59 protein-coding genes and 1 pseudogene are annotated in these 55131 nt (G+C 67.0%); 43 read left to right on the top strand and 17 right to left on the bottom strand.

Annotated features, from left to right (window positions below; genetic code table 11):
* Nucleotides 1-145 precede the first annotated feature (145 nt).
* On the bottom strand, nucleotides 146-364 hold the full coding sequence (locus tag MKK54_RS23290; RefSeq protein WP_244014805.1) for a NepR family anti-sigma factor: 219 nt from the start codon (nucleotides 362-364) through the stop codon (nucleotides 146-148).
* Between the two features lie 180 nt (nucleotides 365-544).
* Between MKK54_RS23290 and MKK54_RS23285 the strand changes: the two genes are divergently transcribed.
* Nucleotides 545-1348 carry a response regulator gene (locus MKK54_RS23285; RefSeq protein WP_244014803.1) on the top strand — a complete coding sequence of 268 codons (804 nt, stop codon included), beginning with the start codon at nucleotides 545-547 and terminating at the stop codon, nucleotides 1346-1348.
* 480 nt (nucleotides 1349-1828) lie between these two features.
* Here the strand turns inward: MKK54_RS23285 and MKK54_RS23280 are convergent, their stop codons facing one another.
* Together MKK54_RS23280 and MKK54_RS23275 are read right to left on the bottom strand one after the other, a co-directional pair.
* Nucleotides 1829-1975: a hypothetical protein gene (locus MKK54_RS23280; RefSeq protein WP_244014801.1), complete on the bottom strand. Its 147-nt coding sequence runs from the start codon at nucleotides 1973-1975 to the stop codon at nucleotides 1829-1831.
* A gap of 282 nt (nucleotides 1976-2257) precedes the next feature.
* Entirely contained in the window at nucleotides 2258-2452 is a 195-nt protein-coding gene (locus MKK54_RS23275) for a general stress protein (RefSeq protein WP_279597528.1), read from the bottom strand.
* Between the two features lie 302 nt (nucleotides 2453-2754).
* Here MKK54_RS23275 and MKK54_RS23270 point away from each other — a divergent pair, with 302 nt between their 5' ends.
* Nucleotides 2755-3198 carry a cyclic nucleotide-binding domain-containing protein gene (locus MKK54_RS23270; RefSeq protein WP_244014797.1) on the top strand — a complete coding sequence of 148 codons (444 nt, stop codon included), beginning with the start codon at nucleotides 2755-2757 and terminating at the stop codon, nucleotides 3196-3198.
* 23 nt (nucleotides 3199-3221) lie between these two features.
* Here the strand turns inward: MKK54_RS23270 and MKK54_RS23265 are convergent, their stop codons facing one another.
* A complete protein-coding gene (locus MKK54_RS23265) occupies nucleotides 3222-3665 on the bottom strand; it encodes a VOC family protein (RefSeq protein WP_244014796.1) in 444 nt (147 codons plus the stop codon).
* Nucleotides 3666-3946: 281 nt separating this feature from the next.
* Here MKK54_RS23265 and MKK54_RS23260 point away from each other — a divergent pair, with 281 nt between their 5' ends.
* From MKK54_RS23260 to greA, 8 genes are all read left to right on the top strand, one after another.
* Nucleotides 3947-4588 (top strand): L,D-transpeptidase, encoded by a 642-nt coding sequence (locus MKK54_RS23260; RefSeq protein WP_244014793.1) that lies wholly within the window; start codon nucleotides 3947-3949, stop codon nucleotides 4586-4588.
* 78 nt (nucleotides 4589-4666) lie between these two features.
* Nucleotides 4667-4819, top strand: coding sequence for a DUF3096 domain-containing protein (locus tag MKK54_RS23255; RefSeq protein ID WP_244014791.1), 153 nt, complete (start codon nucleotides 4667-4669; stop codon nucleotides 4817-4819).
* A gap of 146 nt (nucleotides 4820-4965) precedes the next feature.
* Nucleotides 4966-7638: a pyruvate, phosphate dikinase gene (gene ppdK, locus MKK54_RS23250; protein WP_244014789.1), complete on the top strand. Its 2673-nt coding sequence runs from the start codon at nucleotides 4966-4968 to the stop codon at nucleotides 7636-7638.
* A gap of 219 nt (nucleotides 7639-7857) precedes the next feature.
* Complete coding sequence (locus MKK54_RS23245) at nucleotides 7858-8121, top strand: hypothetical protein (RefSeq protein WP_244014787.1); 264 nt, start codon at nucleotides 7858-7860, stop codon at nucleotides 8119-8121.
* Between the two features lie 169 nt (nucleotides 8122-8290).
* Nucleotides 8291-9301 carry a cell wall hydrolase gene (locus MKK54_RS23240; protein ID WP_244015257.1) on the top strand — a complete coding sequence of 337 codons (1011 nt, stop codon included), beginning with the start codon at nucleotides 8291-8293 and terminating at the stop codon, nucleotides 9299-9301.
* Between the two features lie 193 nt (nucleotides 9302-9494).
* Nucleotides 9495-10094, top strand: coding sequence for a hypothetical protein (locus tag MKK54_RS23235; protein WP_244014785.1), 600 nt, complete (start codon nucleotides 9495-9497; stop codon nucleotides 10092-10094).
* 138 nt (nucleotides 10095-10232) lie between these two features.
* Complete coding sequence (locus tag MKK54_RS23230; protein WP_244014782.1) at nucleotides 10233-11219, top strand: MDR family oxidoreductase; 987 nt, start codon at nucleotides 10233-10235, stop codon at nucleotides 11217-11219.
* A 60-nt stretch (nucleotides 11220-11279) separates the two neighbouring features.
* On the top strand, nucleotides 11280-11741 hold the full coding sequence (gene greA / locus MKK54_RS23225) for a transcription elongation factor GreA (protein WP_244014780.1): 462 nt from the start codon (nucleotides 11280-11282) through the stop codon (nucleotides 11739-11741).
* Nucleotides 11742-11906: 165 nt separating this feature from the next.
* Here greA and MKK54_RS23220 read toward each other — a convergent pair whose 3' ends face one another.
* The gene (locus MKK54_RS23220; RefSeq protein WP_244014778.1) at nucleotides 11907-12920 is read right to left on the bottom strand and encodes an L-threonylcarbamoyladenylate synthase; all 1014 of its coding nucleotides are present in this window, start codon (nucleotides 12918-12920) and stop codon (nucleotides 11907-11909) included.
* Nucleotides 12921-13041: 121 nt separating this feature from the next.
* Here MKK54_RS23220 and MKK54_RS23215 point away from each other — a divergent pair, with 121 nt between their 5' ends.
* From MKK54_RS23215 to MKK54_RS23175, 9 genes are all read left to right on the top strand, one after another.
* The gene (locus MKK54_RS23215; protein ID WP_244014775.1) at nucleotides 13042-14805 is read left to right on the top strand and encodes an acyl-CoA dehydrogenase; all 1764 of its coding nucleotides are present in this window, start codon (nucleotides 13042-13044) and stop codon (nucleotides 14803-14805) included.
* A gap of 61 nt (nucleotides 14806-14866) precedes the next feature.
* Nucleotides 14867-15625 carry an enoyl-CoA hydratase-related protein gene (locus MKK54_RS23210; RefSeq protein WP_244014773.1) on the top strand — a complete coding sequence of 253 codons (759 nt, stop codon included), beginning with the start codon at nucleotides 14867-14869 and terminating at the stop codon, nucleotides 15623-15625.
* Nucleotides 15622-16479, top strand: a complete 858-nt coding sequence (locus tag MKK54_RS23205; protein WP_244014771.1) for an SDR family NAD(P)-dependent oxidoreductase — start codon at nucleotides 15622-15624, stop codon at nucleotides 16477-16479. The genes MKK54_RS23210 and MKK54_RS23205 overlap by 4 nt, the downstream gene beginning before the upstream one ends.
* A gap of 3 nt (nucleotides 16480-16482) precedes the next feature.
* Nucleotides 16483-17388 carry an SDR family oxidoreductase gene (locus MKK54_RS23200; protein WP_244014769.1) on the top strand — a complete coding sequence of 302 codons (906 nt, stop codon included), beginning with the start codon at nucleotides 16483-16485 and terminating at the stop codon, nucleotides 17386-17388.
* Between the two features lie 10 nt (nucleotides 17389-17398).
* A complete protein-coding gene (locus tag MKK54_RS23195) occupies nucleotides 17399-18403 on the top strand; it encodes a magnesium transporter CorA family protein (protein WP_244014766.1) in 1005 nt (334 codons plus the stop codon).
* Nucleotides 18404-18496: 93 nt separating this feature from the next.
* On the top strand, nucleotides 18497-20185 hold the full coding sequence (locus MKK54_RS23190; protein WP_244014764.1) for a methyl-accepting chemotaxis protein: 1689 nt from the start codon (nucleotides 18497-18499) through the stop codon (nucleotides 20183-20185).
* An 82-nt stretch (nucleotides 20186-20267) separates the two neighbouring features.
* Entirely contained in the window at nucleotides 20268-21032 is a 765-nt protein-coding gene (locus MKK54_RS23185) for an SOS response-associated peptidase (protein ID WP_244014762.1), read from the top strand.
* A 112-nt stretch (nucleotides 21033-21144) separates the two neighbouring features.
* Entirely contained in the window at nucleotides 21145-21348 is a 204-nt protein-coding gene (locus MKK54_RS23180) for a hypothetical protein (RefSeq protein ID WP_244014760.1), read from the top strand.
* Nucleotides 21349-21362: 14 nt separating this feature from the next.
* Entirely contained in the window at nucleotides 21363-21578 is a 216-nt protein-coding gene (locus tag MKK54_RS23175) for an alkylphosphonate utilization protein (RefSeq protein WP_244014758.1), read from the top strand.
* A 49-nt stretch (nucleotides 21579-21627) separates the two neighbouring features.
* Here MKK54_RS23175 and MKK54_RS23170 read toward each other — a convergent pair whose 3' ends face one another.
* Complete coding sequence (locus MKK54_RS23170) at nucleotides 21628-21882, bottom strand: hypothetical protein (protein WP_244014756.1); 255 nt, start codon at nucleotides 21880-21882, stop codon at nucleotides 21628-21630.
* A 303-nt stretch (nucleotides 21883-22185) separates the two neighbouring features.
* On the opposite strand from MKK54_RS23170, the gene MKK54_RS23165 reads away from it, so the two are divergent.
* The 7 genes from MKK54_RS23165 to trhA all read left to right on the top strand — a co-directional run bounded on the left by MKK54_RS23165 (nucleotide 22186) and on the right by trhA (nucleotide 27268).
* On the top strand, nucleotides 22186-24009 hold the full coding sequence (locus MKK54_RS23165; RefSeq protein WP_244014754.1) for an adenine deaminase C-terminal domain-containing protein: 1824 nt from the start codon (nucleotides 22186-22188) through the stop codon (nucleotides 24007-24009).
* 185 nt (nucleotides 24010-24194) lie between these two features.
* The gene (locus MKK54_RS23160; RefSeq protein ID WP_244014752.1) at nucleotides 24195-24380 is read left to right on the top strand and encodes a hypothetical protein; all 186 of its coding nucleotides are present in this window, start codon (nucleotides 24195-24197) and stop codon (nucleotides 24378-24380) included.
* A complete protein-coding gene (locus MKK54_RS23155; RefSeq protein ID WP_244014749.1) occupies nucleotides 24377-24670 on the top strand; it encodes a hypothetical protein in 294 nt (97 codons plus the stop codon). The genes MKK54_RS23160 and MKK54_RS23155 overlap by 4 nt, the downstream gene beginning before the upstream one ends.
* A gap of 117 nt (nucleotides 24671-24787) precedes the next feature.
* Nucleotides 24788-24940, top strand: coding sequence for a hypothetical protein (locus MKK54_RS23150; RefSeq protein ID WP_244014747.1), 153 nt, complete (start codon nucleotides 24788-24790; stop codon nucleotides 24938-24940).
* An 83-nt stretch (nucleotides 24941-25023) separates the two neighbouring features.
* Nucleotides 25024-26118: a COX15/CtaA family protein gene (locus MKK54_RS23145; protein WP_244015255.1), complete on the top strand. Its 1095-nt coding sequence runs from the start codon at nucleotides 25024-25026 to the stop codon at nucleotides 26116-26118.
* Between the two features lie 154 nt (nucleotides 26119-26272).
* Nucleotides 26273-26482, top strand: coding sequence for a hypothetical protein (locus MKK54_RS23140; RefSeq protein ID WP_244014745.1), 210 nt, complete (start codon nucleotides 26273-26275; stop codon nucleotides 26480-26482).
* Between the two features lie 105 nt (nucleotides 26483-26587).
* Complete coding sequence (trhA, locus tag MKK54_RS23135) at nucleotides 26588-27268, top strand: PAQR family membrane homeostasis protein TrhA (RefSeq protein WP_244014742.1); 681 nt, start codon at nucleotides 26588-26590, stop codon at nucleotides 27266-27268.
* On the opposite strand, the gene MKK54_RS23130 is transcribed toward trhA, so the two are convergent.
* Together MKK54_RS23130 and MKK54_RS23125 are read right to left on the bottom strand one after the other, a co-directional pair.
* Nucleotides 27241-27378, bottom strand: coding sequence for a hypothetical protein (locus MKK54_RS23130; protein ID WP_244014740.1), 138 nt, complete (start codon nucleotides 27376-27378; stop codon nucleotides 27241-27243). The two genes, trhA and MKK54_RS23130, sit on opposite strands and share 28 nt — an antisense overlap.
* Entirely contained in the window at nucleotides 27375-28259 is an 885-nt protein-coding gene (locus tag MKK54_RS23125) for a glycoside hydrolase family 25 protein (protein WP_244014738.1), read from the bottom strand. The genes MKK54_RS23130 and MKK54_RS23125 overlap by 4 nt, the downstream gene beginning before the upstream one ends.
* Nucleotides 28260-28477: 218 nt before the next feature.
* Between MKK54_RS23125 and MKK54_RS23120 the strand changes: the two genes are divergently transcribed.
* From MKK54_RS23120 to MKK54_RS23090, 7 genes are all read left to right on the top strand, one after another.
* Nucleotides 28478-28909 (top strand): DUF488 family protein, encoded by a 432-nt coding sequence (locus MKK54_RS23120; protein WP_244015253.1) that lies wholly within the window; start codon nucleotides 28478-28480, stop codon nucleotides 28907-28909.
* A 117-nt stretch (nucleotides 28910-29026) separates the two neighbouring features.
* Nucleotides 29027-29761 carry a helix-turn-helix transcriptional regulator gene (locus MKK54_RS23115; RefSeq protein ID WP_244014736.1) on the top strand — a complete coding sequence of 245 codons (735 nt, stop codon included), beginning with the start codon at nucleotides 29027-29029 and terminating at the stop codon, nucleotides 29759-29761.
* A gap of 315 nt (nucleotides 29762-30076) precedes the next feature.
* The gene (locus MKK54_RS23110) at nucleotides 30077-30700 is read left to right on the top strand and encodes an acyl-homoserine-lactone synthase (RefSeq protein ID WP_244014734.1); all 624 of its coding nucleotides are present in this window, start codon (nucleotides 30077-30079) and stop codon (nucleotides 30698-30700) included.
* 24 nt (nucleotides 30701-30724) lie between these two features.
* On the top strand, nucleotides 30725-30922 hold the full coding sequence (locus MKK54_RS23105; RefSeq protein ID WP_244014731.1) for a hypothetical protein: 198 nt from the start codon (nucleotides 30725-30727) through the stop codon (nucleotides 30920-30922).
* Nucleotides 30923-31141: 219 nt separating this feature from the next.
* A complete protein-coding gene (locus tag MKK54_RS23100) occupies nucleotides 31142-32212 on the top strand; it encodes a hypothetical protein (protein WP_244014729.1) in 1071 nt (356 codons plus the stop codon).
* Between the two features lie 553 nt (nucleotides 32213-32765).
* On the top strand, nucleotides 32766-34892 hold the full coding sequence (locus MKK54_RS23095) for a TonB-dependent siderophore receptor (RefSeq protein WP_409564231.1): 2127 nt from the start codon (nucleotides 32766-32768) through the stop codon (nucleotides 34890-34892).
* A gap of 38 nt (nucleotides 34893-34930) precedes the next feature.
* On the top strand, nucleotides 34931-35635 hold the full coding sequence (locus tag MKK54_RS23090) for a hypothetical protein (protein WP_244014727.1): 705 nt from the start codon (nucleotides 34931-34933) through the stop codon (nucleotides 35633-35635).
* A 529-nt stretch (nucleotides 35636-36164) separates the two neighbouring features.
* On the opposite strand, the gene MKK54_RS23085 is transcribed toward MKK54_RS23090, so the two are convergent.
* From MKK54_RS23085 to pedF, 3 genes are all read right to left on the bottom strand, one after another.
* Nucleotides 36165-37928 carry a PQQ-dependent methanol/ethanol family dehydrogenase gene (locus tag MKK54_RS23085; RefSeq protein WP_244014724.1) on the bottom strand — a complete coding sequence of 588 codons (1764 nt, stop codon included), beginning with the start codon at nucleotides 37926-37928 and terminating at the stop codon, nucleotides 36165-36167.
* 202 nt (nucleotides 37929-38130) lie between these two features.
* The gene (locus MKK54_RS23080; protein WP_409564237.1) at nucleotides 38131-39033 is read right to left on the bottom strand and encodes a substrate-binding periplasmic protein; all 903 of its coding nucleotides are present in this window, start codon (nucleotides 39031-39033) and stop codon (nucleotides 38131-38133) included.
* Nucleotides 39030-39452 (bottom strand): cytochrome c-550 PedF, encoded by a 423-nt coding sequence (gene pedF, locus MKK54_RS23075; protein WP_056275074.1) that lies wholly within the window; start codon nucleotides 39450-39452, stop codon nucleotides 39030-39032. Before pedF ends, MKK54_RS23080 begins: the two co-directional genes overlap by 4 nt.
* Before the next feature lie 179 nt (nucleotides 39453-39631).
* Here pedF and MKK54_RS23070 point away from each other — a divergent pair, with 179 nt between their 5' ends.
* From MKK54_RS23070 to MKK54_RS23050, 5 genes are all read left to right on the top strand, one after another.
* Entirely contained in the window at nucleotides 39632-40894 is a 1263-nt protein-coding gene (locus MKK54_RS23070) for an ABC transporter substrate-binding protein (RefSeq protein ID WP_409564230.1), read from the top strand.
* A 56-nt stretch (nucleotides 40895-40950) separates the two neighbouring features.
* On the top strand, nucleotides 40951-41955 hold the full coding sequence (locus MKK54_RS23065) for a YVTN family beta-propeller repeat protein (RefSeq protein ID WP_244014720.1): 1005 nt from the start codon (nucleotides 40951-40953) through the stop codon (nucleotides 41953-41955).
* Between the two features lie 104 nt (nucleotides 41956-42059).
* Entirely contained in the window at nucleotides 42060-44084 is a 2025-nt protein-coding gene (locus tag MKK54_RS23060; protein WP_244014717.1) for a 4Fe-4S binding protein, read from the top strand.
* Nucleotides 44081-45058, top strand: a complete 978-nt coding sequence (locus MKK54_RS23055) for an FAD:protein FMN transferase (RefSeq protein WP_244014714.1) — start codon at nucleotides 44081-44083, stop codon at nucleotides 45056-45058. Before MKK54_RS23060 ends, MKK54_RS23055 begins: the two co-directional genes overlap by 4 nt.
* An 18-nt stretch (nucleotides 45059-45076) precedes the next feature.
* On the top strand, nucleotides 45077-45976 hold the full coding sequence (locus tag MKK54_RS23050) for a DUF1194 domain-containing protein (protein WP_244014712.1): 900 nt from the start codon (nucleotides 45077-45079) through the stop codon (nucleotides 45974-45976).
* A gap of 417 nt (nucleotides 45977-46393) precedes the next feature.
* On the opposite strand, the gene MKK54_RS23045 is transcribed toward MKK54_RS23050, so the two are convergent.
* From MKK54_RS23045 to MKK54_RS23020, 6 genes are all read right to left on the bottom strand, one after another.
* Nucleotides 46394-46984, bottom strand: a complete 591-nt coding sequence (locus MKK54_RS23045) for a hypothetical protein (RefSeq protein WP_244014710.1) — start codon at nucleotides 46982-46984, stop codon at nucleotides 46394-46396.
* Nucleotides 46985-47073: 89 nt separating this feature from the next.
* A complete protein-coding gene (locus MKK54_RS23040) occupies nucleotides 47074-47631 on the bottom strand; it encodes a hypothetical protein (RefSeq protein WP_244014708.1) in 558 nt (185 codons plus the stop codon).
* Nucleotides 47632-47700: 69 nt separating this feature from the next.
* A complete protein-coding gene (locus tag MKK54_RS23035) occupies nucleotides 47701-48435 on the bottom strand; it encodes a lysozyme (protein ID WP_244014706.1) in 735 nt (244 codons plus the stop codon).
* 181 nt (nucleotides 48436-48616) lie between these two features.
* Nucleotides 48617-48793: a hypothetical protein gene (locus MKK54_RS23030; RefSeq protein WP_244014704.1), complete on the bottom strand. Its 177-nt coding sequence runs from the start codon at nucleotides 48791-48793 to the stop codon at nucleotides 48617-48619.
* 95 nt (nucleotides 48794-48888) lie between these two features.
* Nucleotides 48889-50349, bottom strand: a complete 1461-nt coding sequence (locus tag MKK54_RS23025) for a hypothetical protein (protein ID WP_244014702.1) — start codon at nucleotides 50347-50349, stop codon at nucleotides 48889-48891.
* Between the two features lie 67 nt (nucleotides 50350-50416).
* A complete protein-coding gene (locus tag MKK54_RS23020; protein WP_244014700.1) occupies nucleotides 50417-50788 on the bottom strand; it encodes a hypothetical protein in 372 nt (123 codons plus the stop codon).
* A 156-nt stretch (nucleotides 50789-50944) separates the two neighbouring features.
* On the opposite strand from MKK54_RS23020, the gene MKK54_RS23015 reads away from it, so the two are divergent.
* The 5 genes and pseudogenes from MKK54_RS23015 to MKK54_RS22995 all read left to right on the top strand — a co-directional run.
* On the top strand, nucleotides 50945-51175 hold the full coding sequence (locus tag MKK54_RS23015) for a hypothetical protein (protein WP_244014698.1): 231 nt from the start codon (nucleotides 50945-50947) through the stop codon (nucleotides 51173-51175).
* A gap of 191 nt (nucleotides 51176-51366) precedes the next feature.
* Nucleotides 51367-51741: a ribonuclease H gene (locus MKK54_RS23010; protein WP_313898410.1), complete on the top strand. Its 375-nt coding sequence runs from the start codon at nucleotides 51367-51369 to the stop codon at nucleotides 51739-51741.
* A 182-nt stretch (nucleotides 51742-51923) separates the two neighbouring features.
* Nucleotides 51924-53012, top strand: coding sequence for a DEAD/DEAH box helicase (locus tag MKK54_RS23005; RefSeq protein ID WP_244014696.1), 1089 nt, complete (start codon nucleotides 51924-51926; stop codon nucleotides 53010-53012).
* Between the two features lie 83 nt (nucleotides 53013-53095).
* On the top strand, nucleotides 53096-54745 hold the full coding sequence (locus MKK54_RS23000; protein WP_244014694.1) for a DEAD/DEAH box helicase: 1650 nt from the start codon (nucleotides 53096-53098) through the stop codon (nucleotides 54743-54745).
* 49 nt (nucleotides 54746-54794) lie between these two features.
* Nucleotides 54795-55131 (top strand): annotated as a pseudogene (locus tag MKK54_RS22995) (transposase); the annotation flags it as partial.

The raw sequence follows: 55131 nt of genomic DNA, 5'->3' as shown, positions 1-55131 counted from the left end.
GGGCGCCGGGAAGCAGAGGCGCAAAGGGACCGCTCCTCGCAAAGAGCGGTCCTTTTTTATTTGCCATGGGCGGGCGCTTCGATCCCGACCAAGGATCCCGACCAAGCCTTTCCCGGCCAAGCCGTCGCTCATCGGGTCCTTGTCCTTAAGAATCAGTGCTGGGTGCGGAGGCATCGAGCTTGGCGATCAGGTCCCGAAAGCGATCGGGCACGGGCTGCTGCACGATGGTGTCGTACATGGCCCGCAGGTGCAGTCCGATCCGCTTCTGCGTATGATCGCTGAGGCCCTGGCCTGGCGCACCATCGAGCGTCTTCGCGGCGCGCCCCTCGGACGAGGGGCCGACGCCCGATTCGGAGTCGTCCATTCTTTAGTCCCCTTGGATGTCGACAAGCGACATCGCCGCGATTGTTTTGCGGCTTCACATAGGCCATGGCTGCACCTGCAACGCCGGTGTGAACAATCGGTTCCCAGCCGGCGGAACGGAGCCCCGCATTCCGCGTTGTGGCGGAGGCGCCCGAGAGAACGGCAAAGCCAAGGGGATATAATGTCGACAGCTCAACTCGTCGTTCAGCATCTGCCGTACCTGCGCCGTTACGCGCGGGCGCTGACCGGCAGCCAGGTTGCTGGCGACGCCTACGTGGCGGCCACGCTGGAAACGCTCGTGAACGAGCCCGAGACGCTCGGTCGGAGCTCCAACGTCAAGGCCGACCTGTTCCGCGTCTTCACGCGCATCTGGAATTCCCTCTCGGTCAACGGCCAGAGCGAGCAGGTGCAGCACGATCTGCCGGCCGAAGTGCGCCTCGGCCAGATCACGCCGCTGCCGCGCCAGGCTTTCCTGCTCTCCTGCCTCGAGGGTTTCTCGGAGGAGGACGCGGCGATCATCCTCGACGTCGATGTGGGTCAGGTGCGCGATCTCGTCGACGAGGCCGGCCGTGAGCTGGCCGCCGACATGGCGACGGACATCCTCATCATCGAGGACGAGCCGCTGATCGCGATGGATCTGGAGGCCCTGGTGGAGGGTCTCGGCCACAACGTCATCGGGGTGGCCCGCACCCGCACCGAAGCCATCAAGATCGCCTCCGGTGGGACGCGCCCCGGCTTGATCCTGGCGGATATCCAACTCGCCGACGGCAGTTCCGGCCTCGACGCCGTGAACGACCTCCTGAAGACCTTCGAAGTTCCCGTGATCTTCATCACCGCCTATCCCGAGCGCTTCCTCACCGGAGAGCGACCGGAGCCGGCATTCCTCATCGCCAAGCCGTTCCAGCCCGCCAATGTCTCGGCGGTCATCAGTCAGGCGCTGTTTTTCCAGCAGAGCGCGCGTCGCCGCGAAGCCAAGTCGGCCTGACGGGGCACCTCACACGTTCGGTGCAGCAAAACCCCGGTCCAGGCCGGGGTTTTTCTTTGCTCTCTGCTTCCGCGAATTCCACGGACGACGCACAAAAAAACGGGCCGGAGAAATCCGACCCGTTTGAAGGTTCCGGCCTATGCACAAGGGGAATGCGGGGGAGGACCAGGCGGCCGGGTGCATAGACAACAGCGGCTTCGCCACAGGGTTCCAAAATCCGCACCGATGCGCCACTTTTCCAAAAATCGATGTATCCGTGCAACAACTTTGGGACCGCACCGTGGTGCGCCGCACGCAACCGAGACAATCTTCGCGACCTCCTTAACTTCGTAACATCCAGTTCAGAATGGTTAAGGAACCGTTTTTCCGGGTCCGCGTTGATGTGACAACCTGTCAAGCTCCACGGGAGATCACGGCGATGTCACGGTCTGGTTTCTTCCTCAGCGTGAGTGGACCGGCCGCCATCTTGACGCTGTTGATTCATCCCACCATCCGCCAGACCGCAGACCAGTGGACGCCGGCGACCCAGATGATCGTTGCGCCCTCGACGTCGGCAGCGGCGCTGCCCTCTTCGGACAAAGGGGCGGTGGAGGTGGCTTCGATCCCGAACGCCGCGCCGCGTGCCATGCCCGCCCTCCCGACGACGGGCCGCACCGCCAGCGACAAGGAGGCCCCGCGCATGCGGAAGCCCCTTCAGGAGGGGTGTGAGCGGGCCATTAGTTCACTCGCTGGCCCCGAGGCGCGTCGTATGGTGCCGGGTCGCTGCATGACCTGATCTCGGCCGACATCGCCGCACTCGTTCACCCGACCCACAACGAAAAACCCCGCTCGGACTGAGCGGGGTTTTTCGTTGTGGGTATCCCGTAGCAAAAGAAGCGCGCGGCCCCTTCGAGCCGCGCGCGGTCAGCCTTATTCGTCGCCGGGACGACCGGTCCCGCTCGACTGGCCGCCCTTGCGGCCCGCGTTCGAGGCCAGTTCACGATCCTGGGAAAACGAGCGCTTCTCGGCCGGAACGCTGCGTCCGCCCTTGCTCGCGATCTCTCGCTGCCGCTCGAGATCCATCGACGCGAAACCTCGCTTCGAGGTGGAATTTCCTGATGCCATCAGCGCCTCCTCAGCATTGCTTTCACTGGAAGGATAACCTTTGCCAATATCGATGGTTCCTCGTCTCGCACCAGGGCCAGCAAAGGGGTCACCCACGATTGTGCATTAATCTAAGCTTAACCGTTCGAGCGTGGATCGATCCGTCGCCGTGAGGCTGCCGGCGGCCTCCGATCTCAGCCGAAGACGCATCCACGGCAACGCCCATCCGTGGCGGGGGTCTGGACAAAGGCGCGGCGGCCCGCATTGGATGCATCCCTGTCGTGCCGTGCCCGGAGGGACGTCGCACCATTGGAGCCCGTCCCATGACCCTCGACACCGAGGTTTCGTCCTTGCGCCAAGTCCCGCTGTTTCGCGGGGTGGAGCCGTCGCGCCTGAAGCTCCTGGCTTTCACGAGCGAGCGGGTGCATTTCGAGACCGGCCAGCAATTGTTCGCGCGGGGCGATGCGGCCGACGCGGCCTACCTCCTGCTCGATGGCTCCGCGGAGGTCTCGATCGACGGTCCGCAGGGACCGTTCCGCCTGGCGCTCCTCGGCGCCAACGCGCTCGTGGGCGAGATGGGCATCCTCGCCGATCAGCCGCGCTCCGCGACCGTCGCGGCCTCGGCCCCCGTCACGGCCCTGCGGATCGACAGGGCGGTGTTCCTCGAGTTGCTCGCGCAGTTTCCCCAGATCGCCATCGCGGTGATGCGCGAACTCGCGCTGCGCCTGGAGCAGACGAACCAGCAACTCGCGCAGAGTCAGGGCTGAGCGAACGCCGGGCGGGGCAGGCCTCATGCCTCCGGGTAGGTGATGAACTCCATCAGCGAACCATCCGGATCGCGGAAATAGAGGCTCAGCCCCGGCCCAGCCGCGCCGTTGCGCGGGACAGGGCCGAGTTCCACCGGAATGCCATGCGCGGCCAGATGCGCGGCCGCCGTCTCGATGGGACCCGACCAGCGGAAGCAGAGATCGCTGTTGCCGGGCATGACCGGGCGTTCGGCCAGGGGCGTGGCGGTGACGCCCGGGCCGTGCACGTTCAGTTGCACGCCACCGAAGCGATAGGCGAAGCCCGCTCCGCGCGGAATGATCTCCGCCTGCAGGACCTCGCCGTAGAAGGCGTTGGAGCGCTCCCAATCCGTCACATGAATCACGCAATGGTCGAGATGGACCGCGGGCGCCAGGTTCGCGAGCGACGATTCCGCGTCCACCATCGGCAGGGTCTGGGTATCGGCCATATCGGATCTGGTCCCGGTCGGATCTTGATTGGATCTTGCCCGGCGGCGTCGGGACACGGGCGGATCATGTGTCCCGTCTCCGCATGACGCAATGGCGCCGGATCGCACCCGGCCCGTTCGTGGTCGATGCGCCCGCTCCCGGGATCGCCGATCGGCTTCGACGCAATTCGGACGCGACATGGCGGCATCCCTGCGGCGGGAAAGACACAACGTGCGCGGCTCCGGGGGGCTAGTCAGGGGACAGAGCCGTCCGTCCGACGTGTCGAACCGTGGAGCCCTCCATGCCGTCCCGCCGCCTTGCCCTCGGCCTGATCCTGATCGCACCTCTCGCCGCGTGCCAGTCGCGCGGTCCCCAGACCCTGGCGCAGGCCGACGAAGCGGCCTGGTACACCGGTTCGATGCCGGACAAGCCCTTCGACGTGCCGCTCGTCGACACCTCGCGCCTCGATCCGAAATATCGGCGGCAAGTCGTCCGCTACACCGGCCCCGAGAAGCCGGGCACCATCGTGGTCGATATCGATGCGCGGCAGCTCGCCCTGGTTCAGGACGACGGCACGGCCATGCAGTACGGCGTCGGTGTCGGCAAGCTCGGGTTCTCCTGGAAGGGACAGGCACGGGTCGGCCGCAAGGGCACATGGCCCGATTGGCGCCCGACCACGACGATGGTCTCCCTCAATCCCGACCTGCCACGCACCCTCAAGGGCGGGGTCGACAATCCCCTGGGAGCCCGTGCGCTCTACCTCTACCAAGGGTCTCGCGACATCCTGTTCCGCATCCACGGCACGAACGAGCCCTGGAGCATCGGTGAACAGATGTCGTCCGGCTGCGTCCGCATGCTCAACGAGGATATCGTCGATCTCTATGAGCGCGTTCCCGTCGGGGCAACCGTCCTCGTCAAGAGAAACGGCAAGTACCGGGTCTGACGAAAGTCGTCGGCCCAACCGTCTCTCGGCCGCGACGGGACATGAGCGGCACACAGGCATGACCGGCAGGGAGGGCCCATGACAATCACCATCTCGAGCCTGCAGCCGATCATCGCGCTCGCGGCGGGCGTCCTGATCCTGATCGTACCGCGACTGCTGAACTTCATCGTCGCGATCTACCTGATCCTTGTCGGCCTCATCGGCCTCGGTGTATTTCGCGCGGTCTCCTGAAGCCCTCGTCCGAGGTTACACGGACGCGAAAGCGTTACAGCCTTGCGGCCAGCTCGCCCCGTTCATCTTGCGTTGCAGCAGGAGATGGTCCAACCCGCCGTGCTAGGCGTGGGGTGCTTTTCACTCCTGCAACCGGACGGATGAACATGGGCAAGTGGGTCTACTCCTTCGGTGACGGCAAGGCCGAGGGCCAGTCGTCCATGCGCAATCTCCTGGGCGGCAAGGGCGCGAACCTCGCGGAGATGTCGAATCTCGGCCTTCCGGTCCCCCCCGGCTTCACCATCACGACGGAAGTCTGCACCTATTATTACGATCACGGCCAGCAGTACCCGGCCGAGCTGAAGGCGGAGGTCCAGGCGGCGCTCGACGCGGTCGGCGCCCTGACCGGCCGTGGCTTCGGCGACCCCGAGAACCCGCTCCTCGTCTCGGTCCGTTCGGGTGCCCGCGCCTCGATGCCGGGCATGATGGACACGGTGCTCAACCTCGGCCTCAACGACGTGACCGTGGAAGCCCTGGCGACGGGCGCCGGCGACCCGCGCTTCGCCTACGATTCCTACCGCCGCTTCATCACCATGTATTCCAATGTCGTCCTCGGCGTGGAGCATCACGCCTTCGAGGAGGCGCTGGAACACTACAAGGAAGGCAAGGGCGTCAGCCTCGACACCGAACTCGGGGCCGAGGATTGGAAGCACCTCGTCGGCAAGTACAAGGCCATCGTGAAGGCCGAGCACGGTTCGGATTTCCCGCAGGCACCCGAGGACCAGCTCTGGGGGGCGATCGGCGCGGTGTTCGATTCCTGGATGATCCCGCGCGCCAAGAAGTACCGCGAGCTGAACAACATCCCGGAGAGCTGGGGCACGGCCGTGAACGTCCAGGCCATGGTGTTCGGCAACATGGGCGACACCTCGGCCACCGGCGTGGCCTTCACCCGCAACCCCTCGACGGGTGAGCGCGCCCTCTACGGCGAGTTCCTGATCAACGCCCAGGGCGAGGACGTGGTGGCGGGCATCCGCACCCCGCAGGACATCACCGAGAAGGCTCGCCTCGAGGCGAAATCCGACCGCCCGTCCATGGAGCTGGCCATGCCGGACTCCTACGCCGAGCTGGTGCGGATCTACGGCCTGCTCGAGAACCATTACCGCGACATGCAGGACATGGAGTTCACCATCGAGAGCGGGAAGCTCTGGATGCTCCAGACCCGCAACGGCAAGCGCACCGCCAAGGCGGCCCTGCGCATCGCCGTGGACCTCGCGGCGGAAGGCCTGATCACCGAGGAGGAGGCCATCGACCGCGTCGAGCCGGCGGCGCTCGACCAGCTCCTGCATCCGACCATCGACCCCAAGGCCGAGCGCAAGGTCATCGCCTCCGGCCTGCCCGCTTCGCCGGGCGCCGCCACGGGTGAGATCGTCTTCAATTCGGAGGACGCGGAGGCCGCCCGCAAGGCCGAGCGTAAATGTATCCTCGTGCGCGTGGAGACCTCGCCGGAGGACATCCACGGCATGCACGCCTCCGAGGGCATCCTGACCACCCGTGGCGGCATGACCAGCCACGCGGCGGTGGTGGCGCGCGGCATGGGCAAGCCCTGCGTCTCCGGCGTCGGCTCGATCCGCGTCGACTACAAGGCCGGCACGCTCTCGGTCGCCGGCACCGTCCTGAAGGCCGGCGACAAGATCACCATCGACGGCTCGACCGGCCAGGTCCTGCTCGGCGAGGTGGCGATGCTGGAGCCGTCGTTGTCGGGCGAGTTCGCCACCCTGATGGGCTGGGCCGACAAGGTGCGCACCATGAAGGTCCGCACCAACGCCGACACGCCCACCGATGCGCGCGCCGCCCGCAATTTCGGCGCCGAGGGCATCGGTCTCTGCCGCACCGAGCACATGTTCTTCGAGGGCGACCGCATCGTCGCGGTGCGCGAGATGATCCTCGCCGACGACGTCGAGGGCCGCCGCTCCGCGCTCGCCAAGATCCTGCCCTACCAGCGCCAGGACTTCGTCGAGCTGTTCACCATCATGTCGGGCCTGCCCGTCACGATCCGCCTGCTCGATCCGCCGCTGCACGAATTCCTGCCGCACACGGATGCCGAGGTGCAGGACGTCGCCAAGAGCACCGGCGTCTCGGAGGACAAGCTGCGCCGCCGGATGACGGAGCTGCACGAATTCAACCCGATGCTGGGCTTCCGGGGCTGCCGCCTCGCCATCGCCTTCCCGGAGATCGCCGAGATGCAGGCCCGCGCCATCTTCGAAGCGGCCGTCCAGGCCGCCAAGGAGACCGGCGCCCCGGTCACGTCGGAGATCATGGTGCCGCTGGTCTTCACCAAGATGGAGTTCGACATCGTCAAGGCGCGCATCGATGCCATGGCGAAGGCTGTCGCTGCCGAAACCGGAGGCACGGTCGATTACCAGGTGGGCACGATGATCGAGTTGCCGCGCGCCGCCCTGCGGGCCGGCGACATCGCCGAGACCGCCGAGTTCTTCTCCTTCGGTACCAACGACCTGACGCAGACCGCGCTCGGCATCTCGCGGGATGACGCCGCGACCTTCCTCGGCGCCTACACCCAGAAGGGCATCCTGGCCGCCGATCCGTTCATCACGATCGATCAGGAAGGCGTCGGCGAGCTCGTGCGCATCGGCGTGGAGCGGGGCCGGGCGGTCCGGCCCGACATCAAGCTCGGCATCTGCGGCGAGCATGGCGGCGACCCGTCCTCGATCGGCTTCTGCCAGGAGGTCGGCCTCGACTACGTGTCGTGCTCGCCCTACCGCGTGCCGATCGCCCGTCTCGCGGCGGCCCAGGCCGCGCTTGCGGCCAAGCGCGCGAAGTAAGGCCTGATCCGCGGCCCGCGCTGCGGGTCGGCACCGCCGAAAATATCCATCCGGGGCGGCGTGAAGCCGCCTCGGGATCGGGCCGAAACCATCCGTTCAACAAATTGTCGAAAACGCGGCGAACCGATTTCGCGCGGGCACGTTCAGTGCTAGTGCCGAACCGTTGCGCGCGGGTCATTCTGCTCACAGGGGCGGCAGACAACGCGTGGGATCGCCGGCATGAACGATACCAGCCCACCCCCCCTTTTCATGAACGAAAATCCCGTCGCGGTTCCGTTGCCGCGAGCGGTCCAGCAGGCCTACCTGTGGGTCGTCACCGGCCTCGGTGGCGTCGCCACGATCGCGCTGTTCGTCTTCGCCGTCGCCACCCAGAGCGGGGCGGACGCGGAGCGGATTGCGGGCGCGCAGAACGATGAACGCTCGAGCCTGGCCGTGCTGATCGGCGGCCTCGCCGCCACGCACGGGCGACCCGGCGCGCCCTGAGCGCCGTCTCTTAACGGCTCCGCAACCATACCGGATGATAGTTGAATGCACGGGCCGCCTCGGCACTTGAGGCGGGCGGCCGGTGTGTTTTGCGTTCAGTCAGCGGGTCGGTCGCGTGGGTACGAGACGGTTACGACGTGCGTCGCACCTGCGCTGGCTCAGTGCCGCGATGGTGCCCTGGACGGCCGGCTTCGGCCTCCTCGTGTCCTTCACCGCCACGGCGGGAACGGACACGACCGGGGGTGCGGCGAGCCTCGCCGATCGCGCGACCCGCGTCGGCCCGACGGCCTCGCCCGGAGCACGCCTGAGCGGCACGCAGACCCGCACCCATCCCGCTTGGCCTTCCGCTTCACGGGCCGGGCGCGGTGACACGGTTCGGAACGTGGCGGGCAGCCTTCTCGTCGAGGCGAGCCTCTCGGATTCGACCGGCGGCCTGCTGCGGCCTGGACCGGCAAACTGGAGCCCGGACCTCGACACCGGCTTCGTGCCTGCTCCCGACTTCGGGCTGGCTCCGAGCGTGGACGGCGAGGAGCGCGTCGTCGTCCTGGAGGACGGCGCCACGCCCGCGATTCCACGCGCGGAGGCCCTGTCATCCACCACACCGGCGCCCGCCGATGCGACGCCGGTCGAGGTGGCCGCCGCCAGCCTCGCCTTTCCGGGCCTCTCGCCCCGGCCGGGACGAACGGACAATCCGACCCTGACGACGCCGGGCCCGGACGAATCGCCCGAGATCGCGCGTCACCGCTACGCCGACCTGATCGGGCCGGACGCCATGGACCGGGAGCAGCGCTGCCTCGCCGAGGCCGTCTATTTCGAGGCCCGCAGCGAATCGGAAGAGGGTCAGGCGGCCGTGGCTCAGGTGGTCCTGAACCGGGTGAAAAGTGGGCTGTATCCGAGCAACGTCTGCGGCGTCGTCTACCAGAACCGGCATCGCTACATGGGCTGCCAGTTCTCCTTCGCCTGCGAGGGCAAGGCGCTGCGGATCACCGACGGAGCCTCCTGGCAGAGCGCCACCCGCATCGCCAGCGCGGTGATCGAAGGCCGGACCTATCTGAGCGAGGTTGGGGGGGCGACCCATTACCATGCGGATTACGTGAAGCCCGGCTGGTCGCGTCGGCTGAAGAAGATGGACGTCATCGGCCGGCACATCTTCTACCAGCTCAAACGGGGACAGACCTGACTTTGTGAATCGTTCCAGCAGTTTTTACCTAAGTACTGAAACTCCTAAGTAGTCCTAAGCTTGGGTTAATTTTACCCTGACTCCGGATTGAGCTTGCTCGAACGGCAACTTGGCGGCCTCTGATACGTCGAGATGCGCGCGGCTTCGCGTGCCATCCCGTCCTGTTCAGCGTCTCAGCCCCGAGGAACCCGTCATGACCGCGCCGGTCGCACCACGTCTGCTCTTCGCCGCCATCGCCGGCGCCGTGCTCACCCTCTCGTCCGCCTCCTTTTCGACGGCCCAGGCCGGTGGCTGCGGCGGCGCCGAATGCTACCGTCACGTGAACACGCCGCCCGTGTACGGCGCCGTGTCCGAGCGCGTCCTCGTGCGTCCCGCCGAGACGGTGTATCGCACCATCCCGCCGGTCTACGAGACCGTGTCCGAGCGCATCCTCGTCGCCCCCGGCGGCCGGGTCTGGCAGACGCGGCGCGACGCCTACGGCGAACTGATCGGATGCTGGGTGAACATCCCGCCCCAATATTCCGTCCGTCATCGCCGCGTGCTGGTGCAGCCCGCCCAGTCGATTCCCGAGACGATCCCGGCCGAATATGCCAGCGTCCGCCGCCGCGTGCTGGTGCAGCCCGCGCGCTCGGGCTGGGTCCCGGCCAATTATGGGCAGGGCGGCTATCCGGGCGCCTACGGCCCCAGCCTGGTCGGCTCGCTGCCGGACGCCCTGGGCATCGCCGGCGCCAGTTCGGCCGATGTGGGTGTCGGCCTCGGCTTCTCCTCGGGCAGCATCTACGACGGTTACTGAGCCCCACGAATTGAGCGCGCCGATCGGCCCCGGATGCCCCGGCATCCGGGGCCGATCGATTCATGGACCGCTCCATTCTGCACGGCTTGATTCACGGGTCGCCTGCCACACCTGTGAAGCGGGAAGGGGAGGTTCGTCATGGGTCAGTTCAAGGCTTGGGTGGTCGAGAAGACCGAGACGGGCCAGTCGCTCGCCTTCAAGGATTTCGACGAGGCCGACCTGATGGACGGTGACGTGACGGTTCGGGTCACGCACTCGACGGTGAATTTCAAGGACGGTCTCGCGATGACCGGCCGCTCCCCGGTGGTCCGCCGCTTCCCGATGATCCCCGGCATCGACTTTTCCGGCGTGGTCGAGCGTTCCGATCATCCGAACTACCAGCCCGGCGATGCGGTCGTGCTCACGGGCTGGGGCGTCGGCGAAACCCATCTCGGCGCCTATGCGCAGCGGGCTCGCGTCAAGGGCGACTGGCTGGTGCCGCTGCCGGATGGCCTGACACCGGCCCAGGCCATGGCGATCGGCACGGCGGGCTATACCGCGATGCTGTGCCTGATGGCCCTCGAACACCACGGCGTGACGCCCGCACAAGGGCCGGCCCTGGTGACGGGCGCTTCCGGCGGCGTCGGCTCCGTGGCGGTGGCCTTGCTGGCTCGCGCGGGCTGGCACGTCATCGCTTCCACGGGCCGCGAGTCGGAGGCCGATTACCTGCATGGGCTCGGCGCGACCGAGATTCTCGACCGGGCCGAATTGGGCAAGCCCGGCAAGCCCCTGGCGAAGGAGCGTTGGGCGGCGGCGATCGATGCCGTCGGCTCCACCACCCTCGCCAACGTCCTGGCGGGAACGAAGGCGGACGGAGCGGTCGCCGCCTGTGGACTGGCGCAGGGCATGGATCTGCCGACCTCGGTCGCGCCCTTCATCCTGCGTGGCGTCGCGCTCCTCGGGATCAACAGCGTGACCACGCCCTACGAGAAGCGTCGCGAGGCCTGGGGCCGGCTCGCGCGCGAACTCGACCACGACACGCTCGCGTCCATGACGCAGACCGTTCCACTTGCGGAGGTCGACGCGGTCGCCGAGGCGATCCTTGCGGGACGCGTGCGGGGCCGGACCATCGTTGAGGTTGCGTGAGATCCCGGACGCGCCGCGTCGCGGCGGAACCGAGACCGCAGGGCAGGCGTTCTGGCTTCCATGAGTCAAGTATTTGTCCGTGAACCCGAGGGCGGCGAAGCCTTCGAGGATCTTCCCGACCGTCCGATTTCGCCCCATCCGAACTTCGTCACCCCCGAGGGCCTCGCGCAGATCGAGGAACAGGTCGCGCGCCTTCAGGCCGAGTTCTCGGCCCTGACCCCGGGCGCCAAGGCCGACGAAGCCCGGGTCACGCGTGATCTCAACTACTGGACGGCGCGCCTCGGCACGGCCCAGCGCGTAGAAGCGGAACCCGGAGACGTGATCCGCTTCGGCTCCACGGTCACGATCTCAAGGGAAGACGATTCTCAGCAGACGTTCCGGATCGTCGGCGAGGATGAGGCGGACCCGGCGAACGGTTCGATTTCCTACGTCTCGCCGATGGCCAAGGCCCTGACCGGCAAGGTTCTGGGAGACGTGATCGAGGTGAACGGGCACGAAGCCGAGATCACCGGGATCGCCTGACCCGCTCGGCTCACGGCCGTCCGCGAGCGATTTTCACCCGGGCAAGAAAAAAGGCTCGGATTGCTCCGAGCCCTGGAAGGGAAAAGGCCATTGGGGGCTGAACTGGCCTTCGTGAGTTGATAACGGTCTTCTCGCAGATCGGTTCCAACGATCCGCGAAATAATTTCAGCGCGGCGCTGCGGCCCGTCTCAGGCGGTCGTTGATGGCTTCCCCAAGGCCCGTCTCGGGGATGGGTACGACGGCGATGACGTCGGCGCCGATCGCATCGAGGTGACGCAGGGCCGAGAAGAGACGGGATGCCGCTTCCGTCAGGTCTCCGGCGGGACTGAGGTTGAACCGCCCGCGTGCCTTGTCCGTGCCCGGCGGCGATCGGGAACCGAACAGCAGGATCGTCTCGTCGGTCTCGACGGCCACGGCACCGAGGCGCACCCGCGCCCGTGGCGCGTAGTGGGACGCGAGGAGACCGGGCGCGACGAGCGCGGTGCCGCCGGGACTCGGATCCGACCCGGGAAGATCGAAGCCGAGGCGTTCCGCGAGGGCTTCGCGGGTGATGCCCCCGGGACGCAACAGGCGCACCCGGCCGCCGAGGCAGGAAACGACGGTGGATTCGACGCCCACCGCGGTTTCGCCGCCATCGAGCACCGCCGCGATGCGCCCATCGAGATCGGCGAGGACATGGTCGGCCGTGGTCGGGCTCACCCGCCCCGATCGGTTGGCGGAGGGGGCCGCGACGGGGCGGTCGACTTGCCGGAGAAGGTCGCGCGCGGTGCCGTTGCCCGGTACGCGCAGGGCCACGCTCGGCAAACCGGCACGGGCGACATCGCAGACGCGGCCATTCGGCGAAACCGGCAGCACGAGCGTCAGCGGTCCGGGCCAGAACGCTTCGGCGAGCCGCAGGGCGGCCGCATCGAACACGCCCTCCCGCCGCGCCGCCTCGAGATCGGCGACATGCGCGATCAGCGGGTTGAAGGAGGGCCGGGCCTTCGCCGCGAAAATCCCCGCGACAGCCGTCGCATCCGTGGCATCGGCGCCGAGGCCGTAGACCGTCTCGGTGGGGAAACCGACGAGGCTTCCCTTCCGGATCAGGCGCGCCGCTTCGGACACGCCAGCGGCATCGTCGAGAAGGCGCCGCGTCCGGTTCCGTGCGGTGTCATCGGGGATTGACCCGAGATCGTTCATATCTAAACTATCTTCACCAACGTGCCCTCGGGGGCGGGGCTTGGCCTAGCGCCGGGCCGGGCCTTGCGTCAAACACGCGTGGACAGGCGCCGACCTCGAACAAGGCGCGGGAGGACCCATCATGACCTATCGCGCACCGGTCGCCGACATGCTGTTCGCCCTGCGCCACGTCGCCGGATTCGAGGCCGCCCTGTCCTCAGGACGCCACGGCGACCTCGGGCTCGACGACGCCGAGGCGATCCTCGGCGAGGCCGCCAAGGTCGCCGACGCGGTGATCGCCCCGCTCAACCGCGTCGGAGATCGGCACGGCACGCCGCTGACGGAGGGCGCGATCGCCACGCCGCCGGGCTGGCAGGCGGCCTATCGGACTTGGATCGAGGGCGGGTGGAACGGCCTCAGCGCCGATCCGGACCATGGCGGGCAGGGCTTGCCCCTCGTCCTCAACGCCGCCTGCACCGAGATGTGGAACGCGGCCAGCATCGCCTTCGGCCTTTGCCCGCTGCTGACGGCGGGTGGCATCGAGGCCCTGGCGCAGCATGGCTCGGACGCGCTGAAGGCGCGCTATCTCGGCAAACTGGTCTCCGGCGAGTGGACCGCCACCATGAACCTCACCGAGCCGCAGGCGGGCTCGGACCTCGCGCTCCTGCGCAGCCGGGCCGAGCCGGTCGGGGACGGCAGCTACCGGATCGTCGGTGCCAAGATCTACATCACCTACGGCGAGCACGACCTCACCGACAACATCGTCCACCTCGTGCTGGCCCGGCTGAAGGATGCGCCGGCGGGCACGCGCGGCATCTCCCTGTTCCTCGTCCCCAAGGTGCTTCCGGACGGCGGCCGCAACGATCTGCGCTGCTCCGGCATCGAGCACAAGCTCGGCATTCACGGCTCTCCGACCTGCTCCATGGCCTTCGGCGACGCGGGGGGCGCCATCGGCTGGCTCATCGGCGAGGAGAATCGCGGCCTCGCCTGCATGTTCACGATGATGAACTCGGCCCGGCTCAACGTCGGCCTGCAGGGCGTCGGCATCGCCGAGCGGGCCTACCAGCAGGCCTTGGCCTATGCCCGCGACCGGCGCCAGGGCAAGGCGCCGGGTGCCGCCGAGACCAGCCCGATCGTGGCCCATGCCGACGTGCAGCGCATGCTGCTGACCATGAAGGCCTACACGCAGGCCGCGCGCGGCATCTGCTATCTCACGGCGGAAGCCCTCGACGCCGCGCGCGGACCGGAGGGCGAGGCGGCGCATGACCGCGCCTCGCTGCTGACGCCGGTCGCCAAGGCCTTCTCCACCGACATCGCCAACGAGGTGACCTCGCTCGGCGTCCAGGTCCATGGCGGGATGGGCTTCGTCGAAGAGACGGGCGCCGCCCAGCACATGCGCGACGCCCGCATCCTCGGCATCTACGAGGGGACCAACGGCATCCAGGCCATCGACCTCGTCGCGCGCAAGCTCCCGCTGAACGGTGGCGCGACGGTGCGGGCGCAGATCGCGGGCCTGCGCCGGATCGCCGAGGGGTTCCTCAAGGATGCCGATCCTGCCCACGGCGCCATCGGCGCGCGCCTGCGCGCCGGAATCGAGAGCCTCGACCGGGCGACGAGCTTCCAGTTGAAGGCGCTCGGCTCCAACCGGCCGGAGGCGGCGCTGGCCGGCGCGACGCCCTACCTGCGTCTGTTCGGACTGGTCCAGGGGGGCGCCTGCCTCGCGCAGACGGCGCTGGCGGCCAATGCGGCCCGGAAGGCCGGCGACACCGATCCGGCCCAGCCCGGCCGCATCGCCCTCGCGCGCTTCTTCGCCGACAACCTGCTGACCGCCGCGAGCGGCCTGGAGGAGAGCGTGATCGCCGGCGGCGGCTTCACGGACGATGCCGGCCTCGCCCTGGCGCATTGAGCGGCGTGCTCCGGGAGACGGCCCGGATGCACGGAGATCACCGGACGGGGGGAGGGCGATCATGAGCGAGCACATCGCGATCCAGGACACGGCGGACAGCGTCCGCCTGATCCGCATCGACAGGCCCGAGAAGAAGAACGCGCTGACCGGCGCCATGTACGATGCGATGCGGGAGGCCCTGATCCAGGCCGACGCCTCGGATGCGGTCGGCGCCATCGTGTTCGCGGGCACGCCCGGCGCGTTCAGCGCCGGCAACGATCTGGCCGATTTCGTCGCGGGCGCGCGCAAGCCCTTCGGCGAGGCACCAGCGCTCCTGTTCATCCGGCAGCTTGCCCGGACCCGGACGCCGATGGTCGCGGCGGTGGACGGGATCGCGGTGGGCATCGGGACGACGCTGACCCTGCACTGCGACCTCGTCTATGCCAGTCCGGCCGCGCGCTTCCGGATGCCCTTCGTCGAACTCGGCCTCGTGCCGGAGGCGGCCTCCAGCTACCTGCTGCCGCGCCGGGTCGGGCTCCTGAGAGCGACCGAGATGCTGCTGCTCAGCCGGCCCTTCGATGCGGACGAGGCCCTCGGGCTCGGCCTCGTCAACGGCGTGATGCCGGCCGACCTCCTCCTGGAACACGCGCTCGCCCAGGGCGCGCGGCTGGCCGGGCTCCCGCGCGGCGCGGTGCAGGCCACGCGGGCGCTGATCCGAGGCGATCAGGCCGCGATGGAAGCCGCCCTCGAGGCCGAGGCCGTCGCGTTCGAGGAGCGCCTGCGCGCGCCGGAGGCCCAGGCCGCCTTCGCGCGCTTCCTCGACCGAGCCAGACCGGCGTGAGCGCCGCACCGGACCTTCGCGGACGGATCTGCCTCGTCGCCGGCGCCTCGCGCGGGGTCGGGCGCGGCCTCGCGCGGGGCCTCGGCGAGGCCGGTGCCACCGTGATCGTCACGGCCCGTTCCAGCGAGACGGGGCCGCGCACGGAAGGACGGCCCGAGACCATCGAGGATACGGCGCGGGCGGTCGATGCCGCCGGGGGCGAAGGCCACCACTACCTCTGCGACCACACCAGCGAGCGCGCGGTCGACACCCTGGTCCACTGGGCTCTTCGCCGGTTCGGCCGCATCGACGTCGCGGTGTCGAGCGTCTGGGGTGGAAACGAGGGCTATGACGGCGAGCGCTACGCCGACGGCGCCGCCTGGGGCACGCCGTTCTGGCGCCGTTCGGCCGAGCCGCTCTCGGACTTCTTCGGCGGCGGCCCTTACCCGGCCCTGCTGCTCGCCCGCGCGGTCGCCCCCGCGATGGTCTCGGCGAAATCCGGCCTGTTGGCCTTCGTCTCCTTCGACACCGGACCCGGCTATCTCGGCGACATCTTCTACGACCTGACCAAGGCCACCACGAACCGCCTCGCCTTCGCCTGCGCGCAGGAACTGACGCCGCACGGCGTCACGGCCCTGGCGATCTCGCCCGGCTTCGTCCGCACCGAGCGCGCCATCGACATCGGCCATGCCGACCGTGCCACCGAGAGCCCGCTCTATGCCGGCCGGGCGCTCGCCGCGCTCGCCGCCGACCCGAACGTCGCCGCCCATGCGGGCGGCATCCTCCATGCCGGCGATCTCGCCGCCGCCTACGGCTTCACCGACGCGGACGGCAGCCGGCCGCCCCGTTTCCAGATCGATTCCGAGGAGCACTGAGACATGGGCGGTTCGCTGAAGGGCAACATATCCGAGGGCAAATCACTCGAGGGCAAGTCACTTGAGGGAAAGACCCTCTTCATCACCGGGGCCTCGCGCGGCATCGGCCTCGCGATCGGCCTGCGCGCGGCGCGGGACGGCGCCAACGTCGCCATCGCGGCTAAGACCGACACGCCGCATCCGAAGCTCGAAGGCACCATCCACACGGCCGCCGCGGCGATCGAGGCGGCGGGCGGGCGCGCCCTGCCGCTGCTGGTGGACGTCCGCGACGAGGACAGCGTCGCCGCCGCGATCGAAACCACCGCGAACACCTTCGGGGGCATCGACATCGTGGTGAACAACGCCAGCGCGATCTCGCTGAGCCGGACGCCCGAGACCGAGATGAAGCGCTTCGACCTGATGCACGGCATCAACACGCGCGGCACCTACATGGTCAGCAAATATACGATTCCCCACCTCGCGAAGGCCGAGAACCCGCATATCGTGATGCTGTCGCCGCCCCTCGACATGGCGGAGAAGTGGTTCGCGCCGCATCTCGCCTACTCGATCGCCAAGTACGGCATGTCGCTCTGCGTGCTCGGGCTCGCGGGCGAGTTGAAGCGCCAGGGCATCGCGGTCAACGCCCTGTGGCCGCGCACCACCATCGCGACGGCGGCCATCCGGAACATCCTCGGCGGCGAGGCGCTGATGCAGGCGAGCCGCACGCCCGAGATCCTGGCGGATGCCGCGCACGCGCTGTTCTGCTCGAACGCCCGCGAGACGACGGGCCGTTTCCTCATCGACGACAGCTTCCTGGCCGAGCAGGGTGTCACGGACTTTTCAAAATATCGCGTCACACCCGGCATCCCTCTTGCGCCGGACTTCTTCGTGCCGGATGCGAGCACACCGCCTCCCGGGGCCTTCGCCTGAGACATCCCGCGTGATCTTCATCCACCAGCCGGTCGCTGGCGCCGGGCAGACCCTGCTCGAGCGCCGTTCCCTCGAATTGCAGGAGGCGATCCCTGACGACACCGTCTGGCTCGACATGGTGCGCCCGAGCCGCGAGGAGGACATGAAGGTCGAGGCCTTCATGGGCATCTCGGTGCCGACCCGGGAGGAGATGAAGGACATCGAGCCCTCCGAACTCCTCTACGTGGAGGACGGCGCCCGGTACATGACCGGCCGCGTGCTGAGCAAGGTCAGCGAGTCCGAGGAGCCGGGACTCGCCGGCATCACCTTCATCCTGCGCGGCAGCCGCCTCGTGACGGTCCGCTACGAGGAGCCCCAGGCCTTCCGGATGTACACGCAGCGGGCCGGGCGATCGACGGGCAACGGCCCCTCGGCGGCGCCGTCCGGCGAGACCATCCTGGCCGGCCTCATCGAGACGGTGATCGACCGGGCGGCCGACGTGCTCCAGCTCCAGGGCGAGCGGATCGACCGGCTCTCGGGCAAGATCTTCGAGGAGAAGGAGGATCCGAGCGCCCGCAACACCGCCCTGCAGGACACCCTCCGGGCGCTCGGGCGCCACGGCGACCTGATCTCGAAGCAGCGCGAGAGCCTCGTCTCGATGGAGCGGATCCTGCTGTCGCTCTCGGCGACCTACCGCACGGCCAAGGCGCCGCGCGAATTGCGGGAAGACGTGCGCTCGACCCTGCGGGACCTGCAATCGCTGGAGGAGCACGCCACCTTCCTGTCCTCGAAGATCCAGTTCCTCCTCGACGCCACCCTCGGTCTCGTGAACCTCGAGCAGAACAACATCATCAAGCTGTTCTCGGTGATGGCGGTGGTCTTCATGCCGCCGACGCTGATCGCTTCGATCTACGGAATGAACTTCAAGGCCATGCCGGAACTCGATTGGGGATTGGGATACCCGATGGCGGTGGTCATGATGGTCGTCGCGGCGGTTCTGCCCTACGTCTTCTTCCGCTGGAAACGGTGGCTGTAGCGAAGAGTCGAAGCATCCCGTTAAGGATGATGCGGCATGGTCGTGACGCGCGGCGTGCTCCGATGGGTGGAGTCACGCTTTCGGAGCGGAACCATGTCCCTGAAGACCATGACCATCCGGACGCGGCTGGTCGCCAGTTTTGCCGTGATCACCCTGTTCATCCTGATGATCGGCTGGCTCGGGATGTCGGGCGTCGACCGGATGAACGGCCTGCTGACCGACGTCCAGGCCAACTGGCTTCCGAGTGTCCGCACGAGCGGTCGGATAGACACCGCGCTCGCCCGCTACACCACGAGCCTCCTGCGGGCGACGCAGACGACGGATGCGGGGGATCTGGCGAAGATCGAAGGCGATCTGGCCAAGCGGCGCGAGCAGATCGGCACCCTGTCGAAGGCGTACGAGCGGCTGATCAGCTCCGAGACGGAGCGCGGTCACTTCACGACGTTCCAGGGCGAGGTGGGGCGGTTCTTCGCCACCGCGGACCGGATCGTCGTCGCCGCCCGCACGGGCGAGAAGAGCGAAGCCTACGGCCTCTATCTCTCGGATGGGGTCGAGCCCCGCCGGCGCGCCTCCACGGCGCTCGAGAAGCTGATCGAGATCAACGACGCGGGCGCCGAGCGCGCCGAAGCGGACGGACTCGCCCTCACGGCGCAGACGAAGACGGTCGCGCTCGCGGCCCTCGCGATCGCGGTCTCCCTGGCGGTCCTCCTCGCGACCCTGATCATCCGCAGCATCACGCACGGCATCGACTCCGTCATCCGGCCGATGACGCGCCTCACCGCGGGGGACCTGACGGCGGAGATCCCGCATCAGGGCACCGGTACCGAGATCGGCCGCATCGCCGACGCCATCCAGGTCTTCAAGGACGGTCTGATCCGGATGAAACGTCTGGAAGAGGAGACGGCGCTCGCCCGCGCGGGGGCCGAGGTGCAGCGTCGGCAGGCGATGCAGGAGATGGCGGACGGGTTCGAGCGTGCGGTCGGCGCCATCGTGAGCGCCGTCGGCAAATCCGCCGGTGAGCTGCAAGCGACCGCGCAGGCGATGAGCGGCACCGCGACGCAGACCGCGAGCCAGTCCGGGTCCGTCGCGGCCGCGGCCGAGGAGGCGGCCTCGAACGTCGAGACCGTTGCGGCCGCCGCCGAGGAACTCGGTTCGTCCGTTCAGGAGATCGGGCGGCAGGTGCAGGGCTCAGCCGAACTCGCCGGCATGGCGGTGCGCGAGGCGGGCAACACCGCCGCCCTGGTCCAGGAACTCAACGGCGCGACCGCGCGCATCGGCGACGTGGTCAAGCTGATCTCGGACATCGCCGGCCAGACCAACCTCCTGGCGCTCAACGCCACCATCGAGGCGGCGCGGGCCGGCGAGGCGGGCCGGGGCTTCGCCGTGGTGGCGACCGAGGTGAAGGAACTCGCGGGCCAGACGGCGCGCGCCACGGAAGAGATCGGAACCCAGATCGCCCGCATCCAGGGGGCCACGGTGGAGAGCGTGAGCGCCATCGAGGCGATTCGCGCGCGGATCGGCGAGATCAGCGCGGTGGCGACCTCCATCGCGGCGGGCGTCGAGGAGCAGGACGCGGCGACCCAGGAGATCGTGCGCAACGTGGCGCAGGCCGCCATGGGCACCGGCGAGGTGACGGCCAACATCGCGGGCGTGGCGGGCGCGGCCGAGGAGACAGGCGCGGCGGCGAGTCAGGTGCTGGCTTCGGCCTCCGAGCTCTCGCGACAGTCGGCACATCTCGGTCGGGAGGTGAGCCGCTTCCTCGCGAGCGTGCGCGCGGCTTGAGCGCCGACGAATCCTGGGTCTCGGCGGGCTCCGGCGCCGCCGGGGCCTTGCTCATGGGGCCGGGATTGCGGATCGTCCCGCCATGTGCGGACGCTTCTTCATCGCCCAGGCCCCCGAGATCTTTCGGGCCTTCTACGGCTACGCGGATCTCCCGAACTTCCCGCCGCGCTACAACGTGGCCCCGACCCAACCGGTGCCCGTGGTGCTCGCCGAGGGCGAGCGCCGGCAATTCCGGCTGGTGCGCTGGGGCCTGTGGCCGAGCTGGGTCAAGGACCCGAAGGATTTTCCCCTCGTCATCAACGCGCGCGCCGAGACGCTTCGCGAGAAGCCGACCTTCCGGGGCGCCCTGCGCCATCGCCGCTGCGTCTTCCTGGCCGACGGCTTCTACGAATGGCGCCGGGAGGGGAAGGGCCGAAGCGCCACGAAGACGCCGTTCATGATCCGCCGCGCCGACCGCGCGCCGATGGCCCTGGCCGGGCTCTGGGAGAACTGGCTCGGCGCCGACGGGTCGGAGGTGGACACGGCGGCCATCGTTACCACCGATGCCAACGGCACCATGGCGGCCGTCCACGACCGGATGCCCGCGATCCTGTCGCCCGAACAGGTCGAGCCCTGGCTCGACACGCGCGGCGTGGAGCCGGATGCGGCGGTCACCCTGTGCCGTCCCTGTCCGGATGAATGGCTGACCCTCGACCCCGTCAGTTCGCGGGTGAACAATGCCCGCATCGACGCGCCGGACCTGATCGAGCCGGTCGGCGCGTCCCAGCCCGGCGGTACCGAGCAGGACGCGGCGCCGGCGGAGCGGCCACGCTCGAGCGACGAGGACGATCAGGGCGATCTTTTCTGATGGGACGACCCGGGGCGGCGTAGGCCTCCCGAAAAACCATCCATTGCGTCCGGCCCGCAAACACCGCATCGCTCTCGCGGCCCTCCGGGGCGACCCAGAAGGTGATGGCAGCATGAATTCGGACGAGATCGACACCATGAACCTGGCACGTGCCAGCCTGGCCCGTCAGCGCAACGCGCTCGCGCGGCGTATCGGTGCCAGCGAGGTCGCGGCACCCTCGGCCGCCGAGGATCTCAGCCGCATCCTGCTCGCGATCGAGGCCGTGGACCGGGCCCTCGTGGATGCCGGACGGCCCCACATGCACCCCGAGGGTTAAGGAGCGCCGGAGCCATGGATGAGACGCGCGATTCCAACGGCACCAAACTCGCGGACGGCGATGCGGTGACGCTGATCAAGGACCTGAAGGTGAAGGGGACGTCGACCACCCTGAAGCGCGGCACCCTGGTCAAGAACATCCGTCTGACCGACGATCCCGAGGAGATCGAGTGCAACGCCGAGAAGGTGAAGGGCCTCGTGCTGAAGACCCAGTTCCTGAAGAAGGCTTGAGCCGGCGGGGCGAGGGTCGCCGCACCGGAGGGTTCAAATCCGGGCGGCGCTACTCGTCGGACGCGCTGGGAGCTCGGATGGGCGACCGGGTGAGGCTGCGGATCGGGCGCAGCGGCCGACCGGATTTCTCCGCGATCACGCGATCCTGCTCCTCGATGAGCTGGCGGGCCGGCTCGTCGCCGTCGAGGCCGCCGAGGATCTCCATGGGTACGCGCCGGTTCGAGGCGCGGGACTCGTCCTCGTAGAGAACATCGAACAGGACGGAGCCCCGCTCCTGCGGTTTCGACTTGGTGCGTTTGGCCATGACGGGACGATGCTCGGACTGGAAAGGCGGATCGGAAAAATGCCAACGGCCACGGATGCGGGCGTGGCGGGTGCGCGTACATCCGGCGTCACCCTGGCCCTGCATCGTGGCCGTCTCCGATCGAGCGACGCGGGTCGCGATCGGCATGCCGCCTAGATGGTGCCCGGCGGGGACTTTGGCAAGACATTCCATCCGGCAAGACTTTCCGTTTCGTCCTGCTTCGCTCGGCGACTGTCGCACCGGATCGTGGTCTGGCACGATGCCTGCGCCGCGACGGCGGAGGGGTGAGCATCCGGAGACCGCATGACAGACACGCGATCGTTGACGCGCTTTTCCGTCGAACCCCTGAGTCGGATGACGCGGCACCTCGCCGCCGTCGCCTCGGGGCGCGCGGACCCCGATCTGGTGATCACCGGCGCGCGCCTGCTCTCGACCTATTCCGATCGCATCCTGCCCGATCGCGAGGTCTGGATCGCCGGCGGGCGCATCGCAGCGGTGAGGCCGGCCGGGACCTATCGGGGCGGGGCGCGGCGCCACGACGTGCGCGGCGGCCTGCTCGCGCCGGGCCTCGTCGATCCGCACCTGCACATCGAGAGCAGCATGGTGACGGCTTGCGCCTATGCGGAGGCGGCCCTGCTCAACGGCACCACCACCATCGTCTGCGACAGCCACGAGATCGGCAACGTCCTCGACCGCGACGGTATCGCCTGGATGCTGGAGGACGCGCGCCAAGCCCCCCTGAACATCTACCTCACGGTGCCCAGCACCGTGCCGGCGACCTCGCCCGCGCTCGAGACCGCCGGCGGCGACCTCGATGCCGCCAAGATCGCGGCCCTGTTCGATGCCTGGCCGGAAGCGATCGGGCTGGGCGAGAAGATGGATTTCGTCGCGGTCTGCGAGGGTGACCCCCGCGCGCACGCGATCATCCAGGCTTCGCTGGAGCGCGGGCGCCCGGTCTCGGGTCACATCTACGGGCGCGATTTCGTCGCGGCCTACGCGGCGAGCGGCGTCACCGACACACACGAGGCCATCGATCGCGACATCGCCGACGATCTCCTGGAGGCCGGTGTCTGGATCTACCTGCGCGGCGGTCCGCCGACGACCCCCTGGCACAGCCTGCCGAAGGCGATCGGGACGATCCTGGATTACGGCGCGGCCGCCAAGCGCGTCTGCGTCTGCACCGACGACCGGGATGCCGAGGACCTCCTCGCCTTCGGCCTCGACTGGGTGGTGCGCGAGGCCGTGCGCATGGGCATCCCGAAGGCGCAGGCCTGGTCGATGGGGTCCCTGCATCCCGCCACGCGCTACGGCCTCGATGGCGAGATCGGCGGCTTCGGCGGCGGCCGCCGGGCCGACCTCATCCTCCTCGACGACGATCTCGTCCCCCGATCAACCTGGTATGGCGGCGAGTTGGTGGTTGAGAACAGGACGATCACGCCGGTGCTCGACGCGGCCCTGTCCACCCCCTACCGATATCCGGCCCCGGCCTACGCCACCATCCACCTGCCGCAACCGCTGCCGCCCCTGATCCCCGACCTGCCGACGACGCCCTGCCGGATCAACGCGATCCGCACGACGCTGCCGGGCATCGAGTTGACCCACGAGGTCCTCGACCTCGCGCCGGGCCCCGACTGGGACAGGACGCTGGCCGGGAACGACCTCTGCTTCGTCACCGTGATCGAGCGGCACGGCCGCGCCGGAAACGTCGCCCACGGGCTGCTCCGGGCGTTCGGCCTGAAGCGCGGGGCCGTGGCGAGCAGCGTCGGCCACGATTCCCACAACGTCATCGTGGCGGGCCTGAACGAGGCCGACATGCGCGTGGCCCTCGATGCCCTGAGCGCCATTCAGGGGGGTGTCTGCGTGGTCGAGGCCGGACGGGTGGTCGCGCTGGTGCCCCTGCCGGTGGCCGGCCTGCTCTCCGACAAGCGCGTCACGGTGGTGGCCGAGGAGGTGCGCGTGCTGAAGGAGGCATGGACGCGGGCGGGCTGCACCATTCCCTACATGGGCTTCAACCTCATCCCGCTCTCGGTCATTCCGGAGATCCGAATCACCGACAAGGGCCTCGTCCTGGTGCCCGACATGCGGATCGTCCCGTTGTTCGAGGACGCCCGATCGATTTCTCCGTGAGGCTCACGGGAACCGAGACAGTTCCGGATCGTTGATGGGCAGGTCTCAACAGCCTCTCGATCCTCCCAAGCTCAAGCAGCCTGCATGCCGTGATCGGCGCGCGGGCTGTTTCTTTGTCCTTCGCTCATCGGCATCGATGCGGGTTCGGGCCGGTGCGGATCGAGACCTTCGTCCGGAGTCGCCGCATGCGTAGCTTGATCACCCTCATCATCGTCGGCGCCATCGCGTTCGTGCTGGTCGGCATGTACGTGGCGCCCGGCCAACCCGAGCTTCGGGCCTGGTATCTTCGCAATGCCTGCGAGCACCTCGATAAGGTCTCGCCGCAGATCTGCGCCCCGATGCGCAGGGCCGATGCGGGCACGCCGACTTGAATGCCACGCGGCGGGCCCTGGACTGGTTCTTCCGCAATCGACGGACCGGCGCGATCACGATCGGGCAGTTCCCCAACGCCCCGCTCCTGATATTCTCCGCCTGCGCGGCCATCGATTGGATCGCGGCGCCAGGGGGAAGCCTCGGTGCCGTCATCCGCATCCTCGGGGCCCTGGCCCTGACCTATTGGGCGATCGACGAACTCCTGCGCGGCGTGAATCCCTGGCGGCGCTGCCTCGGCGCGACGGTGCTGGCCGGCGTCGCCTGGAACGTGGTGCGGGCCTTGTCCTGACGGCCCACGAGCCTGATGACGCGCATCCCCTGGAACCCGCTTGCAGACCGGCCCCGCTTGCCTATCATCCTGCGTGCGACGCGCACGGGAGACGTGGACGCTGGGAGACGCGGACGGATGACGTTCTTCATCGGAATAGCCGGGCCCTGGCTCGTGGTGGCCACCCTCGCGCTCCTGTCCATCAACCGTGAGCGCGATCTCGCGGCGCAGCCCGTGAACCCCTCCGGTGCGTCGTCGGAAGACGTTGCCCGCAGCACCTACCTCGCCTAACTCGCACTTCGTCTGCGGCGTGCCTCCGGGTGCGCCGCCGGGATGAAGGGGTCGACGTGACGACAGCGCAAGACACGGCTGGGATGCCAGCCTCGGGGCAGCGTGCCGTGAGGGCATGGCTGTACCTTCTGGCCGCCCTCGTCGTCGCGATGGTGGCGGTCGGCGGTGCGACACGCCTCACCGGATCCGGCCTCTCGATCACCGAGTGGCGCCCCGTCACGGGCGCGATCCCGCCGATCTCGGCCGACGCCTGGACCGCCGAGTTCGACAAGTACAAGGGCACGCCACAATACCTCATCCTCAACCGGGGCATGGGCCTGTCCGACTTCAAGGTCCTCTACGCCTGGGAATGGGGCCACCGCCTGCTCGGGCGTATCGTCGGCCTCGTCTTCTTCCTGCCGCTGCTCTGGTTCTGGTGGCGGGGCGCGCTGAACCGGCGCCTCGGGCTCGGTCTTCTCGGCCTCGGCATCCTCGGCGGCCTGCAGGGAGCGATCGGCTGGATCATGGTCGCCTCGGGGCTCCAGCCGGGAATGACGGCGGTGGCCCCCTTGAAGCTCGCCCTGCACCTGACCACCGCGAGCCTGATCCTGGCGGGCCTGGTCTGGCTGGCAGCCGGCCTGCGACCCGGGACCACCGAGACCGAACCGGCACGCCTGCGCGCCGCCGCCGTCGGGATCATGGCCCTGGTGCTGCTTCAGATCTTTCTCGGCGGGCTCGTCGCGGGCTCGAAGGCCGGGCTCGTCTACAACACGTGGCCGACCATGGACGGGATGATGGTGCCGCCCGCATCCGAGCTTTTCGCCGTGACCCCTTGGATCGAGAACTTCGTCGACAATCACACGCTCGTCCAGTTCAACCACCGCCTGACCGCCTATCTCCTCCTGGCGCTCGCGCTGGTGCACGCCCTCGACGCACGCCGGACCCGCCCGGGCTCCGGAATGGCGCGGCGCGCGACGGGCGTCGCGGCCATCGTCGTTACCCAGGCCTGCCTCGGTATCGTGACCCTGCTGCTGGCGGTCCCGCTCTGGGCGGCGCTGGCGCATCAGGTGTTCGCCATGGCGGTGCTGACGATGGCGACGGTCCACGCGCGAAGGGGAGGGGCGGTGGCCGCCGCTCCGGCCCTGGCGCACCCGGCGACCCCATTCGGCTTCGAGGCCCTCGCGAGCCGGGCGCCCTGATCGCGAACCACCGGCATGTGCGGATCACCACATCGCGACCGCACTGCAACGAACCAGGATCGACCTCACACGTTCGACACCCCGACAGGGCGAACTTGGCCGCTTTCACGCGGTCGGGCGCGCTCGAATTCGAACGCGATGGGATGGAATCTGAATGCAGGACAACGGTAAAGATCGCCCCGGAATCGTCTCGTCGATGGAGGCCGATCAGGGACGGACTGAGACGACCATCCCGACAAAGTCAGCGGTATCCAAAGGTCGCGAGCGCCATACTTGGCGCCTGGTCGTCGGTCTGACAGGGTTGCTCGGCGTTGCCTGGGCCGTTGCCATCGCGAGCCGATACCCGAACATCCTTCCGGGCTGAAACACCCGAAAAAGATAATTGTTGATGATGCGAAGTCAGTAGTCGCCGCAGGGAACGCTGCAACCCTCTGGAGCGTAGCCTTCGGATCGGAACCGGAGGTCGGCGATGCTTTTAGCGGACGACGGACGCCCATCGGGAGTGACGTGGAACTATACCCGCCGGGAAATGCTGGCGGATGGCGCGGTTCACGTTCTCGGCGTGGCCCTCGGAGTGGCCGGCGCCATCGGCATCGTGGTGATCGCCGCCCTCTCGCCCCTGTCCTGGGTCGAACGAACCGGCGTCGTCGTCTATGCGGCCGGGCTCGTGTCGATGCTCGGCGTCTCGGCCACCTACAACATGTGGCCGGTGAGCCGGCGCAAGTGGCTCCTGCGGCGCGCCGACCATGCCCTGATCTACCTGATGATCGCCGGCACCTACACGCCCCTCGTCGCCCTGGTCGGCGACGGCGCTCCGGCCTGGAGTCTTCTCGGCACGGTGTGGGTCGTCGCCACGATCGGGATCGCCCTCAAGCTGCTCCTGCCCGGCCGCTATGACCGGGCCGCCATCGGCCTCTACCTGACGCTCGGATGGAGCGGCATCGTCGCCTACGACGCGGTGATCGGACGGCTCGCACCCGACGCCCTCTGGCTCCTGGCGCTCGGCGGCCTGCTGTATTCCTTCGGCGTGGTGTTCCACGTCTGGCGGAGCCTGCCTTACCAGAACGCCATCTGGCACGCCTTCGTGCTCGCGGCGACGGCCTGCCATTACGGGGCCGTGCTTCACACGGTCATGGGTTCGGGGGCCTGACGGGGCGGCGAGCGGCCGTTGGCGCTCGCCTGTTCCGCCTCGACCCCGCCCTCCGGACCGCCGATGACCGGCGCGATGCCCTCGGCCATCCGGGCGCGGAGCGCCCTCATTTCTCCGTGCAGAGGCCGCGATCCGCGAGGCTGCGATGCTCGCGCGGATCGCAATCCGTGGACAGGAACGAGGCCCATTCGGCGGTGGTGCCGTAGAAGGCGTTGCGGTCGACGTCGCCACGCACGCCCGGAACCCGGCCCGTGGACGTGAACTGCCACAGCATCCACTTGCGCTTCGCGTAGCGCTGCTCCGGCTCCGCGGCGGTCGAGCGAACCCAGTGCGGGTAGTCCGGCAGTTCGTCCTCCAGCACGTCCTTGTGGAAGGTGATGTCGGTGTAGATGATCGGGCGCTTGCCGGTGTAGCGCTCCATCTCGTCGAGCATGTAGCGGATCATCGCCAGGGCCTGAGCCTTGGGCAGCTTCTTCGGGCAGAGCTGCGAATGACCGTTCCACTCCACGTCGAGAACGGGGGGGAGGGCGGTGGGATCGTTCGGCACGTTCTTCTTGAACCAAGCCATCTGATCCTGCGGCGAGCGGCACCAGAACACGAAGTGGTAGGCGCCGCGCGGAACGCCGGCCTGAGCCGCGCCGTCCCAGTTGGTGCGGAAACGCTCGTCGACGTGATCGCCCCCCTCGGTCGCCTTGATGAAGGCGAATTGGGTGCCGGCCGCGCGCACCGACATCCAGTCGACGGGGCCCTGCCACTTCGAGATGTCGATGCCCTGGATCGGATGCTGCTTTGCCCGCGCCACGCCCGGATGCGGCTTCGCATCGCCCTTCGTCGGATAGAAGTCCGTGGTGCCCGAACAGGCTGCCAGGGCCGACAACGCGGCGATGGCCGCGCTCCGCCGCAGCCAGACGGGAACGGTCGGCAGCACGGAACGCCGGCCCTGATGCGCGGCGCCCTGCCGTGTCGAGACGATCCGAGTCCTCAGCGACATTGATGCCCGACCCATCATCACTTTTACGCGCTACACGAATGGCTAAGGCATGCCCGGGCGCGGTTAACAGACCTTTGACAGCAATGCGGCGGATTTCCGGAAGTCGTGTCGGCAGAGACACATCGGCCACGGGCGTCCACGCCGCCTTTTCGTCCGGGCGCGGCCTAAGTATCCATGGGCGTTCGGACTTTCGGGACGGGGAGACAGCGGTGAAGACCTTGTTCACCATCGGGTACGAAGGGCTGGATTCGGAGCGCCTCGGGGTGGCCCTGGGCGATGCGGCCGTGGCGACCCTGGTCGACGTCCGCGCGGTGGCGAATTCGCGCAAGCGCGGCTTCTCGAAGACCGCCCTGCGCACCAACCTGGAGGAGGCGGGACTGACCTACGCCCACATGCGGGCGCTCGGGACGCCCAAAGCGGGACGTCAGGCCGCCCGGGCGCACGACGCCGCGCTCATGCGGCGGATCTACTGCGAGGAGGTTCTCGACACCGCCGATGGCGGCCTCGCCCTCGATGCGCTCTGCGACCTCGCGGCGCGCGCACCGACCTGCCTGCTCTGCTTCGAACGCGACCCCGCGCTCTGCCACCGTCGCGTCCTCGCGGAGCGCATGGTCGGGCGCGGCTTCGCGATCGTCGATCTCTTCGGCTGAACGCGCGCCAAAACAGGGTACAGGAAGGTTTCGCGCCAGAATGCGGGCTCGAAATACACGTTGACAATCTAGAGTTACGAAGGTGTTTTCTCTCGGAGCGAGCAGGTTGGACGTCGTATGAGCCGCAAAGCGCTGGACCAGACCCTTGGCTTTCTCCGATCGCTCGACCGCACGGCGAGCATCGACGAGGTCGCCCGGCTGCTCCTGACGGAACTGGCCGATCTCGGCATCGCGCACGCCATGGCGGCGACCATCCCACGGCGGGGCACGCCCGCGCGACAGCAGCAGGGGCACATCCTCGTCAACACGTTCCCGAACGAGTGGGGCCGCCGCTATCTCGCGCATGGCTACGCGTTCCATGATCCGACGGTGCGTCATCTCGGCTTCAGCACTACGCCCTTTGCCTGGAGCGAACTCGGGCCCCAATTCGCGGACGATGCCAGGGCGCTCCGCGTCATGAACGAAGCGGGGGATTTCAACCTTCGGGACGGCCTCACCATTCCGCTAATGACGCTGGACGGGAACGTGGCGGGGTTCAGCCTGTCGGGCGACCGGCTCGCGATCGATCCGGCCGACCGGCCGATGCTCCACCTCATCGCCACCTACGCCTTCGGCCATCTCCTGCGCCTGCGCGGGCAGACGACCTCTGTAGAGGCGGCCAAGCTCGCGCCGCGCGAGCGGGAAGCCCTGCAATGGGCGGCCGAAGGCAAGACCGATTGGGAGATCGGCGAGGTGATGGGCATCTCCACCCACGGCGTCGACTTCCATCTCCGCTCCGCGCGCACCAAGCTCGGGACCACCAACCGCACGCAGGCGGTCGCCGTCGCGCTGCGGCGTGGGCTGATTCACTGAGCGCGTGCCGTCGGTCCGCTCGCGCGGACGATCGCCGAGCCGCCGCGACGCCTCATCGGGCGCGCCGCCCGCATCGGGACCGGAGCCGATCCGGATCGGGCCGTCCCGTACGCTGGTAAAGTTGTGTCGACGTAAAGCGCCTCACAAAACTTCCAGCCGTCCTCCGTTTTCGCTCTGAGCACCACGGGGAAGCGGGATTTTTGTGAGAGACACTTAACACAGGTTGGGCGAATGGCGGCGAGACCCTACGGATTCCCGTAGGTCCGGGCATTTCACGAAACTGTCAGAAACATCTCCAGAAACGGAGGTTTCGACATGATTCATCTCGTGACACCGGCCAACGAATACCAATATCGCGAAGAAATGGAGCAGGCCTGGCGCTTACGCCATGCTGTCTTCGTCGAAGAAAAAGGCTGGATGGATCTCGCACGACCGGATGGTCGTGAGATCGACCAGTTCGATACGGCGGATGCCATTCATTTCCTTGCCATCGAGGACGGGCGCGTCATCGGATACAGCCGGCTCCTGCCGACGACCCGGCCGCACCTGCTCTCGGATGTGCTGCCTCAGCTCTGTGAAGGCGACCTGCCGCGCGGGCACGACACCTGGGAATGGACCCGCCAGGCCGTGGCCCGCTCGCACCGGGCGCGCGGCAAGGCCATCAACCCGGTCTCCCTGGCGCTGCTCACCGGCATCCTCGAATGGGGCATGGCCAATGGCGTGCGTCAGCTCGTGCTGCAGATGCCGACGCTCTACCTGCTGCACGTGGTGCAGCTGCATTTCAGGGCTCGTCCCCTCGGCCTGCCGCAGGTGATCAGCGGCGAAGACATCATCGCCGCCACCGCCGAGTTCGACGCCCGCACCCTGAAGCGCCTGCGTGATCTGCGCGGCGATACGAGACCGGTGCTCGCACCGTCCTACCCCCATCTGGCCGCCTGACGCGGCCCGCCTCGGAGACCTGCCATGGCCTTGACGCCCCTTCCCTTGACGACTGTCTCGCTGGATCACATCGCGACGCATTGCATCGCGGCGCGCGCGATGATCGAGGAGACCGGAACACCGCTGATGCGCCGCCTCATCGATCTTCTCCTGTTCGAGATCGGAGTTGCCCTCGCCGATCCCGTGAGCGAGAAAGGGCCCGCCCTGGAGCCTGCCGAGTAGGTCGCTCCGAGTCGGTCGCTCATCGGCCGCGAACCGCTCCTCCCGCGCGAGGCGCAAGGGCTTCGCCGGGGCCCGTGTTCCGGCATCCCGCGCGAGACGGGCCGAGCGCGCCGCGCCTTGTCAGGCGGCGCGCAGGGTGGCAGGTGGTCGCCGACGTTTCGAGACACACCAACACCGAGGCCGGATGTCAGGGCTTTGCGCTCGCGCGAGCAAAGGACCATGATCTACTCTCAGCGGAGCGACGGCCTCGGGACCCGGGTTCTGTCGGCGATCTACGCGCAGATCTTTTCCGAACAGGTCGGCGTGCCGATGGGCCTGATCTGGACTCCGCTGGGATGGCCGTTCGGGGTGCGCGACACGCCCCTGATGCATCCGAACAACATCTTCGAACTGTTCGGCGACCTTGCCTTCTTCCGGGACGGGCAGGGGAACGGACACGGCAGGATCGTTCTGCACGAGGAGCCGGTCAGCACCGAGCTGCTGAGCCTCTACGAACACCGCTACGAATTGTTCGCGCTCTCGCAAGCGGAGCTGGCGCAGGTGTCCAGCATGGGCAAGGGCGTGAACTACGACTTTCCCGGACCGCTGTTCCGATTCATGACCGAGGACGCGGATGCCCCCGCCAAGGTCGCCCGCATAGCCGGAACCATCAATTGGAACGCCCATATCCTGGGGACGGTCGCGGCGATCGACGAGACCTTCCGACTGGAGAACTGCCTCTCGGTCCATGTCAGGCGCGGCGACATCGTCGAGATGCTCTTCCGGTCGGACCTCGCCGATCTGATCGATGGCGGCATGACGCAGATCCTGCAGCGCTATACGCCGCTGCAGGCCTATTTCGACGCGGTCGACCGGCATCGCCGGGGCGGCATCGTGGTGTGCACAGAGGATGATGGGGTCGTCGAGCGGTTCCAGCACCGCTACGGCGCGCACCGGATCGCGTCCTGCTCGGCACGCGACCTGAGCGAGAACCAGCGCGCCGCCGTCGACCTCATCCTGCTCTCGAAATCCCGGCGCATCGTGGCACCGGTCCTGAGCTTCTTCTCGCAATGCGCGGCCGCGATCGGCAACACCCGGATTCGGAACACGGCTTGGCACCTGAAGGACACCACGACCGAGATCACCGCCCTGGTTCGTCGCGCCGAGTCGGCGCGATCCGAGCAGGTCCTCGCTGTGATGTACGCGGCGGCCTATCGGATCTCGGAGCAGAACGACCTGAACCTGGCGTCCTATTATCGGGGGCTCGGGACGACGAGCGACGCCGCGTTGTTCGAACAAGCGATGGCTTGATGGTCGATTACGCCGAATTCGAAACCCGGCTCGCTCGCGACAGGGTCACTGGTCGCCCCATCACGCCCGATATCAAATCGTAGCGCCGACCAGAGCCATTTTGACGCCATCTCTCGCCTCAGATCGACTTGGCTCGATCATGCTTCGATGGCCATCGACACGCGCGTTTCGCGCCGACATCCGGGCTGTCGATCAAGCTCGGAAAGACCGGCTGGATCCGACCTCTGCTCCGGCCCGCGTCTCGGCCTACATCGCCCCATGAATGGGGTCCCACGCGCCATCGAGCAGCGAGCGATCGGCTCGAACGACTCCACGAACGACATCGACCTGGAACAATTCCAGACTAATCGGTTGCCTTGAAAGTCTAGTTGCCCAGGCTGGAAACATTACAATCCGTTGTTTTTGCGCAACGAACAGGAGAATCGGCTTTTGTAGCTTGACTGTAAAGGATGTGGGCGGTTAGCGCTGCCGCCTTATTCAAGGATCGAGCGCGATGTCGGGGCTTTCTTCGTCAGATGATAACCTTGGGCTCATATCGAGGGCCGCCCTCTTCATGGCCGTCGGAGGCTTGGCGATCGGGACGTTCGTGCCGTTCCGGGCCGCGGCACAATCGGCATCGTCCAGCAAAGCCGGGCCAGAGGTGGCCCTGGAGGAGTTGAGCATCACCGGCATCGGGTATGGGGGCGAGCGCGCGACGGGTCCCGTCATCGGCTACCGCGCCACCCGATCCGGCACGGCGACGAAGACCGACACGGCCCTGCGCGATACGCCGCAATCGGTCCAGGTCGTGCCGCGGGACGTTCTGACCGACCAGGGCGACGTGCGGCTGACCGATGCCCTCACCAATGTCAGCAACGTGCAGGCCGCCGGCACCCTTCAGGGCCGGACCGAGACCTACAACATCCGTGGTTTCAACACCCAGACGGGTGCCGTGGACGGTGTCCTTCTGAACCAGTCCAGCAACTTCTTCTCCGTCACCCGCGATCTCGCCAACGTGGAGCGCGTCGAGGTGCTCAAGGGCCCGGCCTCGGTGCTGTTCGGCCGGGGGGACCCCGGTGGCCTCATCAACATCGTCACGCGCCAGCCGACCCTCGTCCCCTCGGGCGATGCGACGGTCCAGGGTGGCAGTTTCGGCTTCCGGCGCTTCCAGGGGTCGGTGTCGAGCGCGATCCCGAACATCGACGGGCTGGCCGCCCGCCTGACCTACGCGGCGCAGACGGACCCCACCTTCCGCAACTACGGGGACCGCGACAACTCGCGCTTCTTCGTCTCCCCGGCCTTCACCTACACGCCGACCCCCGACACGCGCGTCTACTTCCTGGGTGAGTTCACCCGGCAGGACAGCCAGTACGACGAGGGTCTCATCGCCCGGAACGGCCGCGTCCCCCTCGACAACCTCTCGCGCTACTACGGCGAGCCCTTCGCACGCTACAATGGCTACGCGAACTTCACGACCCTGCGCATCGAGCACGACCTCACCGCGAACATCACCCTGCGTCAGGTCCTCAACGTCCAGTGGGGCGGGTTCGACCAGTTCGTGGTGCGGGCCACCGGCATCAACGCCGCCGGCACCCTGGTCACGCGCCGCGACACCGCGACGGATTCAACCTACGCCGCCGTGGATTCACAGAGCGAGATGGTGGCCAAGTTCGGCTTCCTCGGCTTCGAGCACACGGCGCTGCTCGGCTACGAGTACACCAACGGCTACCGGCACTCCTACACCACGCAAGGGTTGATCGGCTCGGTGAGCTTCCTCAATCCGCGCTTCGGCGCGATCCCGGGCGCGGTCTCGCTCCAGGGCGACCTGCGGCAGAAGAACGAACTGCACGGCGTGTACCTGCAGGATCAGATCGACCTCGGCCTCGGGCTGCAACTCGTGGTCGGCGCCCGCTTCGATTTCGGCACGCAGTTCTACTTCAACCGGACCCCCACCTCGGGCGCCGCTCCGCCGTACCAGGACCTGTTCGGGGCCTCGCCGCGCATCGGCCTGCTCTATCGCCCCTTCGAGCCGCTGACGTTCTACGCGAGCTACGCGAACTCGTTCAAACCGCAGACGGCCAACGTCCTCGGCGCGGTCAACCCGGCGCCGGAGACGGGCGTGCAGTACGAGGTGGGCGCGCGGCTCGACCTGATCCCCGAGGCCCTGACCCTCAGCGCCGCCGCCTTCTCGATCACCCGCGAGAACGTCGCCGCCACCGATCCGCGCAACACCGGCTTCTCGGTCATCACCGGCGAGCAGCGGGCGGAGGGCCTCGAGGCCGATCTCGTCGGGCAGGTCCTGCCGGGCTGGAAGGTCATCGCCAGCGCCGGCTATCTCGACGCACGGATCACCAAGGACACCACCTTCGCGGTGGGCAACCGGCTGGTCGGCGTGCCGCGCTTCAGCGGCAGCCTGTGGTCGACCTATCAGTTCCAGGGCGGCGAGTTCCGCGGCTGGGGCTTCGGCGGCGGCGTGGTCCTCGTCGGCCGCCGGACCGGCGACCTGAACAACAGCTACACGGTCGCGGGCTATGCGCGGGTCGACGCGACGGTGTTCTACGACATCGACGAGCGCTACCGCTTCGCCGTGAACATGCGCAACCTGACCAACGCCCGCTACATCGAGCAGCCCTACAACCAGTTCAACAACGCGCCCGGCGCCCCGCTCACGGTCCTGGCCTCGATCACCGCGCGCCTGTGAAAACGCGCGGTCGGTTTCCTTTCGCGAAAGCCCGTCGCATGGCCCGGTCCCCCCGCTTCATCCTCGCCGCCCTCCTCTCCATGGCATTGACGTCACAAGCCAGTGCCGAGGAGCGGCGCCGCGTTCTGATCGTCGTCAAGCCCGACAATCCGCGCGTCCAGGCGGACCGGGCGATCAAGGCCCATCTCGAGGAGCGGGGCTACCGCGTGACGCTGGGGAGCCAGTACGATCCCGTCGCGGGCAGCCAAGGTTACGACCTCGTGATCCTGTCCTCCAACATCCGGAGCCGCGATCTGCTCGGAGCCTATCGCGATCTTCCCGTCCCGGTCCTGACCTGGGAAAGCGATCTCCTCGACGACATGAGCATGACCGGGCGCAAGCTCGGGCGGGATTTCGGAAAGGACCCGGCCGAGCACTTCGTCTGGCTCGTGAACGCGCCTCATGCCCTGGCGGCGGGCCTGCCGGCCGGCATCAACACCGTCTACGCGAAGGACGCCCCCATGAACTGGGGCAAGCCGGGACTGGGCGCCGCGATCATCGCCACGGTGCCGGGCGAGCCCGACCACGCCGTGATCTTCGGCTACGAGAAGGGCGCGACGATGGATTACGCGGCGATCGCGCCGGCGCGCCGTACGATGGTGTTTCTCGACAACGAAACCTTCACCAACCTGACGCCGGCCGGAACCGCCCTGTTCGACGCGGCCGTGGATTGGACGGCGGGCGGGGTCGGGCGCGCCGAGTGACCGGCCGTGCGGTCCGCATCCGGATCGGCTCCGGTGCGATCACGATCGACAGCCTGAGGGAATGACCGGGATCGGGCGCGCAGTCCAGAACATCGGGACAACGGTCTTCGACCGGGCCAGACCGTCGGCGGCCGGCCCGCCCGCGATACGAGCGGCGCGTCCGTCACGGTATTATCCGCAGCGAGATGCAACCATCCGATCACTGCCGTCGCGAACGCGAGCAGGCAGACGGCGAGGATGTCGATCGCCGGGCCCGGCCGCGCCCTCGCGATCCGCAGGGCCGCGACGGATGCTGCGGCGAGGGGGAAGCTTACACCCACCACGACACGCGGAACGGGCAGCTCCGCCCGAAGCGGGCGATATGGTCAAGGCATAAGAAAGCTCCGGAATGCCTGCGGTTGTTGAGATACCGCCGACATTCCGGAGCTCGGGCGCGCCAAACCCTCGAGCGAAGACCGACACGCTTTCAGAAAATTCGGGAGTCACCGGTCGGGCGATGGCCGGAGCCACCGTCCAATGACGGCTCCGTTCAGCGCGTGGCGACGGTCTTGGGCAGCTTGAAGGCCCAGAAGCTTCCGCCCTGGTTGATGCCGGCGGTGGATTTCGCCACTTCGCCACCCCACAGCGGGACGGCCCCGCCCCAGCCGGCGGCGACGCCGACCCATTGCTCCCCGTCCTGCTCCCAGGTGATCGGCGACGCGACGACGCCGGTGCCGACCTGGAACTTCCAGACTTCCTCACCGGTCTTGGCGTCGAAGGCCTTCAGGAAGCCCTCCGGGGTTCCCGTGAAAACGAGGTTGCCCGCCGTGGTCAGCACGCCGGCCCAGAGCGGCGCCTTGTTCTTGTATTCCCACACCGTCTTGCCGGAGGCCGGGTCGATGGCTTTGAGCGAGCCGATATGATCCTCGAAGACCGGCTTGATCGTGAAGCCAGCGCCGAGATAGGCCGCGCCCTTCTTGTACGAGACCGGCTCGTTCCAGATGTCCATGCCCCACTCGTTCGATGGAACGTAGAACAGCTTGGTGTCGGGACTGTAAGCGATCGGCATCCAATTCTTGCCACCGAGGAAGCTTGGCACCGCGAAGACGGACTTGCCCTTCTTGCCGTCCTCGGACTTTGCCGGGTCGCCTGGGCGGAAGGCGTCGTCGTAGATCGGGCGGCCCTTCTCGTCGATGCCCTTCGCCCAGTTGATCTTGTTCACGAACGGAGTAGCCGAGATGAACTTCCCGTTGGTCCGGTCGAGGACGTAGAAGAAGCCGTTCCGGTCGGCGGTGCCGCCGGCCTTCACGGTCTTGCCGTCCTTCTGCATGTCGAACGGCACGAACTCGTTGACGCCGTCGAAGTCCCAGCCGTCATGCGGTGTGGTCTGGAAGCCCCACACGATCTCGCCGTTGTCCGGATTGATGGCGAGCCGCGAGGCAGTCCATTTGTTGTCGCCCGGGCGCAGCGCCGAGTTCCAGGGGCCGGGGTTGCCGGTGCCGAAATAGACGAGGTTGCTCTCGGGATCGTAGGTGCCGCCGAGCCAGGTCGCGCCGCCGCCGAACTTCCAGGTGTCGCCTGGCCACGTTTCGTTGACCTGGCCGGTCATGGTCGAGGGCTTGCCGTTGAGTTCGCCCATGTGACCCTCGATGACGGGCCGCTTCCACACCACTTCCCCGGTCTCGGCATCGCGCGCCTCGACCCGGCCGATGACGCCGAACTCGCCGCCGGACACGCCCGTGATGATCTTACCCTTCACGATGATCGGCGCGGCGGTGTAGCTGTAGCCCGCCTTGAAGTCGTCGATGTCCTTGCGCCAGACCACCTTGCCGGTCTTCTGGTCGAGCGCCACGAGCTTGGCGTCGAGCGTACCGAAATAGACCTTGTCCTTATAGAGAGCTGCACCGCGGTTCACCACGTCGCAACAGGGCAGGATGCCCTCCGGCAGGCGGGCGTTGTATTCCCACAGCTTGTCGCCGGTGCGCGAGTCGATGGCGTACATGCGCGAATACGATCCGGTGACGTAGAGCACGCCGTCCTTGACCAGCGCCTGGCTCTCCTGGCCACGCTGCTTCTCGCCACCGAACGAGAATGAATAGGCCGGCACCAGGCTCTTGATGTTGTCGCGATTGAGCGTCTTGAGAGGGCTGAAGCGCTGGGCCTGCGGCCCGAGACCGTAGGTAACGACGTCGCCAGTGGTCTTCGCGTCGTTGAGGATGTCCTGTTCGGTGACTTCGGCGAGTGCCGGCAAGGTCAGGTTGACGCAAAGGGCAGTGACGCCCACCGCCGCCAGGAACTGGTCGCGTATTCTCATGGCATTTCCTCCGCTCAAGGCCGGGCCCGGTTCTCCGTGACCCACTGGGTTTCGCCGTCCCGATGTGTTGGGAAGGCGCCCCTTGATGTCGAAGCTAGAGAAGTTCTCAGGGGATTCTTATTGGCCATTGGTCGAATAGCCGTCGGGTGCCGGGACTGAGGATGAGGTATTGGCTTTCGGTCCTCGACGATGCTCGGTCGGCTCAATAGCCTTGCGGCGCGGAGTAGGTGACGCCGTAGGCGTCGCAGATCGCCTTGAGGCGCCCCTCGGTCGCCAGGGCCGCCAGAGCATCGCCCACCGCGTAGGCGAGGTCGCGAGAATCGCTGCGGACCGCCCCGCCCAGGTCCCATCGAGTCCGGACGATGCCCGGCATGGGCACCTCGACCACGGGATTGTTCTCCCGCGAGGCGCCGGCGCCCGAGAGCGCTGCCTCGATGCCGGCGCGCGTGCCAGCAAGGATTGGCGCCTCGCCCGCGAGATACGCTTTCGCCGCCTCGTCGAAGCTGCGGTAGTGCTTCACGCCGGCGCGATACCGCCCGCCCTCGGCGTTCATCACGAGGCTGTCGGACGCGCTCATCCCCTCGACGGCGACGGCATGGCCTTCCAAATCGCGCACACCCTCGAATCCCTCGATCCGGTCACGATGATAGGCGAAGGCGAGGCGCTGCTCGAAATACGGCGTCGTCAGGAAAATCTGCTCGTTGCGCGTGGCCAGCACCCGATCGTGAGGCACATGCAGCATCAGGTCGGCCAGGGGTGTGCCTGCGAGGTCGCCGCGCCACAGATTGAGACGGAAATCGCCGTCGACGGTCTCGCCTGCATCCACCACACGCAGATCGAGGCGCAGCTTCAGGCGATCGGCGATGGCGCCGGCGAGGTCCACATCGATACCGCGGGGGGCGATTTCGCCCTCCCCCGAGAACGGCACGTTGTCGCCGTAGACGGCGACCCTGAGAACGCCCGAGGCCGTCACCTCGTCGAGGGGCCGCGCGATTGCCGGCCGCCCGGTGGCCAGGCAGGTCGCGCTGAAGAGGGCGGCCAGGACGAGGTGGCGCGTCCGGGCGAACGGATCAGCGAGACGCCGCATCGCAGGATACCCTCTCATTCCTCGTGCTTCGATTCGATATAGGTGCGGATCGCCCACAGGGCCTCCTGTGAGAGCACGCCTTCGAAGGCCGGCATCTTCGTCATGCCATTGATGATCGCGCCGTGACGCACGCGCTCGACGAAGTATTCATCGCCTTCCTTGCCAACCGGAAGGTAGCGCAGATCGGGTGCCAGGCCGCCGGAGATGACCTGGAGACCGTGGCAGCGGGCGCAGTTCTGATTGAAGCCCGAATCGCCGATGGCGATCGCCTTGGCGTTGCCCCGATATGGATTCTCCTCCTTCCAGCCTTCGCCGAGGGGCGCGAGGCCTGCGGTGTCGACGGGTTGCGGCTGGACGTCGCCGTGACCGAAGGCCATGGACGCAGATAGAGCGAGACCGAGGGCGAGGAGCCCCCCGCCCAGGATGACAGGCTTCATCGTCGTTCCTCCCGTTATTATTGGAAACGGGTAGCAAGCGCCCTGAGCCGAACCCATTGTGCTTTGGTACAGGTCAGCATCGAAATCCCGCACCCGCCCCGTTGCACTTTGGTCCAATACCGGCCGCGGCGTTGCCGCCGCTATCCTGCCGCCAAAGAACGAACAGGGCGGGAGGGCCGATGCAGGGTCGGCGCTGGAAGCGGGATGGCGCGGGCCGTGGCCGCCCGCGTCCCCATCGTGCCACGCGGATCGCAGCGGCGGTGGTATCCGGCCTGGTGCTAGCGGGCGCGATAGCGATGCCCGGCGGTACGCGCGCATCGGCTGCCGGCGAGGCGCTGACGATCCACTACCTCGAACGGCGTATCGAGCGCCCCGCCCCCCTCAATAATGAAGATCCGATCCCCGACGATGAAGGTCTGAAGGGGGCGGACCTCGGTTTGAGGGACTCGAACGCCACCGGCCGCTTCGTCGGACTGGGTTTCACGCTCGAAACCCGGATCGTCGCGCCGGAGGAGGATCTCCGGCACGTGTTCAGGAGCCTCGGACACGGTCCGGTCCGGTTCGTCGTGCTGAACGCGCCGGCCGACGACGTCCTGGCGCTGACCGACCTGCCCGAGGCCCGAGGAACCGTCTTCCTGAATATCGGGGCGCCCGATACCCGCCTGCGGGATGCCGACTGCCGGGCCCGGCTGCTGCATGTCCTGCCCTCGCGGGCGATGCTTGCCGATGCCCTGGTTCAGTTCCTGGCCTTCAAGCGCTGGGCCCGCATCCTGCTGTTGTCCGGCCCGGCGCCGGCCGATGCCCTCTACGCCGAAGCGCTGCGGCGGAGCGCGAAGAAGTTCGGGTTGCGGATCGTCGCCGAGTCGCGCTTCGATCCGGAGGGCGGCGACACACGGGACACGGCGCTGCGTGAGTTCGTGATTCCCACCCGTGGTCCCGAGCACGACGTGGTCGCGGTGGCCGACGAGGCGGGGGCATTCGGCACGAACCTCCTCTACAACACGGCATCGCCCCGCCCCGTCGTCGGCACGCAGGGGCTCACCCCCGCTGCCTGGGGGCGACCGGTGGAGGCCTGGGCGGCGGTCCAACTCCAGGGGCGCTTCCGCCGGCTCGCCGGGCGGGCGATGCGCCCGGTGGACTATGCCGGTTGGATGGCCGTGCACGCGCTCGGCGAAGCGGCGGTGCAGGTGCGCAGCACCGATCCCGACAGGGTCGCGGCGTTGGTCCTCGCACCCACATTCGAGGTCGGCGGCTTCAAGGGGCGGCCCCTGAGCTTCCGTGCCTGGAATGGGCAGCTGCGCCAGCCGGTGTTCCTGATCGGCCCCGGTGCGGTCACGGCCGTTGCGCCGATCGAGGGGTTTCTGCACCACCGCACCGAACTCGATACCCTCGGCCTCGACGAGCCCGAGAGCGTGTGCCGGACCTTCCGAAAGGCAGGCTGATGCGACCGCACATATCGGCTCCGCACCGCCCGCACAGACATCCGAAGGCGAATGCCATGGCTCCCACCGCGTGTCTCGCCAGCCTTCTCTGCCTTGCCGGCGCGCTCCTGGCGTTGCCTGTTCTGGGCCAGGAGATCTTTGTCTCGAACGAGCGCGACAATACCGTTTCGGTGATCGACGGCGGCTCCCTGGAGGTGGTCCGCACCTTCCCCGTAGGCCGGCGCCCGCGCGGTCTCACCTTCTCCCGCGACGGGCGCACCCTCTACATCTGCGCCAGCGACTCGGATGCCGTGCAGGTCATCGACCCCGACACGGGCGCGGTGCGGCACAACCTTCCCTCGGGCGAGGACCCCGAACAGTTCGCCCTCGCGCCGGACGACCGCACGCTGTTCATCGCCAATGAGGAGAACGCCACCACCACCGTTGTCGATGCGCAGGCGCGCAAGGTCCTCGCCCAGATTGATGTCGGCATCGAGCCGGAGGGCATGGCGGTGAGCCCTGACGGAAAGCTCGCGGTCACCACCTCCGAGACGACCAACATGGTGCATTGGATCGATGTCGCGACGCTTTCGGCGTTCGATGCGACGCCGGTGGGCCAGCGCCCGCGCGCCGCCGCCTTCTCGGCGGACGGGCGGACGCTGTGGGTTTCCTCGGAGATCGGCGGCACGGTGGCGGTGATCGACGTGGCCACCCGCCGGGTCGTCGAGACGGTGGGGTTCGGCGTGAAGGGCATCGCCGAGGACCGCCTTCAGCCCGTGGGCATCACCCTGACGCGGGACGGACGTTTCGCCTTCGTGGCGCTCGGCCCCTCCGACCGGGTCGCGGTGATCGACGCGAAAACCTACCGGGTCGTGAACTACATCCTGGTCGGACGCCGGGTCTGGCAACTCGCGATGACGCCGGACGAGTCACGCATGTTCACCACGAACGGGGTTTCGGGGGACGTGACGGTGATCGACCTGGCGACGCAACGCCCGATCCGCAGCGTCAAGGTCGGCCGGTTCCCCTGGGGCGTGGCGGTCCGGCCGGCACCGGCCGGCCCCTCAGGCACCACGCCATGACCACGGCGCAGGTTCGCCCACGGATCACGCCGGTCTTTGCCGGATCATGGACGCGCCATCTCCTCCTCGTTCTCCTCGCGACCCTGTGGGGAGGCCATCCCGCCATGGCGGGCACGCTCGATCGGGGAAGCATTGAGCGGTACTTTCCGGCTCCGCTCGTGGTGGGCGAGCGCGACGGGGCTTTGCCGGTCTGGCCCATCCTAAAACAGGAGGCCGGCCGCTACGAGATCTTCGCCTACGCTTTCGAATCCATCGACCTCGCGCCGATCCCAGGCTTCGGGGGGACGCCCCCCGACCTCCTCGTGGCGCTCGCCCCCGATGGCACCTTCCGCGATGTGAAGGTCGTATCCCACCACGAGCCCGTCTTCCTGGAGGGCCTCGGCTCGGAACCGCTCTTCGCCTTCGTCGACCAATATGTGGGCTTGTCGGCCCGCAGGTCGATCCGGGTCGGTAGGCCGAACGCGCGGGGGGGCGGGGCCTCGGCAGAGACCACCGTGGACGGGATCTCCATGGCCACCGCCTCGACGCGCGTGATCAACGAATCGATCCTGGGCGCGTCCCTGGCCGTCGCGCGCGCCAAGCTGGGCTTCGGCGCTGCGAACGTCGGCCTGAAGGTCGAAGCCCGGCCGGATGCCGACGAATCCCTGAGCGTGGCCGACCTCGTCGCACGGGGCTGGGTGCGCTACCTCACCGTGACCCGCGGACAGGCCGAGGACGCCTTCCGGGATGCGGGCCTGGAACCCATCGACAGCGGCCCGGGGGACCGACCCCTCACCGATCTCACCTTCGCCTATCTCAACGTGCCGGCGATCGGCCGTAGCCTCCTCGGTTCGGACCGCTTCGCCGCGCTCATGCGCGAACTCGGCCCCGGCGACCATGCGGTGATGGTGGTGAGCCACGGCTCCGAGAATCCCCTCGGCGAGGATTTCGTGCTGGGTTCGATCCCCGAACGCCTCGCCGTGATGCAGGGCGGTCTGGCGGTGAACGCGCGGGACATGGCGATCGAGCGGCGCGGGGCCGCCCCTGATCTGCCCGACGGGCCCTGGACGATCCTGCGGATCACCGGGGCCGCAGGCTTCGATCCCTCCGCGCCCTGGACCCTGAAGGCCAAGCTCATCCGAGAACGCGGGCAGATCCTGTCCGAGAAGATCGTCCGTGAGTTCTCCGCCGATTACACCCTCCCCACCACGTTGTTCACCCGCGAGGCGGCGGAAGCGGGTCCGAGCTGGCTCGATCCGTGGCGAGCGCGCGGACCCGAGCTCGGCGTCATCGCCCTGGCGCTGGCCGGGCTCGTGCCGGTGCTCGCGTTCCGGCGCATGCTCGTGGTCGACCGCCGTCGCTTCGCGATCTTCCGCCTCGGCTTCCTAGCCTTCACCCTCGGTTTCGTCGGCTGGTACGCCCAGGCGCAGCTCTCCGTCGTCACGCTGGTCGGCCTGGTGCGCGCCGCCACCGTGACCCACGATCTAGCCTTCCTCCTCTACGACCCACCCTCGCTGCTGCTCTGGGCCTTCCTCGTCCCGACCCTCGTGGTCTGGGGGCGGGGCACGTTCTGCGGTTGGCTCTGCCCCTTCGGCGCACTGCAGGAATTCACCGCCTGGCTCGCCAAGCCCCTGCGCATCCGGCCGATCGCGGTACCGCCCCGGCTCGATCTCTGGTTGCGACAGGCGAAATACGGGCTCCTCGCCGGCATCCTCGTCGCCGCCGCCACCGGCTCGCCCCTCGCGGATACGTTTGCCGAGGCGGAGCCGTTCAAGACCGCCATCACCCTCTACTTCGTGCGGGCCTGGCCATTCGTGGCCTACGCGGTCGGCCTGCTGGTGCTCAACCTCTTCGTCTACAAGGGTTTCTGCCGCTACCTCTGTCCGCTCGGCGCCGGGCTCGCGATCCTCGGGCGCCTGCGCGTCCTCGACTGGATTCCGCGTCGGGCGGAATGCGGCAGCCCGTGCCAGCTCTGCAAGGTGCGCTGCCGCTACGGAGCCATCGCGCCGTCCGGCCGGATCGACTACCCCGAGTGCTTTCAATGCATGGATTGCGTGACGATCATTCAGGACCCGCAGCAATGCGTGCCGCAGGTGGTGGCCGCCAAGCGCGGGCGGCGGATCGCCCCCCAGCAGGCACCGGCGGAATGACGGTCATCCTGCGCCCGGCCCGGCGCCGCCTCCTCGTCGGGGGCGCCGGCCTCGCCACGGCCGCACTCGGCGGCGTGGCCGCGTTCCGCGCGATGGCCGGCGCGCAGGGCCTCACGACGCGAACCCGCACGGGCCTCGCCTTCGGCACCACCGTCGCCCTCACCGTGGCCGGGCCCGAACCGTCCGCCCTCGACGCGGCCCTCTCCGACGGGTTCGCGCAGATCCGCAGCGTCGAGGACGCCGCGAGCCTGTTCCGGGCAACCAGCGCCCTGAATCGCCTCAATCGCTCCGGCCACCTCGAGGCGCCGCCCGCGCACCTGACCACGCTCCTGAGCTTCGCCCTCGACCTTGCGGCGGAGACCGGCGGCGCCTTCGATCCGACCGTGCAGCCATTCTGGCCGCTCTGGGCGCAGGCCGCCGCGCGGGGTGAACGTCCGGACCCGGCCTCCCTTCGCCTGGCGGCCGCCCGGATCGGCTGGCGCAAGGTCTCCCTCACGCCCGAGCGCGTCCTTCTGGAGCCCGGCACCGCAGTGACGCTGAATGCCCTGGTCCAGGGCTACGCTGCCGACCGGGTTATGGCATCCCTGCATACGCGTGGGATTACGGATGCCTTCGTGGATACCGGCGAGTTCGGCGCCTCGGGAACGCACCCGGACGGTACGCCCTGGCGCCTCGGCATCGCCGATCCGCGGGCGCCGGATACCCTCGCCGCCGTGATCGAACCGTTCATGGGCTTCGCCGCAACCTCGGGAGACTACAGCATGAGCTTCTCGCCGGACCGCGTCGACCACCACATCTTCGACCCCGCGACCGGGCGTTCTCCTGCAGGCTTGGCTTCGGTGACCGTTACCGCCCCGACTGGGCTTCTGGCCGACGGCCTGTCCACCAGCTGCATGGTCCTCGGTACAGCACGCGGTCGCGACCTCGTTGCGCGGCATCCGGGCTGCACGGTGCGCTTCATCGACAAGACCTGAATCGACAGCAACCGAACGATGCCCCGGCTTCCCCCCGCTCCGAAATTCGACATCCACGTCCCCGTCGGCGGGGACAGCGAGCCGCCCGGACAGCAATCCCAACAACGCCCCGAACGGCCCTGGTGGCGGTTGGGTCTGCTGGCACCGACACGAGCTCCGGCGCGACGCTGGCGTGCGCGATCCGCGGCGTTTCTGTTCGTCTGCGGCACGACCGCGGCGGTCAGGGCCGAACCGCCGGTCGCGGTCGCGCTCATCGTCTCAGTGGATGTATCGCAATCGGTCGACGCGGCGCGCTTCGGGCTGCAGATGGAGGGAATTGCCGAGGCCTTGGAAGATCCCGGCGTTGTTGCAGCAATGACCGCGCGGCCAGGAGGAACGCTTTTCGCCATGGTGACCTGGGCCGATCGGGCCAGCCTGGCTGTTGGATGGCGGCGGATCGCGAGCCGCGCCGATGCGGTCGCCGCAGCGGCGCAGGTCCGGGCGACCCCCCGCCAGACCGGTGAATTCACCTGCCTGGCTCAGATGTTCCGCACGATCGCCGGGAGCGTGATCCCCGCCATGCCGATCCCCGCCGAGCGCATCGTCGTCGACGTTTCAGGCGACGGCATCGACAATTGCACGGACACGGACGACCTCGCCACCGAGCAGGCCGCCGTCCTCGCCTCGGGCGCCACCATCAATGGCCTGCCGATCCTCGTTCCGGGCGAGAACGATGTCGTGGGCGCCGGCGCATACAGGGCCCCAGGGTACGGCCTCCGGGCGACGCCGCTGCCACAGGAGCACATCGGCCTCCAGCAATGGTTCGAGGCGCACGTCGTCGCTGGACCGAACGCGTTCTTGCTTACCGCGAAAGGCTATGGCGATTTTTCCAGGGCCATACGCCGCAAATTCATGACGGAAATTAGTTCGTATCGATAGGCATGTTTGTCCTTAGTTGGCGATTCTAGCGTCAAGACTTCAACCTGGCGCCTACTGACAGAATTCACAGATTCGATGGTTAACAGACGCTCCAAATCGGTTGCAGAAAGCACGGTGCTGAGCGAGCGGCAGATTTCTGCTCATGGTGCGAAGCCGTCTTGCGCCGCAACTCATGGGAACGTCCGGTTTGTTGGCGCCGCTTCCCAATAGCGGACCGGCTGTAATCCACCCAACCCGGTCGTTGGCCTCTGCCTCGACAGCCTGGGAGCGGACCTTCCGAGTGTCGGCAAAGGGTCGTGAGCGGGCATCGCGGCAACGTCCGCTCTCGTGCATTGCTGCTAAATAGCGGACCGGCAGAACGCCACCCTTCTCAAAAATTCAAGGTTGGGTACCAAACGTCAGATTTCGACCACTAGGTCAGCGCCGCGCGTTGGATCGAAGTGCTTGATCGAGATCTTCGATACGACGCTGCAGGCTCTGGATCGTGTCGCGTGGCGTGTTGAGGTCGGAGAGATCCTTGCGCGCCTGATCGAGCTGGCGCTGCAGGCCGTCGTCGCGCGAGCGCTGGCCCGCCCAGGTCTGCTCGTGCTCGCCGCGGGGCACGATGTTCTTCTGCAGGCCGTCGAGGTCACGCTCGATCCGGGCGATGCGATCGTCGGTGAGCTTCTGCAGGTCGTCGCGCCGCTGCGCCACGACGTGGAAGCGCGTGTCCAGATCCTCGCGCGGCACGTACCGCTCGGAGCGGATCTCCTGCTTGGCGATCATCGACTCGAGCCGGGTCTGGCCCATGTTGATCCAGGTGAACCCCATGCCGCCGAACATGCCGAGCACGGTGATCAGGAGCCCGATCGGCGCCCAATTGATGCCCGAGCGCGCGTCGAGCTTGCTCACGATGTCGTTGAGGCGCCCGTTGATGCCGGCCACGATGTTTTCGAGGACGTCGAGGCGCGAGCCCGCATCTCGAACCGAGGCCTGCTGTTGCTGCTGCTGATGATGCGGGTCGTGCATGGTCCTGGCCCCAAGCCCAGCCGGTATCCGGTCGCGGCGAACATTGCTCGATGAAGGCGGGCCGCCACGAAAGGCGGCCCGAGGCACGGTCACGCGGCAGGGACGGGCGCGGGCGGGACGAGCGCTTGCCCCGGCACGCCGGCCGCCAGCGCGTCGAGGGCCGGCGCGAGGGTGTTCTCGGCGGAAGCGGCCGGGTCGAGGTCGAGGCGCCGGAACACGCGCTCGGCGATGCCCTGTACGCCGCCGGCACGGGCCACGATCCAGGGCAGGGTGCTGTCGAGTGCCCGCTGCGCGCCGAGCGTGACGAGCGCCGGCGCGACGGCGACGCTGACCGTCCGGCCCTTGGCTGCGCCCTCGATCGAGGCCAGCGCGAAATCCACCGCCAGGTTGACCATGCGGTCGATCAGGGCGTTGGTGAAAAACGCCGATAGGAAGGGCGAGGCGCGCTTCAGGAGGAGGCCGAGATAGGTCACGGCGAGCGGCACGAGGATCGCCGAGGCGATGTGCGCGAGTTCGAGCACCCACGTGCCCCAGGGGATCACGAGGGCGCCGGCGGGGGCCGCGTCGGCCGCGAAGGCGAGGACGGGCGCCAGGACGGCGATGAGCAGGCAGGCGAGAGCCAGCGCCCAGATCATGGGGTTGCGCATGTCGGACCTTATGAGGTTTGGAGTTTCACGGGTTCGCAGGTCAGGTCGCGCGCCGCCGGCGCGCAGACGTCAGGAAGGGGCGCGGCCGAACAGGGCAGCAAAGCGCGCCATGAAGCCGGACAGGCCGAGGGCGGGCGCGGTCTTGGCCGCAGCCGGGGCCGGGGCGCCAGCGAGGGCGGGCGGCGCCAGGGTCGGCTTGGGCGGCAAGGAAGCCGGCAGGGTCGGGATCGCCGCGACCGGAACGCCGCTCACGAGCACCCGTACCGGAGACTTATCGCTCCGGCGCCCCTTGGGCAGCGCCTGGGCGTAGGGCGTGCGGAACTGATCGTATTCCGCCTGCCGGCGGGAGATGATCGAGGCCGGCTTCTTCCACATCAGGATTGCCTCAGCCACACCGGAGACATCGCCCGCGTTGAGCTTGCGCAGCACGGTCGAGCCCGCGAAAGCATCCGGGCCGATGTTGAAGGTCAGCGACACCAGGGTATCGAATTGCTCCTGCGTCACCGGGCGCTTGAGCAGCCGGCGGACGTCGTCGGCGTACTGTTCGAAGGCGCGGCGGTTGAGGTCGTCCGCCTGTGCCTGCGTGATCGAGAGGCCGGGCGTCACCCTGATCAGGCCGGAGGCCGAGGTCACGCCGCACGCGATCGTCCAGACTTTGACGCTGTCCTGATAGGCGGTCAGCTTGCAGCCTTCGCGCGACACCAGGGCCGCGCGTCCGATGGCCGAAAATTCCATGGCGGAGGGCTCACACAACAGGAAAAGCCCGCTCAAGGCGGGCAGGAGGAAGGCGAGGAGCGGCGTCATTTCAGGGGCCGCCCGATCGCCCGGCGAACCAGGAAGGGGCATGGGCGTGCGCGGGCGACCCCGCGCACACGAGGCACGCGAAGGCCGCCCGCCGCGCGAGGCGGGGCAGGGGCATGGCCGGGCTTTCGGGTGAAGGAACCTGGAACGCCGCCAGGACGGAGGCTGCTCGGGCGGCGGCGTCCTAGGTGCCCGAGGCGACCAGGACCGCGCCGCCGCCGCTTACGAAGGTGAGCGACCCGTTCACGCTGATGGCTTCGGCGAGCGGGCGACCAGCGAACACGGGCGTAAATCCGATCGACAGATCCGCGCCGCTGACGTTCGGCGCTCGCTCAGCCGCCCGCCGCACGGGGATGGCCAAGAGCCACTCCGTCGCGTCGGGAACCCGATGTGGGGCTCTTGCGGCATCCAAAATTCAGCAGATGCGGTTTTACGATCCGCAGTCGACGCACCTGCCTATAGAGGCTGAGCCTCATAAGTTCCGCCGATATAGACTATCGATCCATTTTGAAAGGTATACGTATTGTCATATCGAACAATGAAGCAGGTGTTGCCGACCATTTTCCCTTGCAACATCGCGCCCGTGGCATCATCGCGGCCGGCGGCAATCTGTACGGAGGTCGCTACGGGAAACGGGAGCGATAATTGCAGCCCCCCCGCAGCGGTCCCGTTCGTCGTAATTGTGACCTGCGCCGTGAAACTGACCGTATTGTTGGAACGCGTATAGCGCGCGTTCGATACGCTCGCCGACCCCAATGTGCCCGATGTCGCTGTGATCGAAGCGCCATAACTGGTCCATCCGGCATTCGTGGCGGCCATCACGGTCTTGCCGTCGACCACCCAGGAGAAAATCTTGCCGGTACGGTCGTAATTGCTGTATTGGTTCGCCCCGTAGGAAATAATCGATCCATTAGAGCCGGCAGGCATCGTAATACCGGCGCTCAGAACCGTAGACTCGTTCATCTGCAAGCCGTACTGCGTAGCTCCCGTTCGCGAGGCGTCTGATGGAACGGATGCCGTTCTGATCGCGGCGGTTCCAGGGAACCCATAGGTATTGATGTTCGCCCCATAGGCAGCATGCGAGCTGTCCGAGGCCGCCTTATCATTATGGTAATGGCCGATGATTGCGGAAAGATTGGACGCTTGTTCGTTTGAATAGACGGGATTGGATGCGGAAAACTCGTTGGTGGCGACACCCGTCCCGAGCTGGACGGCCTCGGCGAGAATGCCGGACATTCCGCGGGCGGTGCCACCGGACCGACCCATGGCGTAGAACCATCCCGCGTGCAGGTCTTTCCACTGCGTCGTTGCGGCACCGCTGTCGAACTTTCCAAAAACGAAGGATCGCACCCCGTTCGTGATGGCCCTGTAACCCGCAGACTCATAGTTGGTGTCATCGCGGTCACGCAGAAGAAGAACCTTCCCGTCCCGCATGCCACCGTTGCCCGTCCTCGCAAGGGTTTCAGTATTCGTCACAATTTCCCATGAGCTGGCTTTCACGTTGAAATCCACATAGGGGCCGTTCGTATTCTGGGGGTCGAGGAAAGTCCGAGAGTCGATCCCGAACGAGCCACTGAAGCTTCGGTTCAGGGGCACGGCCGTCGCGAGGGCCTGGGGCAACGAGAGCACCGACCCGCCCTGCGTGGTGATGTTGAGCCCGGATGCGTCGCACCGCGCGCCCGGCGCGCAGGTGATGCCGTCGCCCTGGATCTGTACCGAGTCCGGCGTGGCGAGGTACTTGGTGCCGAGAAGTCGGCCGATCCGGAAGTCGGGCCTCAAGCGGATATCGCCGTTCCCGTCGATGCGGGCGGGCGGCAGGAACACAGGCGGGACCGGATCGAGCGCCCAGGCGGGGCCTAGGAACGTGGCAAGGCCCGCAGCCGGGCCGGCAAGGCAAGCGATAACGCTCGGTCTCATCGTGGTCTCCGTGGTGTCAAGGGAGTGTCGCGCCCAGGCCGGATGGCGCGTCGAGCCGTTTGCCGTATCAGAGCGTGGCGGCCGAGGACCAGAGGGCGTCGAGCGCCGCATCGTCCTTGCCCAGGATCGCGCCGAGCACCACGACCATGGGGTGCGCGCGATCGAAGGTGGTGGCGCCGGACAGGAGCATGCGGGCAGCGAACCGGTCCGCATCCGGCAGAGCCTGCACGGCGGCCTCGATCTTCGCCGGGAGCATCCCGGTCATCACCGCGGCCAGAGCCTCGCCCTCGGTGATGTCGCCGGCCAGCGCGAGGGCCTGGAAGAACTGGCGGTCGGAAACCGCCGCGACGGACTTCGGCGCGGAGCGGGCGGCGATCTGCGCGGCCAGGCGGTCGGACGGAATCCCCGTAGATGACTCGAAGGACGGCGTTTTCCGCACAGACGACCTCCTGAAGGCCGATGCTGCCCGGAAGGAGGCGATGGCTAACGCCACGGCTCAGCAGATCGATGAGCGGCTTTTACGCCCCTCTTCGTCATTCCAGGGACCACGCTTGGGCTGAGCCGGCCGTCAGGACGCGGCTATACTCCGGCCGAGATGGCGAAGATCAACTCCAACATCGATGCTGAGGCTGCCAAGAGCGCCTTCAATCCCCTCGCCGGCATCCAGGATCGGGCTGCCGAGATGGACGCTACCGATGCCGCCAGAGAAGCCGCGGAGGCGGAGGAGCGGAAGAAGCCTCGAAAGACCTTGAAGGAGAAGATGGGCATCCAAATCCCGAAGCGCCGTGGCTGGCGTGACGGAGAGCACAAGAAGGACGCCGAGTGATAGGGCAGGGGCAGCACCGAGCGCTGAGCCGCCCTAACCCTTCGGCCGTCTGTCATCTCCGGGAAGACCTGGGGCATTCATGCCCCGAGACACCGCCACCACTCCACGTCTGCACCGAGAGAGGTCCGCCAACGGCCTCTCTCACCATGCCTGAACGGAAACCTCACAAGACCGAAGCTCCAACTTGAAACATCTTCATCGCCATCTGGGGCGTCTGCAAGGGCAACCCCGGACCTGGGGCCTATGCGGCCACTCTCAAGAACATCGATACGGGCCGCGAGAAGCGCGTAGAGGGCCGCGCACCGTCCACCACGTCCAATCGCCTGGAGCTGACGGCGGCCATTAAGGGGCTGAACGCGCTCCGCCCTGGCGCCGTGGTCACGGTCATCGCGAACAGCGAGTACGTGGCGAAGGGGATGAACGAGTGGCTACCCGGCTGGAAGGCGAAGGGGTGGCGCACGGCGGCCAAGAAGCCGGTGATGAACGCGGACCTCTGGGTGGAGCTAGAGGTTGCTGCCGGGAAGCATAAGAGGGTTCGTTGGGTGGTCGGTGAGCGGACTGCGTGAGAAAGTAGCAATGCGCGCGCTTCGCATTTAATTCCGAGGAATGACGGACCCTTTGAGCATCAGCCTGTGGATGCGATGCTGCTTCACCCTTGAACGCAGGTATCACCGCTTATGATGGAGCTTTCGCACAGCGACCCAGCCTGATAGAAATTAAGTTCAATTCGAGAATGGGAGCCCGTTGTATGAAGGTTGGCCTTCCTGAGAACCACGGTCTACCGTCAGATGTACTTTCGTCTGTCGAGCTATTGCCGAGGGATGGAGGAACCGCTTTCCTCACGGACATACAACATGAAGCTCTCCAAGCCGGAATAGGCACCGGTAAAAGTGTCCTGATAAGTGCGCCTACGTCAACTGGTAAGACGCTGATTGGATGGTGGGCGATTGCTTCGTCTCTTGCCGCGGGCGGGCGAGCAATATATCTCGTTTCACATAGAGCACTTGCAAAACAAAAATTTGAGGAAGCACAGCGGCTCTTTTTAGGTGGAATGCTGGGAGGCGATAGGGCCGCAATTGTTTGCGCAACAGGCGATGGCGTCGAAGATGCATCCGGTCGTAAAACTAATGCACCAATGACAGCTAAAATTCTCGTCGCAACCTACGAGAAATTTTTAGGGTGTCTTTCTGTTGGAGGTCCTCCGCGAGATTTAACGGACTCCACTTTTATCTGTGACGAGGTTCAGCTTGTAGGCGACCCTCATCGCGGTCAGAACGTGGAGTTACTACTAACGCTCATGCGGCGCTCTGGTTGGCGTCAAATGGTGGGTTTGTCCGCAGTCCTCCACGAGAAGGACGCTCAGAGCCTTGCGAACTGGCTGGGAGTCGCATTGGTCAGAAACCCGACACGTGAGAAAGCTCTCAAGTTAGAGTGCCGCGCACCGGACAGCACATATCAAATCACGGTTGCTCCGGGAAAAGCGGGAGACATTGAGGAAGACCTTCGTAGACGCGAGCGCGCAACAAACAGAATTGTCGATGAGGTTCTTGCCAAAAGGAATCAAGGCCCGGTCATCGTATTCTGTATGAGGGTAGACGATACTTACAATCTTTGTCGTGAATGGATAGATGCGCACCCAGCCTGTCAAGCCGTGACGCCACCAGACGGACTAGAGCTAGACGAGGAATTGCGTCGTGCTCTCGCGTGTAGAGCTGCATTCCACAACGCTGAATTAAGCGAAGAAGAGCGAATATTTGTAGAGCAGCGCATTGCTCGATCTGAGGTGGACGTTGTCTATGCAACGACTACTCTCGCAGCCGGAGTGAATTCCCCTTAGGCACGGCGGTATTTGCTTCATGGACCCGCTTCAATTTTGATAGACGTCAACACGAGCCGATAGGCAAAGCGGAATTCCACAACATGGCTGGTCGGGTTGGTCGGATGGGCCAAGCCGCGGCAGAGGGCAACGTTATTATTACGGCGGATAGTGCAACGACTTCCGCAAGGGCTTTGAAGTTTATGGACTTCGAAAGTCAAGAAGAATTAGGCGCCGGCATCAACCCAGACGATTTCAATCTTCTCACTCTTCAACTCTTCGCGGGAAAATTATGCTCAAGCCGACGAGAGGCATTCGAGCTTCTAGCTTCAACACTCAGCGCAGCGCGTGAGCTAGAACGAAACAGGTCCGGCGTCGCTCACTGGGAATCCCACCTAAACTCCCAAATTGACCGCCTTCTACGGTCCGGTTGTTTGATTGAAGGTAGGGGGCGAATTGGGGTTACGGCCTTTGGATTATCAGTAGCGAGATCTGGCCTGAAGGCAGAAACGGCCCTTTATTTCATCAACTCCTTAGTGGAAAACGGGTCTAATCTTATCTCGTTGCTGCCTGGAACCGAAGATGCTTTGGAAGAGGACGACATTTTATTCATTCTAGCACATGCCGCATTATCTTCACCGGAGTTTAGCTACGAAGGAGGAAACCCAACACGACAAATCAGCTATAGGGTTGGTCGTCCAAATCTTGTTACAAATGAATATGCTCGTAAGCTCGATGCCTTATTGTTCAATAGGCCGTGGGCCGCCGATGTCTCGGCAGCTAATGGCGCGCTGCTCATAGTAGATTGGGCCGCTGGCCTAACTCGTGGTCGTATCGAACGACGAGTGGCGGGCGTGAGGCTAGGCACGGTAGAGTCATTGGCACGAGATGTTGGATGGATACTAACCGGGATATCTGAGACGCTCAGTGACGTAACTGCACCAACGCTTGCTGACGAAAGCAAACCCGACGCGCTTCGGGGCGATGGCCCGGCCGTTGCGGCATCGCGGCAGTTGGCACGCTCGATCCGACGGATGGCAACCAGGATAGCGTCGGGCTTACCATCCGAGGTGCTGTGGATGACGAATCTGGAACTGCTGGGAGCGCGTAAGCGGCTCAATCGGCAACAGATACTCTCTCTACGATTCCAGGGCCTCGTCAAACCAATGGCACTAATGGATGGGGGAGGTGAAGCAGACGATAAGCGTCGACTTGCACTCTCGGCGACGGCTGGCGCTGGAGCTGCTTTGCCCAATCAAGTCAGAGATGCTGCGAGAAGATGGAAGGCGACTGAGCGAGACCACTCTAAACAGCATCACTTAAAGCGTGCGGGAAAGGTCGAAATCGGAGAACTCATATCTAATTTATATCTACACCGGGGGAATGCGCTGGAAGCCGTATTTGAGGCGGTCATGTCCTCAATTTCTGTTACATGCGAAAAACTCGATCACGCAAACAAGCAAGCGCACCCAGATTTTCTGATAACGATCGAAGACTTTCCCCCAATCGTTGTAGAAATCAAATCAAAAGCCTCCGATAGCGATCTAGTTTCACTAAATGCAGCGGCAGAAGTGTTGGTGGCTTCTGAACTTATTGGACTTAAAGGAAATTTTTGCCTGACACTTTGTAGTCCAGGTGTCGAGCCGAACGTTCCAGGTCTTGTGGAAAGATGCGGCCGGCTATGCGTAATCGAAGCGACTAGGGCCTGTCGTCGCCTGGACGGATTGGCTGGGCTTGCGTTTTCGTTTCTCTGAGGCAGGAGGGACGATGCTGAGCGACGCGCAATGGGCTGAACTGTAGCCCTTGGTCGAGGCCTGCCGGCCCAAGGCCAAGACGCCCCAGCAGGATATCAGGCGCACGCTCTTGGCGATCCTCGGGCGCCATCAGAACGGGGCCAAGTGGCGGTCCGTTCCGCAGGAATTGGTTCCCTGGTGGCGGGCTGCGCAGATCTTCATCCGCTGGTCGCGTGCCGGCGTCTGGGAGCTCCTTCTCAGCCTCGTGCAGGAGCGCGGCGTCCAGCTCGGGAGGGTGTTCCTGGACGGCACGAACGTGCGGGCGCACCAAAAGGCGCCACGTGCCGCCAAAAGGGGGCATCTGGGGCCGAGCGAGATGATCGTGAATCTCGTGGCCGCTCGCGTGG

The sequence above is a fragment of the Methylobacterium sp. J-068 genome (assembly GCF_022829445.1).
In the GTDB taxonomy this organism is placed as follows: Bacteria; Pseudomonadota; Alphaproteobacteria; order Rhizobiales; family Beijerinckiaceae; genus Methylobacterium.
The sequence above is the reverse complement of the archived record's forward strand: the minus strand, read 5'-3'. Positions and strand labels throughout refer to the sequence as shown.

Bases quoted from the DNA above. Each gene is read 5' to 3' on its own strand.
- MKK54_RS23045 (WP_244014710.1), bottom strand. From the start codon at position 46,984: ATGCACGACCCGCATCATCAGCAGCAGCAACAGCAGGCCTCGGTTCGA.
- MKK54_RS23200 (WP_244014769.1), top strand. From the start codon at position 16,483: ATGGGCGGTTCGCTGAAGGGCAACATATCCGAGGGCAAATCACTCGAG.
- MKK54_RS23050 (WP_244014712.1), top strand. From the start codon at position 45,077: ATGCCCCGGCTTCCCCCCGCTCCGAAATTCGACATCCACGTCCCCGTC.
- MKK54_RS23000 (WP_244014694.1), top strand. From the start codon at position 53,096: ATGGCTGGTCGGGTTGGTCGGATGGGCCAAGCCGCGGCAGAGGGCAAC.
- MKK54_RS23140 (WP_244014745.1), top strand. From the start codon at position 26,273: ATGCAGGACAACGGTAAAGATCGCCCCGGAATCGTCTCGTCGATGGAG.
- MKK54_RS23060 (WP_244014717.1), top strand. From the start codon at position 42,060: ATGGCGGGCACGCTCGATCGGGGAAGCATTGAGCGGTACTTTCCGGCT.
- MKK54_RS23235 (WP_244014785.1), top strand. From the start codon at position 9,495: ATGACCGCGCCGGTCGCACCACGTCTGCTCTTCGCCGCCATCGCCGGC.
- MKK54_RS23130 (WP_244014740.1), bottom strand. From the start codon at position 27,378: ATGAGGGCGCTCCGCGCCCGGATGGCCGAGGGCATCGCGCCGGTCATC.
- MKK54_RS23275 (WP_279597528.1), bottom strand. From the start codon at position 2,452: ATGGCATCAGGAAATTCCACCTCGAAGCGAGGTTTCGCGTCGATGGAT.
- MKK54_RS23125 (WP_244014738.1), bottom strand. From the start codon at position 28,259: ATGTCGCTGAGGACTCGGATCGTCTCGACACGGCAGGGCGCCGCGCAT.
- MKK54_RS23180 (WP_244014760.1), top strand. From the start codon at position 21,145: ATGAATTCGGACGAGATCGACACCATGAACCTGGCACGTGCCAGCCTG.
- MKK54_RS23090 (WP_244014727.1), top strand. From the start codon at position 34,931: ATGGCCCGGTCCCCCCGCTTCATCCTCGCCGCCCTCCTCTCCATGGCA.
- MKK54_RS23175 (WP_244014758.1), top strand. From the start codon at position 21,363: ATGGATGAGACGCGCGATTCCAACGGCACCAAACTCGCGGACGGCGAT.
- MKK54_RS23170 (WP_244014756.1), bottom strand. From the start codon at position 21,882: ATGGCCAAACGCACCAAGTCGAAACCGCAGGAGCGGGGCTCCGTCCTG.
- MKK54_RS23005 (WP_244014696.1), top strand. From the start codon at position 51,924: ATGAAGGTTGGCCTTCCTGAGAACCACGGTCTACCGTCAGATGTACTT.
- MKK54_RS23255 (WP_244014791.1), top strand. From the start codon at position 4,667: ATGACAATCACCATCTCGAGCCTGCAGCCGATCATCGCGCTCGCGGCG.
- MKK54_RS23290 (WP_244014805.1), bottom strand. From the start codon at position 364: ATGGACGACTCCGAATCGGGCGTCGGCCCCTCGTCCGAGGGGCGCGCC.
- ppdK (WP_244014789.1), top strand. From the start codon at position 4,966: ATGGGCAAGTGGGTCTACTCCTTCGGTGACGGCAAGGCCGAGGGCCAG.
- trhA (WP_244014742.1), top strand. From the start codon at position 26,588: ATGCTTTTAGCGGACGACGGACGCCCATCGGGAGTGACGTGGAACTAT.
- MKK54_RS23220 (WP_244014778.1), bottom strand. From the start codon at position 12,920: ATGAACGATCTCGGGTCAATCCCCGATGACACCGCACGGAACCGGACG.
- greA (WP_244014780.1), top strand. From the start codon at position 11,280: ATGAGTCAAGTATTTGTCCGTGAACCCGAGGGCGGCGAAGCCTTCGAG.
- MKK54_RS23230 (WP_244014782.1), top strand. From the start codon at position 10,233: ATGGGTCAGTTCAAGGCTTGGGTGGTCGAGAAGACCGAGACGGGCCAG.
- MKK54_RS23265 (WP_244014796.1), bottom strand. From the start codon at position 3,665: ATGGCCGATACCCAGACCCTGCCGATGGTGGACGCGGAATCGTCGCTC.
- MKK54_RS23025 (WP_244014702.1), bottom strand. From the start codon at position 50,349: ATGAGACCGAGCGTTATCGCTTGCCTTGCCGGCCCGGCTGCGGGCCTT.
- MKK54_RS23110 (WP_244014734.1), top strand. From the start codon at position 30,077: ATGATTCATCTCGTGACACCGGCCAACGAATACCAATATCGCGAAGAA.
- MKK54_RS23245 (WP_244014787.1), top strand. From the start codon at position 7,858: ATGAACGATACCAGCCCACCCCCCCTTTTCATGAACGAAAATCCCGTC.
- MKK54_RS23015 (WP_244014698.1), top strand. From the start codon at position 50,945: ATGGCGAAGATCAACTCCAACATCGATGCTGAGGCTGCCAAGAGCGCC.
- MKK54_RS23210 (WP_244014773.1), top strand. From the start codon at position 14,867: ATGAGCGAGCACATCGCGATCCAGGACACGGCGGACAGCGTCCGCCTG.
- MKK54_RS23055 (WP_244014714.1), top strand. From the start codon at position 44,081: ATGACGGTCATCCTGCGCCCGGCCCGGCGCCGCCTCCTCGTCGGGGGC.
- MKK54_RS23260 (WP_244014793.1), top strand. From the start codon at position 3,947: ATGCCGTCCCGCCGCCTTGCCCTCGGCCTGATCCTGATCGCACCTCTC.
- MKK54_RS23165 (WP_244014754.1), top strand. From the start codon at position 22,186: ATGACAGACACGCGATCGTTGACGCGCTTTTCCGTCGAACCCCTGAGT.
- MKK54_RS23095 (WP_409564231.1), top strand. From the start codon at position 32,766: ATGGCCGTCGGAGGCTTGGCGATCGGGACGTTCGTGCCGTTCCGGGCC.
- MKK54_RS23160 (WP_244014752.1), top strand. From the start codon at position 24,195: ATGCGTAGCTTGATCACCCTCATCATCGTCGGCGCCATCGCGTTCGTG.
- MKK54_RS23070 (WP_409564230.1), top strand. From the start codon at position 39,632: ATGCAGGGTCGGCGCTGGAAGCGGGATGGCGCGGGCCGTGGCCGCCCG.
- MKK54_RS23280 (WP_244014801.1), bottom strand. From the start codon at position 1,975: ATGGCACGCGGCGCGGCGTTCGGGATCGAAGCCACCTCCACCGCCCCT.
- MKK54_RS23115 (WP_244014736.1), top strand. From the start codon at position 29,027: ATGAGCCGCAAAGCGCTGGACCAGACCCTTGGCTTTCTCCGATCGCTC.
- MKK54_RS23040 (WP_244014708.1), bottom strand. From the start codon at position 47,631: ATGCGCAACCCCATGATCTGGGCGCTGGCTCTCGCCTGCCTGCTCATC.
- MKK54_RS23285 (WP_244014803.1), top strand. From the start codon at position 545: ATGTCGACAGCTCAACTCGTCGTTCAGCATCTGCCGTACCTGCGCCGT.
- MKK54_RS23150 (WP_244014747.1), top strand. From the start codon at position 24,788: ATGACGTTCTTCATCGGAATAGCCGGGCCCTGGCTCGTGGTGGCCACC.
- MKK54_RS23215 (WP_244014775.1), top strand. From the start codon at position 13,042: ATGACCTATCGCGCACCGGTCGCCGACATGCTGTTCGCCCTGCGCCAC.
- pedF (WP_056275074.1), bottom strand. From the start codon at position 39,452: ATGAAGCCTGTCATCCTGGGCGGGGGGCTCCTCGCCCTCGGTCTCGCT.
- MKK54_RS23085 (WP_244014724.1), bottom strand. From the start codon at position 37,928: ATGAGAATACGCGACCAGTTCCTGGCGGCGGTGGGCGTCACTGCCCTT.
- MKK54_RS23185 (WP_244014762.1), top strand. From the start codon at position 20,268: ATGTGCGGACGCTTCTTCATCGCCCAGGCCCCCGAGATCTTTCGGGCC.
- MKK54_RS23270 (WP_244014797.1), top strand. From the start codon at position 2,755: ATGACCCTCGACACCGAGGTTTCGTCCTTGCGCCAAGTCCCGCTGTTT.
- MKK54_RS23100 (WP_244014729.1), top strand. From the start codon at position 31,142: ATGATCTACTCTCAGCGGAGCGACGGCCTCGGGACCCGGGTTCTGTCG.
- MKK54_RS23105 (WP_244014731.1), top strand. From the start codon at position 30,725: ATGGCCTTGACGCCCCTTCCCTTGACGACTGTCTCGCTGGATCACATC.
- MKK54_RS23145 (WP_244015255.1), top strand. From the start codon at position 25,024: ATGCCAGCCTCGGGGCAGCGTGCCGTGAGGGCATGGCTGTACCTTCTG.
- MKK54_RS23240 (WP_244015257.1), top strand. From the start codon at position 8,291: ATGGTGCCCTGGACGGCCGGCTTCGGCCTCCTCGTGTCCTTCACCGCC.
- MKK54_RS23190 (WP_244014764.1), top strand. From the start codon at position 18,497: ATGTCCCTGAAGACCATGACCATCCGGACGCGGCTGGTCGCCAGTTTT.
- MKK54_RS23080 (WP_409564237.1), bottom strand. From the start codon at position 39,033: ATGAGAGGGTATCCTGCGATGCGGCGTCTCGCTGATCCGTTCGCCCGG.
- MKK54_RS23065 (WP_244014720.1), top strand. From the start codon at position 40,951: ATGGCTCCCACCGCGTGTCTCGCCAGCCTTCTCTGCCTTGCCGGCGCG.
- MKK54_RS23035 (WP_244014706.1), bottom strand. From the start codon at position 48,435: ATGACGCCGCTCCTCGCCTTCCTCCTGCCCGCCTTGAGCGGGCTTTTC.